This window comes from Providencia rettgeri, from assembly GCF_023205015.1.
GTDB lineage: Bacteria > Pseudomonadota > Gammaproteobacteria > Enterobacterales > Enterobacteriaceae > Providencia > Providencia rettgeri_E.
Genome location: NZ_CP096258.1, coordinates 2,306,861 through 2,364,531 on the forward strand (window position 1 = coordinate 2,306,861; position 57,671 = coordinate 2,364,531).

The window sequence follows — 57,671 nt, forward strand, 5'->3', positions numbered from 1 at the left end:
TTTTTTGAAGAAAAATGATGGACCCATTACACAGCATTATCATCACACTTTTCTTATTTATACTGACCTTTTTTAATCCTGGGGCAAATTTGTTTATTGTGGTACAAACCACATTAAGCTCAGGTAAAAAAGCCGGGTTAACGTGTGGTTATGGCGTGGTGTTAGGCAATGCTATTTATTCAGGGCTCGGCTTATTTGGTCTGGTCACATTAATGGCGGAATTCGGCTCATTATTTTCAATCATTAAGATCCTTGGTGGCCTATATTTACTTTATTACGCAGTCAGTGTGTTTACTAATAAAACGCAACTTAATCTGTCCACCGAAAATACCATGGAACGTTTTCCTTCAGGTGTTTATTTTAGGTGGGGCTTGATTTCTGATTTATCAAATCCCCAAACCGTTTTGTTTTTTATGAGTATTTTTTCAACGACTATTTCGCCATCAACACCACTATGGGCCAAGTTAGTCATTTGGATGGGTATTGTTATTGCGTCATTAATTTGGCGAATTATTTTATGTCAAACATTTTCTTTAACTTCTGTGCGTAGAACTTATTCACGGGTTCATAAAGTTGTCGGTAAAGGCGTTGGGTTAATTTTAGGGGCATTGGCAACAAGGCTGATTTACCAAGGTGTCAGCGAACTGGTTATAAAAAAATCACCGTTCTAAATTAACTGACGATGAATCTATTGATAAATGAAAATAGCTTCAAACTCTATAAAATGAAGCTATTCATAGTCGTAACATGACGGATTATTGATGGGTTAGCCAAGATTCAACTTCTTGATAATTACCACGAAAGATAATGCGATTTTGTTTTTTGCTTAACTGATAGCGATACATGGGGTCGTAATACTCATTCAACAATGGGACTAACCACGAAAAATGTGTTCGGGTATCGCCGGTTGTTTTTTGGTCTGCTAAAGCAAGATCAAGTAAATGAGTCAATTCGATTGTACGTTGTGATCCTAAACGTTTACGAATAGCAGACAAACCATGGTGTAGGTAGTCGCTATATTCCTGCCAACCGCGTTCAAAACCAAAAGCGGCTAAAAAATCTTGAGTCATACGGTCAAAATATTCATATTTTAAACGCTCAAGACGCAGTTCAAAGGGGTCGTCAATAATAGCAATGGGCGCTTTTTCCATTTGTGTTCGTAGTTCAAGGGGCAGACTATTTGCCCCAATGGCACGTCCTTCGTCCTCCAGTACCCAGCGTTGGCAATGTTGAGCTTTTTTCAATAAGCTGACCGCTAAATAATTTTCAAACGTGGCCTGGGAATACTGCTGTTGTAATGTACGGCCAAACGAAGACCCCCGATGATGTGCAAGACCTTCTAAATCAATCCCGTTCGCTAAGTAATGAACTAAGGTAGTTTTACCATTACCGGTACAGCCTCCCACTAAAATGATAGGGCGTTGCACCAATTCATTGACGGCATCAATTGCTGTTTGTCGTAATGTCTTATAACCACCGTTGATGAGTGGATATTCAATATCCACCTCTTTTAACCACGATTGCACGATATGTGAGCGCATTCCACCACGCGCACAGCAAATATAGCCATGTGTATTTTGTTGGCAGGCCTCTTTCCACGCAGTGATCCGAGCCATTTTACTGTCACCACTGACAAGCTGGTGGCCTAATTCAATGGCTTTATCTGACCCTTGTTGTTTATAGCATGTACCGACTGCAGCCCGCTCATCATCATTCATCAAAGGCAGGTTAATGGCATTAGGCATTGACCCTTGCTGAAATTCGATAGGTGCTCTGACATCGATGAGAGGTGTGTCAGTGATTAAAATTTGGCGAATATTTTGCGAAGAAGTGGTTAATTCCATAATAACAGCGAGATTCTTTAAAGTTGCAATAGGATTACTATACTCTTAATCCTATTGCTTGGCATTAATGTTAGGCTTAAAACGATGGTTAGTATTTTATTGCGGAATGATGATATATTGCTGGTAGGTATTTTAATGTGAGTAAGGGGTAATACTATGAAGATGCTAACGATTCAAGAAATGACCGAAACTCAAAAAATCCAAGTGCGCACTAGGCTCGCACAAGAAAGAAAAAAGCTCGGCCGTGAATTAACGAATTCCGAGCAGAGCAAAGTAAGGAAACAAATCATTACCGAAATATCCCAAGAAGTTGAAAAGCAAGCTAAAAAATTACGCGCAGAAAAGAAAAAAGACAAATTAGTTCCCAGCGATGCAAGTTACAGTTGGTCTTCTCAAAATCACAAAAGAGGGTATCGCTAATTTTTAATCAGAGTGTTCCGCTAGTGATTTGTATTAAGGAATTGTAATTTTATGCCATTCAAATCATTTAAAGACCTCAAAAATGAAAAAAATTGCGTTATTATTATTGTTATTCAGTAGCTTAACTGTCGCAAAATCCAATTATCATGGGAAACCCTCCCGTCATGATTCTGTTGTTGTGCATGTTTGCGCTTTATCTCCGTTTTCTAACTTCTATGCAGAAGCTGCAATGTCTGAACAAGCTGCGCGACAAAAAACCTCTCGTCGTTGCGAATTAGGGCAAGGGAAAGGCAGTATTTTCTGTAAAGCGCAAGATGCGAAATGCAGTACTAGCAAATTATCGTTTAGTGAGCAATATATTGAAGAAAGTCTGATTGTCTACGCTAAATCGTGGCAAAAGGGCGATTATATTGAAGTGTTTGACGATATTCCGTACCTTTCCCGCCACCATTTTGCAGATAAAATCGCTTCTTATGATATCCCTGATGGCTGGATAGTACGCTTTTACGAAGGGGATAATTATACGGGCAAATACCATACCGAAATGGGTGGTTCGCACAATACATTGGGCTATAGCCAAAAAGCCCGCTCAATTAAAATTATTAAACGGCAATAACGTCAAAGGCCAGAGTGTCTGGCCTTATTGCTCTCTTTTTTATCGACGGCCTGATTGAAATTAACTTTTGAAAAGCATCAGTGTGAGTGTTTAGATAGCGGGGAAATATTAGATATTTTTGTTCCGATGAGAAAGGATTTCCTCATCGATAACTAATCTATTTTTACATTATCAAGCGGCAGCATTTGTTAGCCGCTTTTCTTTATTTATTGACTAGGGTACTTCAACAGATAAAAGGAATATTCCCGAAGAGATTAATATCCGGGATGTCAGTAAGAGTGTTTATGCGTTATCCATCAAATAATGAAAACTAATAAACTAACTAATGATAGATGCCAAAGCACTGTTGGTAAAGAAAGTGGCCAAGTGATACATAGCATATTTTCTTAGCCGGTAGATTATTTAGTAAAGTAAGTCTCTAGTTAGGGTGGATGAAGGGCGTATCATATATGCACTAGAAGCTGTTCATATTGTGGTGCTATTGATAACCAAACTCTATTTAACATAATATGCATTATGCGAATCTAAGTATGAAATGAAGAAATCCAGCGATCTGACTGGTTAATCGTGTTGGTTCTTTTGAGCCTCGTCATAGTCATTCATGAGCCTTGTTACTTCATGTAATTGTATGTGTGGGTTTTTGATTCCTTGTCCATGAAAACGTGTTTCAGGTAATCCAACGCCAAGAAGTTTATTATTGCTTAAACGCGCATTGTTATAATCAATCCAGACAATCTTAGCCATTTTCAAAAATGATTTCTCACTAATCTAAATAGCCTTCATTAATTTATTCCCTATACATTATCGCGGAAAGATCCTTTCGTCTTCGACTATTAAACTATTGAGTTGCTATTAGATCGAACAATTAAAATCTTGTCAATCAGTGGCGCAAGCGCGGTTTCGTGGAACTTAATAAGCCCCCATTGTATCGGCGAATTGTCATTTGATTTTCTTTGAAAAATTTTTAAAAGTGACTTTAAGCTTTATCTGTTATCAACAGATATAAAAATACAATACCATGCACTTAACTCGATTTTATACCAATAACTGGTTCTTGGAGCTCAACGATGACGATACCGGTTCGATTAGCAAGTGGCCTGCTGGTTACTTCACTATTTCATTCTCATTATGTTTTTGCTGAAACCCTATTAAATCAACCTGTCGAAATTAGCCATGCAACTGTATTCTTACGTGGCGCCGAATTAGATAATACCGTGACGCTGTCACTTAATAAAGGGGCGAACTCAGTCATCCTCACCAATATTGCAAGTAATATTGACCCACGTACGCTATCGATTAATCTTGAACAGGATGATGTGGTTATTCGTTCTATTAATATCCAAAATATAGCAACAGAAGCTAATTATCCAATGGCGATTGTTGAACTTTTGGAACAGAAAAAACAACTAAGTCAGCAGATAGAAACATTGAATATTGCAATTAATGTGGGTGAAGAACAATTAAGTTTATTGAAAGATCACCGCTTTTTTGGGGAAAATACAGCGCAAACACTCGAAGAATCAGCCCAGAAATTAAATTTTATTCGTCAGCAGATGTCTAATATTTTACAAGAGCAACAAAAACATCAGCTGGAACTAGTTGAGTTAGAAGAAAAGTCTGTGTTGTTGCAGGCGAAAATTGATGAAAATATGCCCTCTTCAATTGGCAAGCAAACTCAAATTGTCTTGTCTATTGATGCACAAAAACCGCTGACAACAGAGTTGCAAATTTCTTATTTAACACCCGATGCGGCTTGGTCTCCAAGTTACGATATCCGTAGTCTGAATTCGCAATCCCCTCTTGTTTTAACGTACAAAGCGGACATAGTACAAAATACAGGCATTGATTGGGATAAAGTTAACTTAACACTTTCAACGATTAATCCGTCTAAAAATATCACGCCTTCTGTTTTACAGCCTTGGCGCTTGTCCGTTTATGATAATAACGCTCAAATAGCGCGTCAGATTCGAATGAAAATGCCTGCAGCGCCAATGGCAATGTATGAAGAAAGTAGCGTCAGTGAGAAGAAACAAACAATCAATTCAGGTATTTCAGACTTTGTCACAACATCTAGCAACGGTATCAATTTAAATTATCAAATCGCCCTGCCTTATTCATTAAAAAGTGCTATCAAGCCGAATACGCTCACCATCAAACAACAAGCACTTGATGTGAAATACAAATATACCGCCACACCAAAATTGGCTGAAGAAGTATTCTTACAAGCGGATATTGACAATTGGCAATCACTTAATCTATTGAATGGAAACGCTAATATTTATTATGGGAACACTTATATAGGCAATTTTATGATCAATGCGAATCAATTGGTTGACACATTGAGGGTCCCTTTTGGCGTTGATAAGAGTATTCAAATTTCTCGTGAACCAAATGAAAAAATAAAGAAAAAACCGAGTTTTATAGGGTCGACTATTCAACAAACAGAAAGTTACTTGGTCAAAGTAAAAAACACACATATGAAACCCATTGAATTAACTGTTTATGACCAGATCCCAGTGAGTGAGGATAGCGATATAAAAGTGTCTGCCATAGAGGATAAAAATGCGGTCACCAATAAAAGCACGGGTGAAATAACATGGGATATTGCCTTAGAGCCGAACGAAGAAAAGCAAATTTCATTTAGTTATACGTTGAGCTATCCAAAAGATAAACAGATATTAGGGTTGTAACAATTTTTGTAGTTCTTTTTCGATGGCGTTAGAATAACCCCACACTGATACGACAATTATAACTATGAGGTTTCCATGATTATTTTAGTAACAGGTGCTTCTTCCGGTTTTGGTGAATCAATTGCCCGTAGATTTATCAAACATAATTACACCGTTATTGGAACAGGACGTAGAACCGAGCGTTTAGAGGCTCTCCATCAAGAGTTAGGTGATAAATTTTACCCGTTAACATTGGATATCCAAGATAGAACAGCCATCCAAGATGCTATTGCAAATTTACCTGCGCACCTCAAAAATATTGATGTTTTAGTGAATAATGCCGGTTTGGCCTTAGGCTTAGAACCGGCATTTGATGCCAATCCTGACGATTGGGATGTGATGATTAATACAAACACCAAAGGTTTAGTTAATATGACCTACGAGGTATTGCAAGGAATGGTGGCAAATAATCACGGTCATATTATTAATATTGGTTCGACTGCGGCGAGCTGGCCTTACAAAGGTGGTAATGTTTATGGTGCAACCAAGGCCTTTGTAAAACAATTTTCACTTGGCTTGCGTGCTGATCTACAAGGGAAAAAAATTCGAGTTACCGATGTCGAGCCGGGCCTCGTTGGTGGAACAGAGTTTTCAAATATTCGCTTTAAAGGGGATGACGACAAAGCAGCTAGCACTTATCAGGGCGCAGATGCTCTGACCCCTGAAGATATTGCAGAAACAGTCTATTGGGTTGCCACTCTACCGGCTCACATGAATGTAAATACATTAGAATTGATGCCTGTTTGCCAAACTTTTGCGGGTTTAACCGTATATAAACAACTTTAATTTTTAGTACTATTCTATAAGACGTACTAACGTACTTTTAGCTATACTGAGATTATCGGTCCTATTCAGTAAGGAATTTACATGAGTTCACATAAAATGTTGAAAACTGGCTTAACGGCAATATGTTTCTGTCTCCCTTTACTTTGGGCTACATCATCTTCCGCTGCACAATCAACGACATCATGTACTGCAGGCAGTACGTGTGTTTCAGTAGGTCAAGGTGATGACTCTCTTAATAAAGAGCAAGCTCGTCAAGAAAAGGAACAATGGGATGATACCCGTATGTTGCGCAAGAAGGTTAATACTCGTACCGAAAAAGAGTTTGATAAAATAGATCAGGCTTTTGATGCAAAAGATAAATGCGAGAAAAGTCTCAATCTGAATGCTTACTGGGAACCGAGCACTAAACGTTGCCTTGATGTAAGTAATGGCCGTCCAATTAGTAATCCATAACCTTATAGTAGGTTGTTTTATGGAGCTGTTGATCAAGGAGAGAATATGAAAAAGAAATTATTATTACCCTTATTCGCACTAGCGCTAGCGCCAGCTTTGGCGCAGGCTTCATGTGAAAGCGTGATTGAGGAAATCAAACAAAAGATTATCAATAATGGTGTTCCTGCAGATAACTTTAGTTTGGTTGCAGTGCCTAATGATGAAGTCGATGCGTCTAAAGGCCAAGTTGTTGGTCACTGCCAAAATGATTCTTATAAAATCATTTATACCCGTCATTAATTATAAATTATAAGTAAAAAAACAGGGCGCTACTCATGATGGCGCCCTATTTCTTGATTTAAAACTCAATTAGTTAGGAATAGCAATAAGTTCTTGCAGCTTATCTGTATTAAGGTAATGACCTAACTCTTTTTCTTCTGGCCTTAATAAATACGGGATCTCCCCAATTAATGGAGCTTTAATATGGTGTTGTAACCGTTCAATGATTTGTGCGTAGTGCGCCAATCCTGGATTGATGCGGTTTGCCACCCAACCGATTAATGGTAGACCATCAGCTCGAATTGCATCCGCTGTTAGTAATGCGTGATTAACACAACCATGTTGAATGCCGACGACTAAGATCACACCGACAGGCTGACCTTTTAACCAGTCCGCATAAAAAGTATTATCATCAAGTAGATAGCGCCATCCCCCATTACCTTCGATAACAACCATGTCACATTGATGATGTAAATGGTCCAGGCCATGCTTTATTTTATTAAAATCAATACTATTTTCATGGCTGTAATTGTCTGTAATACGCACAGGGTTAACTTCATCATAAGAAACAAGGTCTTGAGACACACTGTGGATGAGTAATGCATCTTTATTTCTGATTCCTTCAGGGGTATCAATGCATTGATCTGCAATAGGCTTGTAGCCCACGGCTTTAATTCCTTGGTTATTTAGTGCTTGCAAGATGGCAAGCGTCGATACTGTCTTCCCGACATCTGTATCTGTCCCGGTAACAAATAGATTGATCATGGTCTTTTTCTATCCTGAAGTGACAGACTTATACAGCAATAAGCTGCAAAAATGATATGGATTCAGTTTATTGGAATGGGTAAGTGAGAAGTTTGCGTTAGCTCAATTTTGTGTACGATAGTATAAATATTATCGAATTGTTTTAACCTTGTAATAGTTGTAGTAGCAGTGAACCATCATATAATGCTCTCTGTATTAATGATGTTTCACTCTCTTTTACTGTAAATAGAGATTTTTCTATCGATAAATTTGATAAATACAGAGGAACTGCGTATTTATTTATATGGTCATGTAAACATTTTAAAAACAGCTCAGAACCTTGATTCAAAGGTGAATTGACTAAAATTAACTCACTACCAAATAAATTCACCATCAGTGCTAATGGTTTAGCTAATTGCTGGGCAACTTGATTAATAAGGTAAACACAAAATCTGTCGTTTAAGGTTGCTCCAGTGCAAATTTTTTCAATTGAAATACCGTGCTGATGCAAAAAAGAATCAGGGTAGTTTATTAGGAAATTATTAGCTTGCCGCAATATTGCAGGAATGGATGTTTGGGTTTCTAAACAGTCGTTGTTACCGCAATAGCAAAAGCTATGTTGGTCTGTCTCACATTGGGTATGGCCAAACAAAATAGGTCGACGGGTATTCGTATCTAAGGCTATTCCATGGTTTAACACCATGATATTAACAACATCTTGTAACTGCAAGTAAATGATATTTTTTGCTTTTCTTTTCTCCTGATGAGAAAAGTGGTCCATTAACGCCAACGCATCCACTGGCGGATGTAAATAGGTGGGTAAACCCGTTTGCTTGGTAAGGTGCTCTGCAATGGCCAATTGATGGACTTTAAAAGAAGGATGCTGATAAATAACACCGGTATGGGGATCTAAAATACCATCAATAAGAATGCTAATGGCGGTGACTCTTTCTAATATGTTTTGATGATTAGCAAAAAATTGACTAATTAATTCAGAAAGTGAATCCATAAATTCGCTATTCCCTAGCGGTGTAAATGGATATTCTGTTTGCGCTAAGGTAACCGCATTAATTTCTTTCAGGGAAATAGTAAGTTTCTGCTCTTCAATACGGATCGCTAGAAATTGCCACCCTTCACTTTCAATCACTAGCCCTATCGCTGGGCGTCCACGCAAACCGAGCACAGGGAACTCTAATTCTTTGATTAAGTGGGCATCCATAAGCTCGCGTGTAATTTTAGTGATACTTGCAGGCGCAAGCTGTGCTTGTTTTGACAAGGCAATACGTGAAATTGGACCATGTTGATCAATAATACGATATACAATCCCCGTATTTAATTGTTTTATTTGGTCAATATGGCCTGTTTGATTCACCATGGTAATAATTCAATTCCTTTATAAAGCAATGAGTTATTATGCCTTAATCTGTGTATGAATGATTTCGTTTGCATTGAAAGTGTGAGCTTACTCACTTTTGTTGACCAACAATATTGGCCATCAAAAGATTTGTTAATTTTTTGGCGACAGCAGGTAATGCTCTACGCGTATTGTAGACTAACCAGACTTCAGATGAAGCATTAATATTTGTGAGTTTTAAGTATTTCACACCATCAATTTTCATACGAGTGAATGATTCTGTAATCACTGAGATCCCCATACCTGCGGCAACTAATCCCAAGATAGTCATTGCTTCCCCTGCTTCTTGAGAAATGGTCGGTACTACTCCCGCAGATGTTAACAATTGGTTTATTTCATCATATAACGCAGTACCGACATCACGTTCAAAGAAAATAAAGGGGTAATCAGCAAGCTGTTGAATATCGACACCAACATCAATAAATTCTAATAATGGGTGTCCTTCATAGACAGCGACCATAAATGGTTCTTTAAATAATAGCTGGTAATCCAATTGTTCTGGTAACACCGTATTTCTCATAATGCCGAAATCAATTCGTCCCGTAATTAAGGGCGCTATCTGTTGTTTCGTATTCATTTGGTGCATATGAATAGACACTTCAGGGTATGTTTCCCGATATTGCCGTAAACTCATTGTGACCTTGTGCATAAACGGCGTAGTTGACGTAAATCCAATGGACAACTCCCCAAGTTCGCCTTTTTCCATGCGAGCCGCTTTTGTCGCAGCCGCATCGACTTGCGCTAAAATTTGATATGCCTCTTTTAAAAACATCGTACCTGCAGGTGTTAAGGCAACATTTCGGTTATTCCTTTCTAACAATTTTGCATTGATTTTCTCTTCAAGTATTTGTATTTGCTGGCTTAATGGGGGCTGTGAAATATGTAAACGTTCAGCAGCCCTGCCAAAATGGAGTTCTTCAGCGACAGCAATAAAGTATCGCAAGTGCCTAAGTTCTATACTCATCGTTTTCTCAATATCATTGATATGTTTAAAATATCATTATTAATAATTAATATATTAGACAAAAAACTATAAAGTTTCTATTCTTTGATCGAAATCAAACGTGTTGGTATGACAAGGAAAATACATGGAACACTCACAGAATAGCCTTACATCTGAGCAACCTAATGAAGGAATAAGGACACCCCAACAGGGAAATACCACACCAAAAAAACATTACATACAAAGAGATGATGCGCTGTATTTACGTGTGACTTTATCTTTTTTTACGGTGGGTTTTGCCACATTCGCATTACTGTATTTTGTGCAGCCAATTTTGCCTATGTTGTCAGAGGATTTTAATATTTCCCCTGCAACTGCAAGCTTATCATTATCACTGAGTACTGGATTAATGGCATTAGGTTTATTGATTACCGGGCCAATTTCAGATGCAATAGGTCGAAAAAATGTGATGGTGATTGCATTGACCTGTGCTGCATTATTTACGTTACTTAGTTCCGTGATGCAGAGCTGGCAAGGGATCTTAATTGCGAGAGCATTAGTTGGTTTATCGTTAAGTGGTGTTGCTGCGGTTGCAATGACCTATTTAAGCGAAGAGATCCATCCAAGCTATGTTGCTCTATCCATGGGCTTGTATATTAGTGGTAACTCACTGGGCGGAATGAGCGGCCGTTTGGTAACGGGCGTGATCGCTGATTTTTATTCATGGCGTGTTGCTGTTATCATTCTAGGTTCATTAGCCTTGGTTGCCGCTATTGGTTTTTGGCGATTACTGCCCCCTTCTCAACATTTTCGTGCGAGTTCTTTAAAACCTAAAAATCTATGGGTTAATTTGCATCTACACTTTAGAGATAAAGGCTTGCCTTTTCTGTTTATTGAAGGCTTTGTTTTGATGGGTGGCTTTGTCACCATGTATAACTACATCGGGTATCGTTTACTTGAAGCCCCTTATTCGTTTTCTCAATCTACAGTTGGGTTATTATCTGTCATTTATTTAACAGGAACTTACAGTGCAACTAAAACAGGAAGCCTAATTCACAAATATGGACTTGGACAAGTACTCATAGCGTCTATTACCATGATGTTAGTTGGTATTTTAGTCACATTACATTCAAATGTTTGGTTAATTCTGCTTGGAATGACCATGCTGACAACGGGCTTTTTTGCAGCGCACTCTGTAGCAAGTAGCTGGGTGGGACGTAGAGCTAAACGAGCGCGTGGACAAGCATCTTCCTTGTATTTATTTAGTTATTACGCAGGGTCCAGTATTGCAGGTACAGTGGGTGGCTTATTTTGGCAACACTTCGGCTGGAATGGAGTCGCTCTATTCATCGCTGGAATATTATTTATCGGTATTATCATTGCTTATCGTTTGAAATCTATTTGTTATAACCAATAGATTAGGAACTAATAAAGCTTAAACTACCACACCTTCTCGTTATTAGTGGATGATAAAAATGTCTATTAATAACGAGGAAACCCAATGAAATCATTTTTATTAGCACCGTTACTTTTTTGTTGTAGTTTTTTGGTTTGGTCCCATGGCTATGTCGAATCTCCTGAAAGTCGTTCATATTATTGTAAACAAGGTCTAAATACTCACTGCGGGCCTGTGCAATACGAGCCTCAATCGATTGAAGGCCAAAAAGGCTTCCCCCAATACGGTCCCGCTGATGGCAAAATTGCCAGTGCCGGTATTGCTGCATTTTCTCCTTTAGATACTCAAACCGACAACCGCTGGAAGCGAGTTATTTTAAATTCACCTAATGTTAAATTTAAGTGGCGTATTACCGCGAGACATAAAACGACAAAATGGGAATACTTCATAACTAAGCCAGACTGGCAGCCAAATGCCCTATTATCTCGCGATCAATTTACGCTAACGCCATTTTGTCAATTTGAACGAGTAGAATTCCCAAAAGAGATAGTGGAGCACCATTGCGTATTGCCGAAAAGCCAAAAAGGTTATCATGTCATTTTAGCCATTTGGACGATAGATGATACGGTAAATGCGTTTTATCAAGTCATTGATACACAAATAAATTAGTGTAAAAAGACATCGTATATCAGAGAAGGACAAGTGCTAAACTACCCCATTTGTCCTTTTTAGCTTTAATTTATTATTGCTAAGCGCAAGAGTTAATGGTAAATATAGTTTCACTCCATTGAATGTTGTAACTAAATGACACCAAAACAAGACTTGATTGATACGTTTAATGAATTGGAGTCACAAATAAACCAATTCAGCCTCTTACTATTGGAGCAATCAAAACAGGTTCCATTTACCGCCCATGTATTTCAGTTACCTTCTGTTATTAAAGGCGAGGAAAACAATGAAATAGAACAAATTTCAGTACAAACACTCGTGAGTCATGATGCAATAAGCGAAACAATAAAGTTAATTAACTTGCTATTTTTACAGAATAAACCCGAAGAAATTAGCAATAAAGCCGCTATCCGCTTACCCGGTGTGATATGTCTGCAAACTAATTTGCAGACATATCGTAACTTTAATTCGTTAATAGCAAAGATCAATGAGTTAAAGATGCATATAAAGGCAATCGTTACACAAGTGAATGAACCTCATCGATTCGAATTTATCCGTGACAGTTTGCATGGACTGCTGACATTAAATACCTATCGCACCCTCACCTCATTAGTTGATGTCGATACGATTAATTTTGGCTGGGCTAATAAAAAAGTTATCAATAAAGTCACAAAAGAAGCAATGCTAGACCGCTTACAAACAAGCTTAGAAAGTGGCCGCTGCCCTCTTCATTTACCCAAAGAGCACTGGCGCTTACAATTGGAAAATGAAATTCGCTTAATTGACTCCCTACCTTACAATGCGGTTTTAAAAACTCAACGGCCTGTCAAAGTTCAGCCAATCGCTCGTGTGTGGGATAAAGAACAACAGAAACAAACCCAGTTTGCTTGTGCAACGCCTTTATTTGTTTTTGCGCTCGAAAAAACAGTGTCAGAAATTAAAGTCGGAGAACTGCCCGATTACCATGCAGGACATATTGCTCTTCGTAATCGACCAAAAGCAAAACAGGTTGAATTATTAATTCCGCGATTAAATTTGTATATTGAACGCTAAAAAAACACCCATCTGTAAAACAGTATGGGTGTTATATGTCGCTAGTTTAGCTAGCTTAAGATTTCATGCTGCCAACCATATCTTCAGGACGAACCCAATCATTGAACTGTTCTTCCGTTAAATAGTTTAGTTTCAATGCAGATTCTTTCAATGTCAGCCCTTCTTTATGCGCTTTTTTAGCAATTTCTGCCGCTTTATCGTACCCAATGTGGGTATTTAAAGCCGTTACTAACATTAATGATTCATGAAGTAATTTTTCAATGCGCTCACGATTTGGTTCAATTCCAATCGCACAGTGCTCATTAAAGCTACGCATGCCATCCGCTAACAAGCGAACAGATTGCAGGAAGTTATCAATTAACATTGGGCGGAATACATTCAGCTCAAAATTACCTGATGCCCCACCAATGTTCACAGCAACATCGTTACCCATCACTTGAGCACATAACATTGTCAGTGCTTCACACTGTGTTGGGTTAACTTTACCTGGCATAATTGAACTGCCTGGCTCATTTTCTGGGATAGAGATTTCACCAATACCACAACGAGGACCAGATGCTAACCACCTAACATCATTCGCAATTTTCATTAGAGAAGCAGCTAAACCTTTTAAAGCACCGTGTGCGTGTACAAGGCTATCGCAGGTTGCTAATGCTTCAAATTTGTTCGGCGCTGTAATGAATGGCTGGCCGGTTAATTCTGCGATTTTTTTCGCAACACGTACAGCATACTCTGGATGCGTATTTAAACCGGTCCCCACTGCAGTACCACCTAACGCTAATTCACACACATGAGGGACAGAATTTTCAATGTGTTTTTCACTATTCGCTAACATTGCAGCCCAACCTGAAATTTCTTGGCCAAGCGTCAGCGGAGTTGCATCTTGTAAATGGGTACGACCGATTTTAACAATATCTTTAAATTCTTTCGCTTTTGCGTCTAATGTTTGATGCAATGTTTTCAGTTCAGGAAGAAGATGCTCGCGGATTGCGACGACCGCAGCAACGTGCATTGCCGTTGGGAAAACATCATTTGAACTTTGACTTTTATTCACATCATCATTAGGGTGAATAAGGCGATCATTACCACGTTGGCCACCGAGAATTTCGCTACCACGGTTAGCTAAAACCTCGTTCATGTTCATGTTACTTTGCGTACCAGAACCTGTTTGCCAAATAGCGAGAGGAAATTCCGTTGGATGTTTGCCCGCTAAGACTTCGTCAGCGGCAGCAATGATTGCATCACCGCGCTCTTTGGCTAATAATCCAAGATCCATATTGACACTAGCAGCGGCTTTTTTTGTGATAGCGAGTGCGTGAATTAACGCAACAGGCATTTTTTCTACAGATATACGGAAATGTTCTAAAGAACGCTGCGTTTGCGCGCCCCACAAGTGGTCAGCAGGTACTTCAATAGGTCCCATTGAGTCTTTTTCAATGCGAGTGGCTGCCATTACTATCTCCTTAGGTACATACACAGAATAATTGATTTTAGAATCATCTGCTTGCAGGTAAGCAAATAACCGAGCAGTATAATGCCACAAATTGGATTTCATTTATGAGACTTGGTCGTGCTTATTGTATTGTAGTGGAAATGAAATCAGTTGATTTTTATGAAAAAGAGAATTTTGCTATGCTGAAAATGATAAATAAAGTCCAAAACTATGACTGGGGCAGTAAAACGGCCCTGACTAAGTTATATGGGATTTCAAACCCCGATAACTTACCAATGGCTGAACTTTGGATGGGGGCTCATCCAAAAGCAAGCTCGGAAGTTCTCGATACGGAAAAAAATCAAAGTATTCCACTTAATGTCTTAATTGATAGCGATCCTGAAGCTTATTTAGGTCAACATGTTGCACAGACGTATCATCGTTTACCTTATTTATTCAAAGTGCTATGTGCAGCTCAACCGTTGTCTGTTCAGGTGCATCCAAACAAAACTTATGCTGAAGTTGGTTTCGCCAAAGAAAATTCAGCAGGGATCCCTTTAGATTCCCCAATACGTAATTATAAGGATGATAACCACAAACCTGAATTGATCTTCGCATTAACACCTTTTAAAGCGATGAATGCCTTTCGCCCACTCAATGAAATCGCTCAGCTTCTGGATTTTGTTTCTGCTGCCCATCCTGATATTCAGTTATTTGTTCAGGACCCCACTGAAGAAAAACTATCACGTTTATTTGCACAAATTCTTAACCTAACGGGTGAACAAAAAGATTTAGCGCTTGGTGTATTGAAAGCTGCATTGAACAGCCGACAAGGTGAACCATGGAACTCAATAAAGCAAATGGTTAGCTTGTATCCTGAAGATAACGGGTTATTTACCCCTCTTCTTCTTAATATCGTTGAACTAGAACCTGGTGAAGCGATGTTTTTATATGCTAGAACGCCACATGCTTATCTAGAAGGTGTCGGGTTAGAGGTTATGGCAAATTCAGATAATGTACTGCGTGCAGGGTTAACAAATAAGCATATAGATATTCCAGAGTTGATTGCGAATATTGACTTTAAGCCTACGTTTGCAAAGGATTTATTGAACACCCCCGAAAAATCTGGAAATATCTGGAAATATAATATTCCAGTAGAAGATTTCGCATTTAATATATATTCTATAGACCACTCGGAAGTTGCACTATCTAACAATAGCGCCTCGATTTTGTTCTGTATTGACGGCCAGTTAGTTTTGCATTCAGGTAATGATGAAATATGCATTAATTCAGGTGAATCTGTTTTTTTACCGGCTTATGAGAAAAGCATAACCATTAATGGCAGTGGTAAACTAGCCCGAGTATTTAACAAATAGTGTCATATTCTGTATTTAACCGTCTTCAATGTATGAAGATGGTTATTTAAAACTTTTATAAATTTATAAGTACGGCAATAACGTACTGAAAGGATGGATGTTTATAATGAAAAAGTCATTAGTCGCGGTTGGTGTTATTGTTGCTCTTGGTGCCGTGTGGACCGGAGCTTCATGGTATACAGGTTCTAAAGTAAAAGATGAACTTGATCGAGTAATCCTCAAAACCAACGATTTTTTTGCTGTAAATGTGCCTGAGTCAGGTTTGAACTTTAAAGTCGAAAATTATGAAAAAGGCGTATTTTCATCTAAAGCAGATATTGTAATCACCTCTGCGGACTCAGTATCACCAGACGACTCTATTGTATTCAAAACGAATATTGATCATGGTCCATTCCCATTATCACAAGTTGCTAAGTTTAATTTATTACCTAAATTAGCAGCGACACAAATTGAATTAGCTAACAACGCAACAACAAAAGAGTTGTTTGAAGCGACTAAAGGCAAACCTTTTGTTCATGGTTCCGCTGTTATTGGCTATAGCAAAAGTATTGATACCAGTTTAGAGCTGATCCCTGTTGAATATCAGAAAGATGATGTTTCATTATCATTCAGTGGTTCTAAGTTTGATGTTTCAACAACTGCGGACCTTGCTGCTGTTGATGCTACTTTAGTGACGGATAATTTAGTTATTGGTAAAAAAGATAATTCTGAATCTATGACATTAAAAGGCTTGAAATTAGTCTCTAATGTTGAAAAATCACAATATGGCTTCTATACAGGTACCCAGTCATTTGTTATTGCAGACACAGATTTCAATATTCCTGAAACGAAATTCTCTTTTAAAGATTTCAAGATTTCCAGTGACACGTCTATTACCGGCGAAGATGCAAAAGGGAATATTTCATATAGTATCAATGACCTAAAAGCATTAGAACAGAATTTGGGTTCGGGTGAACTGACTGTTGCTATTGAGAAATTAGATGCTAAAGCGTTAGGTAAATTCGTTGAGCAATATAACGAAGCTCTAGCGCAAGGTTTAGCTAGCGGAGATCCTACTGAAGCAACAGAGCGTTTAGCGATGGAGATGATGTCTACAACATTGCCTGAGCTAATGAAAAGCAAGCCTGTATTTACGGTTAGCCCTTTCTACTGGAAAAATGAAGCGGGCCAAAGCTCAGTTGACTTAAATATTACATTCAATAAATGGAACCAAGATGAAATGACTGCGTTAGCAATGTCTAACAAAGTTGATGAAGCTATTAAACAACTCATTACGTCTTTTGATTTCAATTTAAAACTGAATAAACCAATGATGATCGAATCAATGACTCAAGCCATGATTTTAGATCAAGGTGTACCCGTTGATGCAGAAGCTAAAAAAGAAATGAAAGGCATGATCACCTCTGAGTTTGAAGGTGTTCAGCAAATGCTGACTTCAGATATGTTCTCTTCGCCATTTGAAGAAATGTTTATGACTGATGAAGAACGTGCTGAAAAAGCTAAGCAGAAAAAATCACCATGGATGATTGATAGTGAAAATGATTTAACTATGACTATCAAATTTGCAGGTAATGACCTGACATTCAATAATGACAAATATACCTTAGCTGAGTTCCTCACTAAGATGAAAATGATGTCTAGCCCAGAAGATGCATTAGAATATGAAGCTGTACCTGCTCCAGACGCAGAGCCAGCACCAGAAATGGAAGTTGAGCCTGAGTTAGCTCCACAAGAAGCACCAGCTAACTAATTTACTCAATACCATCTAGTGACGAAAGCCAGTTAATATTAGCTGGCTTTTTTATTACATCATGAAATTAACGTGATTCAAATCACAATATAAATGTAATAATTGATTTCGTTTCACATTTTTCGTGATTCAAGATTGCCTTTAATGAAATAAAAGTCAAAATAAGGATAGAAAATAGATAAAGGATCATTCCGTGATTAATACACATTTACCTTTAACCGATTTACACCGCCACCTCGATGGCAATATCCGTCCAGAAACAATTCTCTCCTTAGCGGAGCAACACCATATTCAATTACCTGCGACAGAGATTGAAGCATTGCGCCCTCATGTTCAAATTATAGGGCAAGAAGCTGACTTAGTGGGTTTCTTAGCAAAACTCGATTGGGGGGTTGCTGTTTTAGCAGATTTAGATGCCTGTCGCCGTGTGGCGTATGAAAATGTTGAAGATGCCTTTAATGCAGGTATCGATTACGCAGAGCTACGTTTCTCTCCATACTATATGGCCATGAAACACCAGCTACCTGTAGAAGGTGTCGTTGAAGCTATTATTGATGGCGTGCGTGCTGGATGCCAACAATTCGATATTAAAATTAATTTAATTGGTATTTTGAGCCGTACTTTTGGCCAACAAGCCTGTACCACTGAACTACAAGGTTTATTAGCACATCGGAACCATTTATGTGCCTTAGATTTAGCTGGAGATGAGCTCGGCTTCCCTGGGGAACTATTTGAGGCACATTTTATTAAGGCTAGGGATACTGGATTAAATATTACGGTGCACGCAGGTGAAGCCGCTGGAGCGAACAGTATTTGGCATGCTATCAATGTATTAGGTGCACAACGCATTGGTCATGGCGTTAAGGCAATAGAAGACCCTGCTTTAATTGAGTATTTAGTAAAGCATCAAATAGGTATGGAAAGCTGTTTAACCTCGAATATTCAAACGAGTACGGTACCTTCCCTTGCACAACATCCGTTAAAAACCTTTTTACAACAAGGTGTAGTGGCCTCAATTAATACAGATGACCCGGCAGTTCAAGGAATTGAGTTGCGCCATGAATATGAAGTGGCTGCCCCACAAGCCGGTTTAACTGCTGCAGAGATAGAACAAGCGCAACGTAATGGTCTGAGTATGGCATTTTTATCCGATAGCGAGAAAAAAGCACTTTCACAGAAAGCCGCAACGCGTTAATTCAAATCTATTAAGGGCACTTGTATGAAGCGCCCTTTTAAATTTTCAAATCACTTTCTATATCCTGCATTTTATATTTCTACACGCACACACAGCTCTCTCGCGACTATTGAGCTTACTGAATCTTATGTATAGACACAGTAGTTAATTTAAGGACTATCAACCCCCTTTAGTATGTTGTAACTAAAATAGCATGGCCAATAAATAACTCTCAGAACACGAGGAGAAAATCCCCCTCGACCTTAGATACTTATTTCGTCGATAACCGCTTGGCATAGCGCTGAGCAAGTACAGCACTGACCATCAGTTGTATTTGGTGGAAAATCATCAATGGCAATAAAATAACCCCCACTGTCGCAGCAGGAAACAACACGTTCGCCATTGGAACTCCATTAGCTAAACTCTTTTTCGAGCCACAGAAAACGATAGTAATTTCATCTTCTTTGCTAAAACCTAACAGCCGTGCGGCTAACGTATTAAATACAATGACTATAAATAAAATAACGCAAGTAACCACCACTATCATTAAGAGTGAAAATGCATCTATTTTCTGCCAAATCCCTTCTACCACCGCTTCACTGAATGCCACATAAACCACTAACAATATTGAAGACCGGTCAGTCATATTAACTAATTTACGATTGCGGTTTATCCAATTGGCGATCAGCGGCCGAGATAAATGCCCCACAATAAATGGCAGCATCAATTGCATCAGAATGGAGCCTATCGCATTAAGCGTATCCATGGCTTGGCTGCCATCAGCATCCATCAATAAGCCCACTAAGATTGGTGAAAGAAAAACACCAAGAATACTCGATGCTGATGCACTACAAATAGCTGCAGCAATATTTCCTCCCGCTACCGATGTGAATGCAATGGCTGACTGTACAGTTGCAGGTAAAGCACATAGGTATAAAAAGCCCATATATACAGTGGGTGACATCCATTTCGGAACAATCACGGCAAGCCCTAGGCCTACGATAGGAAATATAATGAATGTACTCGCAAAAACCAAGAGATGTAGGCGCCAGTGCCCTATCCCCGCCATGATTGATTCACGAGATAATTTAGCCCCATGCATAAAGAACAATAATGCAATTGCAGCCGTCGTTAAATATTGAAACGCCGTTTTTATATCGCCTTCACAAGGAAAAAGACTGGCTAGAATGACAACGCCAATCATGATAAGTAAAAATGGGTCTATTCTCAATTTAGCTAGCAAATTCATTTAGTTATCCATAATAAAAGCCAGTTATATTAACTGGCCTTATAGTGAGTATTTAGACATTAAAATATAGCTTCAATTGTCCGTTTTTCTTTTGCCGAACGTATACCTGCTTCAATAAGTTTCATAATATCTATCGCTTCGCTCGGAGTGACTGGGTTTGGTTTACCATGGCGAATCGCATCATATATCCCTTGATAATAACCGCCATAATTACCGCGTTGGTTTGGCCACTGTTGTGTTATGAGCTCATCACCTTGTGACAGCGTCACATTACCCATGTTGGTATCAATTCCCCAATCAGCCCCTTCTGGCCGTTGGCCGCTCTTTAAGCAATCTTCTTGGGTATCTAACCCATATTTAACATAGCTACCATTCATGCCGTGAATAACATATATCGGCGTTGGTGCAGCGGCTAATGTTGTTGCATGCAATACCACTTTTTTATCGGCATACTGCAAAACAGCATGAAAGTAATCCACTGCCTGTGCATTAGGGCGGATCATAGCAAGATCAACGTTGATCCCTTCTGGCCGACCAAAATATTGCAAGACTTGGTCTAACAAATGTGGTCCTAAGTCGTACCAAATACCGGCTCCGGGTATATCGGCTTCACGCCAACGCTGTCTAACTATCGGCCGGTAACGGTCAAAATGGGATTCATAGTATTTAATATCCCCTAGCTTACCTTCTTCTAAGATTTTTTTAACAGTTAAAAAACCTGAATCCCATCGACGGTTATGATAAACCGACAGTAATTTTCCAGCTTGCTCCGCTTGTTGTTTTAATTGTTCAGCTTGTGAGACATCTAACGTAAAGGGTTTATCAACAACCACATGTTTTCCAGCTGCCAATGCCGCTTGTGCAAGGGGGAAGTGAGTATCATTAGGTGTAGGAATGACAACTAATTCGATATCTTTATCCGCAAAAACAGCTTCTGGAGATGCAGCAACATGAATATTTGGCCAATCTGCCTTAACCTTATTGGGGTCACTGCTAGAAATCGTTGTTAAATCATACCCTTCTAATATACCAAGGAAAGGTGCATGAAATGTTTTGCTTGCATAGCCATATCCGATGATCGCGACTTTAATTGGTTTAGACATTTAGACCTCATACAACGATAAACACAAGTGGAGATAAAAAGTACCATCAGAAGGAATGAAATGGCAAATAAATCTATGATAGGATTGTAAATTATCCAGCGATTTTTGCCAAAATGGGTTTTATTAATTATGACTTCAGTTTATGACGCTAACCGCATCACTGGCTGGCTATTAGTTCCAGCTATCTATTTGTTGTTAACTTTTCTAGCTGTTTGCAGTATGACGGTTATGTATTGCATTAAATTTTATGAGATTGTCACGACTGTTGACCATTGGACACGTTTTATTCCAGTCGCTTGGTATTTGTCATTCGCTATTGCTATTGGGATGACTATTTTCAGTATCCATGTGCTGCAATTAATGTTTTCTCGTTCAAAACATTTCCCTCGCCGTTTTATCATTTGGCTGCTTATTTTATTATTATTGGGTATAAAAACCTTTGCATTTTCACCTATTGATGATGAAACCGCTTTGCAAGTCTTGGCATGGCCTCTAATTGGTGCGGGTTTCTTTGTTCCTTATTTCAAGCGTTCCCAACGTGTAAAAATGACTTTCACACAAGATCGATAAGCATCATATAAATTGCTTGATATCATAATGATAGTTTAACTGGCTACGGTCAGTTTTTGTTCTTTTTTCATTTCAGGCAATAGCATGACTGATTATTTATTACTCTTTGTTGGAACAGTGTTGGTTAACAACTTCGTCCTCGTTAAATTCCTTGGCTTATGCCCTTTTATGGGCGTCTCAAAAAAACTCGAACCGGCCATTGGGATGGGCTTAGCAACGACGTTTGTTATGACATTAGCGTCAATCAGTTCTTGGTTGATTGACACACTTATCCTTATTCCTCTCGACCTCATCTATTTGCGGACGCTAAGTTTTATTTTAGCGATTGCTGTCGTTGTACAGTTCACTGAAATGGTGGTCAGGAAAACGAGCCCAACGCTCTACCGTTTACTCGGTATTTTTCTGCCTTTAATTACCACCAACTGTGCAGTTCTTGGTGTTGCCTTATTAAATATTAATATGTCTCATACTTTTATGCAGTCTGCCGTATACGGTTTTGGCGCTGCTGTGGGTTTCTCATTAGTGATGGTGTTATTTGCCGCTATTCGCGAACGTTTAGCTGTTGCCAATGTTCCCGCCCCATTTAAGGGCTCGTCAATTGGCTTAATTACCGCTGGCTTGATGTCTCTCGCGTTTATGGGCTTTAGTGGTTTGGTGAAATTCTAATGATGTCTGTATGGATTGCTATCGGTATATTAGCCGTTTTTGGCCTTATTTTCGGGCTGATGTTAGGATATGCCTCATTACGCTTCAAAGTTGAAGCTGACCCGATTGTCGAACAAGTTAAAGCGATATTGCCTCAAAGCCAGTGCGGTCAATGCAGTTACCCTGGTTGCCGTCCTTACGCTGAAGCGGTTGCCAATAATGGGGAAATGATCAACAAATGCGCCCCAGGTGGCGAACAGGTCATGCTGAAAATCGCTGAATTGCTTAATGTCGACCCTCAACCCATTGATGGCGATGAAGCAGCGCAAAACCCCGTCCGTAAAGTGGCTATTATCGATGAAGAAAACTGCATTGGTTGTACTAAATGTATCCAAGCCTGCCCTGTTGATGCCATTGTGGGTGCAACCCGCGCCATGCACACTGTGATTGAAGACTTGTGCACCGGCTGTGACTTATGCGTCGCCCCTTGCCCTACCGATTGTATTGAGCTTGTTCCTGTGAAAACCACCACAGCCAATTGGAAATGGGATTTAAACACCATCCCTGTAAAAAATATTAGTGTTGAACCCAATGAACAGCCTGTGACTAAAGCAAGAGGTGAAACTCATGCTTAAGCTCTTTAATTGGTTGAAAAAAGATAATATCTGGGATTTCAAAGGTGGGATCCATCCGCCTGAAATGAAGCTACAATCTAGCCAGACACCGATGCGTATTGCATCAGTGCCCGATGAGTTGTTTATTCCATTACAACAACATTTGGGCCCTGAGGGAGAACTCATTGTTCAGGTTGGTGACTCAGTATTAAAAGGCCAGCCATTGACTAAAGGGCTTGGGCGTACTGTACCTGTTCATGCATCAACTTCAGGGGTGATCACTGCAATTGAACCTATGGTAACGGCACACCCTTCTGGCTTAAAAGAATTGTGTGTGCGTATTGCAGCCGATGGCCAAGATACATGGTGTACTTTGTCCCCAGAGCCTAATTACGTTCAACTAACCCGTGCTGAATTACTGCAAAAAATTGAACAAGCTGGGATAGCTGGCCTCGGTGGTGCAGGTTTCCCAACCGCATCAAAATTGGCCGGGGGTCAAGATGCGATTAAAACATTAATCATTAATGCAGCTGAATGTGAGCCTTATATCACAGCTGATGATAGGTTAATGCAAGAACATGCACAGGAAGTCATTGAAGGCTGTCGTGTTTTACAGCATTTATTGAACCCCGACCAAATATTAATTGGTATTGAAGATAATAAACCTGAGGCTATTCAGGCACTCAAAGATGCGATCACGCCACAAGATAAACAGGTATTCATCAGGGTTATACCAACTAAATATCCATCTGGTGGTGCTAAACAGCTGACAAAAATTTTAACCGGAAAAGAAGTGCCGTCTGGTGCGCGTTCTTCACAAATTGGTGTGTTGATGCAAAACGTCGGTACTGTGGTCGCCATTAAACGCGCGGTTGTTGATGGCCAGCCATTGATTGAGCGAGTGGTAACTGTCACCGGAGAAGCAATCAGCAAACCGGGTAATTTTTGGACTCGTTTAGGGACCCCAGTTAAACATCTATTACAGCAATCCGGTTTTAATCCAGAGCCAGAACAAATGGTGATTATGGGGGGGCCTTTAATGGGCTTTACCCTACCCGACCTGAATGTCCCTGTCGTAAAAATTTGTAACTGTTTACTGGTTCCCACAATGGAAGAAATGGGACCTAAAGCACTAGAAGAAGCGTGTATTCGTTGTGGGTTATGTGTCGATGCCTGTCCAGCCGCGTTACTTCCTCAGCAACTTTATTGGTTCAGTAAAGGGGATGAACACGAAAAAGCGCAAAAACATAATTTATTTGACTGCATAGAGTGCGGTGCATGTGCTTATGTATGCCCAAGTAATATTCCGTTAGTGCAATATTATCGCCAAGAAAAAGCGGAAATTCGTGAAATTGCTCAAGAAGAGCGCCGAGCTGCTGAAGCTAAATTACGTTTTGAAGCAAAACAGTTGCGTATGGAACGTGATAAACAAGCACGAGAAGAACGCCATAAAAAAGCCGCGGTACAAGTTGATAGCGCGGATAAAGATGCAGTTAATGCAGCCTTGGCTCGAGTTAAAACCAAACAAGCAGCCACCGCGGAGCCCATTAAGATTATTTCTGGTGAACTGCCAGACAATAGTGCGGTGATTGCTGCTCGCGAAGCCCGTAAAGCTCAAGCTCGTGCAAAAAAAGCTGAAAAACTGGCTAATGCACAAACAAAACCCGTTGACACAGCGGCCTCGGGTGATCCTCGTAAAGATGCTGTCGCAGCCGCCATTGCACGTGCGAAAGCCAAAAAAGCCGCACAAGCGCAACCGGCAACTGAGTCAGTCGCCGAAGCAGTCACTGATGCAGAGGCTGATCCACGCAAAGCGGCTGTCGCAGCCGCCATTGCGCGTGCGAAAACTAAAAAAGCCGCACAAGCGCAACCGGCAACTGAGTCAGTCGCCGAAGCAGTCACTGATGCAGAGGCTGATCCACGCAAAGCGGCTGTCGCAGCCGCCATTGCGCGTGCGAAAACTAAAAAAGCCGCACAAGCGCAATCAGCAAATGAGCCAGTCGCCGAAGCAGTCGCTGATGCAGAGGCTGATCCGCGCAAAGCCGCTGTTGCAGCCGCCATTGCACGTGCGAAAGCCAAAAAAGCGGCGCAAGCGCAACCAGCAACTGAGCCAGTCGCCGAAGCAGTCACTGATGCAGAGGCTGATCCACGCAAAGCAGCTGTCGCAGCCGCCATTGCACGTGCGAAAGCCAAAAAAGCCGCACAAGCGCAACCGGCAACTGAGCCAGTCGCCGAAGCAGTCACTGATGCAGACGTTGACCCGCGCAAAGCCGCTGTTGCAGCCGCCATTGCACGTGCGAAAGCCAAAAAAGCGGCGCAAACACAACCTGCAAATGAGCCAGTCGCCGAAGCAGTCACTGATGCAGAGGCTGACCCACGCAAAGCCGCTGTCGCAGCTGCCATTGCGCGTGCAAAAGCCAAAAAAGCGGCGCAAGCGCAACCAGCAACTGAGCCAGTCGCCGAAGCAGTCACTGATGCAGAGGCTGACCCACGCAAAGCCGCTGTCGCAGCCGCCATTGCACGTGCGAAAGCCAAAAAAGCCGCACAAGCGCAACAACTTGCACAAGAGGAGCTCACCCCAGCAGCTGAACAACCCATTGAAGAGGAAACCGATCCTCGAAAAATTGCCGTTGCCGCAGCGATCGCGCGAGTAAAAGCTAAGCAAGCACAAAAACAACATGAACAGACGACTACAGAGTAAGTGATAACGAGATGAAATTTAGGCCAATTGATGCGAAAAATCGCCGTTTAAAAATTGCTAGCGCGCCATTTACTCATAACAAACAAAGCACCAGTTTAGTCATGTTTTGGGTACTTTTAGCGGCAATACCGGGTATTGTTGCTCAAGTTTATTTTTTTGGCGTTGGCACCTTATACCAAATTATTTTAGCGGTGCTAACTGCCCTTATCACAGAAGCAGTTTCTATTCGTTTACGCCAACAACCTGTAGTTCCTGTACTAAAAGATAATTCCGCCATTGTGACCGCGCTATTATTAGCCATCAGCCTACCTCCGCTCTCACCTTGGTGGATGATCGTATTAGGGACATTTTTTGCCATAACAATTGCTAAGCAATGCTATGGCGGTTTGGGACAAAACCCGTTTAACCCTGCAATGGTGGGTTATGTTGTCTTGCTAATATCATTCCCTGTTCATATGACAAACTGGCTCCCCCCATATGAATTACAGAATATGTCGATTTCAGCACTTGATAGCCTATCCATTATTTTCAGTGGTCATACGCCAACAGGTATTACCCTCGAGCAATTACGTACAGGCATTGATGGTATGAGCCAAGCAACCCCGCTTGATAGTTTTAAAACGGGGTTACTGACTCACTCTATTTCTGAAGTTTTACAGCAACCTATTTTACAAGGTTCCTTAGCGGGTATTGGTTGGCAATGGGTAAATATTGGCTATTTAATCGGTGGTTTGTTCTTATTACAGCGCCGAATTATTAGCTGGCATATTCCGGTGTCATTCTTAGGCACATTGGCGGTCTTAACTGTTGTTAGTTACTTGATTGATGATAGCCAGCATGCCTCACCATGGGTTCATCTGTTGTCTGGCGCGACTATGCTAGGGGCATTTTTTATTGCTACAGACCCTGTCACTGCATCGACTACGCCTAAGGGCCGGATTATTTTTGGTGTGATTATCGGTTTCCTTGTTTGGGTGATCCGTGTATACGGTGGTTACCCTGACGCTGTTGCATTTGCCGTGTTGCTCGCCAATATTACCGTCCCATTAATTGATTACTATACGCAGCCTCGTGCGTACGGTCATGGACATAAGTAAGGATAACCGTATGTTGAACACGATGAGACGCCATGGGGTAACGTTAGCCATCTTTGCAGCAGGTACGACTGCGCTTAGTGCTACGGTGTACACGTTAACGAAAGGAACTATTGCTGAGCAAGCGGCTATTGTTCAAAAAAAACTACTCGACCAAGTGATACCAAATGATTTATATGACAACGACCTCGCAAAAGAGTGTTATTTAGTCTCTAATGAGGCCATACTTGGCAGCAAACAACCTAGGCGTTTATATCTCGCCCGTAAAAATGGTGAACCCGTTGCAGCTGCATTAGAAACAACCGCACTAGATGGCTACTCTGGGGCTATACATTTATTAGTTGGAGCTGATTTTCACGGCACCGTACTGGGTACTCGCGTAACAGAACATCATGAAACCCCTGGGCTTGGGGACAAAATTGAGACACGAATATCTGATTGGATCACCTATTTTAGTGGTAAAAAAATAACTTCTGAAAATGACCCTAAATGGGCCGTTAAAAAAGATGGAGGTGAATTTGATCAGTTTACTGGCGCAACAATTACACCTAGAGCGGTCGTCAATGCGACTAAACGTACAGCGGTATTTATGCAACAAATTCCACAACAATTATCGAATTATCCACTCTGTGGGGACGAATAATGAGCGATTCATCTAAAGACTTATTAATGCAAGGTTTGTGGAAAAATAACTCTGCATTAGTTCAATTATTGGGGCTTTGCCCTCTTCTTGCTGTTTCATCGACAGCAACAAACGCCTTAGGACTAGGTTTAGCGACAACATTAGTCTTAGTTTGTACTAATGTTACCGTTTCTGCTTTACGCAGATGGGTTCCTTCGGAAATTCGAATCCCTATTTATGTAATGATTATTGCGTCCGTTGTCAGCGCTGTACAAATGTTGATCAACGCATATGCATTTGGTTTATATGAATCTCTTGGGATCTTTATCCCACTCATCGTCACCAACTGTATTGTTATTGGGCGCGCAGAAGCCTATGCTTCTCGTAATCCTGTTGGGTTGTCCGCCCTTGATGGATTTGCTATGGGTTTAGGCGCTACGGCAACCTTGCTTGTCTTAGGTTCAATTCGTGAAATTTTAGGGAATGGGACCTTATTTGATGGTGCTGATTTGTTACTCGGTTCTTGGGCCACCTCCCTTCGTATTGAAGTGTTACACCTTGATTCGCCATTTTTACTCGCTATGCTACCACCAGGTGCCTTTATTGGCCTCGCGCTACTTTTAGCTGCGAAGTATTTAATTGATGAAAAAATGAAAAAAAGAGCCGCACGACAATCTGGTGTCCAACCAGAACGTGAATATGAAAAACAGCAAGGTTGCGGCAGCCATATTTCTTAACAGTGATATTTTGTGAGCAATGAATAAATCAAAACGCATTGAAATTCTAACTCGTCTACGGGATAACAACCCACACCCTACAACGGAGTTAGAATTTAACTCCCCCTTTGAGCTGTTAATCGCCGTTTTATTATCAGCTCAAGCGACTGATGTGAGCGTCAATAAGGCGACAGCAAAGCTCTACCCAGTTGCTAATACGCCTGAAACTATTATGGCGCTCGGTGTTGATGGGATAAAAGAATACATTAAAACCATTGGCTTATTTAATACCAAGGCTGAAAGTGTCTATAAAACCTGCCAAATTTTAATTGAAAAACACAACAGCCAAGTTCCTGAAAACCGAGAGGCCTTAGAGGCTTTGCCGGGTGTCGGTCGCAAGACGGCAAATGTGGTTCTTAATACCGCATTTGGTTGGCCGACTATCGCTGTTGACACGCACATTTTTCGTGTCTGTAACCGCACTAATTTTGCCCCAGGCAAGAATGTCGTTGAAGTTGAAGAAAAACTCCTTAAAGTTGTACCGCCAGAGTTTAAAGTCGATTGCCACCATTGGTTTATTTTGCATGGCCGTTATACTTGTATTGCCCGCAAACCCCGCTGTGGCTCTTGTATTATCGAAGATTTATGCGAATTTAAAGAAAAAATTTATCCAGAAGATTAACCACGATACTAATTTTATAGGTTACAGATAATCGATATTTTTAATGAAGAATCTAGTCAGTAACGCATTTTTTCCTTGCTCTAAGACTTTGTCTTACGTAACAATAGAGCCAAACTCAATATCAATAAAACGGTAAGTATGTTCCAAGACAACCCACTGCTCGCGCAACTTAAACAAACATTACATGCCCAGACTCCACGCGTCGAAGGGCTGGTGAAAAGCACAGAAAAAGGTTTTGGCTTTCTCGAAGTTGATGGCCAAAAAAGTTATTTTATTCCACCGCCTCAAATGAAAAAAGTCATGCACGGTGACCGTGTTATCGCCGCTGTTCATACAGATAAAGACCGTGAATTCGCAGAACCAGAAGAACTGGTGGAACCTTTCTTAGAAAGGTTTGTTGGGAAAATACAGAAAAAAGAAAATGATAACCGCTTATTTGTGATCCCTGACCATCCCTTACTTAAAGACATGATTTCTTGCCGTCCAGTCAATGGCATTACTCACGAATTTAAGCAAGATGATTGGGTGGTTGCACAAATGCGTCGCCACCCATTAAAAGGTGATAAAACCTTCTACGCTGAAATTACTGAATTTATCACCGATGGTGATGACCATTTTGCACCATGGTGGGTAACGTTACGCCGTCACCAATTAGACCGTGATGAACCTCAAATGGTTGATAGCGAGCGAGATGACCAAGGCATTGAACGCATTGATTTAACTCACTTACACTTTACGACGATTGACAGTGCTAGCACTGAAGATATGGATGACGCACTCTATGTCGAAAGAATCGATAACGGTGACTTAAAGCTATATATCGCTATTGCTGACCCAACAAGCTATATCCCTGAAGGAAGCGAGCTGGATAAACTGGCTTTAGCCCGTGGATATACCAACTATCTGCCCGGTTTTAATATTCCAATGTTACCGCGTAAGTTGTCAGATGACCTATGCTCTTTGCGCCCAAATGAGCGTCGCCCTGCTTTAGTCTGTATTGCGCTAATCAAAGAAGATGGACGTATTGATGATCACATTGAATTTTTCAGTGCTTGGGTTGAATCAAAATCTAAATTAGTTTATGACGAAGTCTCCGATTGGCTTGAAAATACAGGTAGTTGGCAGCCTGAGAATGATATTGATAAACAGCAAATTTTACTGCTTAAAGAAATGGCTGACAGGCGTTTGCAATGGCGTGAAAACAATGCACTCGTGTTCAAAGATCGCCCTGATTACCGCTTTATATTAGATGATAGCGGAAATGTGATAGATATCGTGACCGAGCGTCGCCGCAGTTCTAATCGCATCGTTGAAGAAGCGATGATTACTTCTAACCTTTGTGCCGCAGCAGTACTAAAAGAAAAGTTAGGATTTGGCGTATTTAATGTACATATGGGGTTTGAACCACTGCAAATTGACCAAGTTGTTCAAACACTAAAAGACAATGGCATTGAAACCACGGCAGAATCGCTATTAACACTAGAAGGTTTCCGTCAACTACGTCGTCAATTAGATGCTCAGCCGACACAATTCCTTGATAGCCGTATTCGTCGTTATCAAACTTTCGCAGAAGTCAAAGCGGATCCCGGACCACATTTTGGTTTAGGGTTTGCAGCTTATGCGACTTGGACTTCACCAATTCGTAAATACACCGATATCGTCAATCACCGCTTAATCAAATCTATTATTGCGGGTAAACCTTCAACAGATAAACCCTCTGAAGAATTATCAATCAAACTAGCGGAACGTCGCCGTGCAAACCGTATGGCTGAACGCGATGTTGGTGATTGGCTCTACTCTCGTTACTTAAAACCTTTTGAAGGTACAGATACAAAATTCCCGGCTGAAATTATTGATATTACCCGTGGTGGAGTACGAATCCGTTTAGTCGACAATGGTGCTGTCGCATTTGTTCCGGCTCCCTTTATTCATAGCGTTCGTGATGAAATTCAATGTAGCCAAGAAACAGGTAATGTTCTTGTGAAAGGTGAAGTTGCTTACCAGCTTAATGATATTATCAATGTCACCATTAGCGAAGTACGTATGGAAACACGCAATATCGTCGCTAGACCCGCCGAGTAACAACGTTTATGCTACACTTAAAAGACCATAGCTTTTGATTCCTATGGTCTTTTATTCCTCTATTTATTGTTTTTCAACCTCAAATTCGGTTAAACGTTAAACTGTATGCGTTTTCCGATATTTTTTCCTGATTATTCTTATTCGTAAATTTACCTATCGTGATATTTTATTAACTGTTAAATCTGCACTAAGGGTCAATAAAATGAACATAGTAAACAAACGTATTTTATCATTTGCGGTAATAGCCACTGTCGCTATCAGTGTCAGTGCCTGCTCAAATATGTCTAAACGCGATAAAAACACCGCGATCGGCGCTGGTGTAGGGGCTGTTGGTGGTGCTGTATTGACAGGTGGAAGCTCTATAGGAACTGTTGGTGGTGCGGCTATCGGTGGAATTATTGGCCACCAAGTTGGTAAATAAAGACCACTATCTCCTTTACGACCTCTCCTTAGTCTAAAATAGCGTTCATCATGAACGCTATTTTAATATCCGATAATTGATTAAACTATTGACGACAAAAAGTGTACAAAGTACACTTACAAATAACACAAAGGGAGGGAACCCTGTGAGCCACGCAATTGAATTTATTGAAACGAGCTTTTTTACTAAACAAATCCAATCTATAGCGACACAAGAAGAACTTAGGATATTACAAAATGAACTTATCGCATGGCCAGATAAAGGCGATATCATCCAAGGCACAGGTGGGCTACGTAAAATTAGGATGGCAACGGGTAATAAAGGGAAAAGTGCAAGTGTACGCGTTATTTATTTCCTAGCTACAGCAGAAATTATTTATTTTATAATGGCTTACCCAAAAAATGTCAAAGACACGCTAAGTGACTTAGAAAAAGCAGAATTAAAGAAACTAACGAAATTACTAAAAAATGAGGTGTAAAATGAGTATATTCAACGAATTAAAAGCCTCTTTAGAAGAAGCTGTTGAAATTAAAAAAGGCCAGCAAAAAGCTGCCAATATCACACGTTACGAAATAACTGACGTCAAAGCAATTCGAGAACAACTGAATGTATCACAAAGCGAATTAGCTCACGCACTAGGTACGAGTATCGATACCATTAAAAGTTGGGAGCTTAAACGACGAAACCCAACAGGGTTAGCGGCTAAAATACTCATCGCGATTAAGCGTAATCCAGCCCTGTTTACTGAATTAGCCGAAATCTAATCATTTCAATATTTATAAAATGAGTGGCTTTCTAATAGCCACTCACGATAAAAAACCTTACGTTAATCAGCCACCAGCTAACTTAACGTGAAACCCTTTCGCCTCAAGGTACTGTTTAATAACATCGCGTTTATCACCTTGAATTTCAACGTTACCATCTTTGACTGCACCGCCACAGCCACATTTCTTTTTAAGGTCAGCGGCCAATTTAGCCAATTCATTATCGTCAAGGTCAAGACCTGTAATAACGCAAACCCCTTTCCCTTTACGGCCTGAAGTCTCACGGCGAATTCGCGCAATACCATCGCCTTTAGGTCTTTCAACTTTGGGTTTATCTTCAGCAATACGCCCTGTTTCTGTACTGTAAACAAGACGACTATTAGAATCACTCATAGCAAACCTTCAATAGATTGATTGATTTGTTGCAATGTCCCTGTTGGGTTTTCACTACGTGTAATCGGGCGCCCAATCACCATATAATCGACACCCGCTTTCACTGCATCTTGTGGTGTCATGATACGACGTTGATCCCCAACCTCACTTCCCGTAGGCCGGATACCTGGGGTAACTAATTTGAAATCAGCACCACATAGCTGTTTTAAGCGTTGTGCTTCATGGGCTGAGCAAACAACACCGTCTAACCCACATTGCTTCGTTAATAAGGCCAAACGCTCTGCATGATCTGCTGGTGAAGCGTTAATCCCAACACCGATAAGATCAGACTCATCCATACTCGTTAATACGGTTACTGCGGTAAGTAATGGTGCATCTTTACCATAATGTTCAAGTGATTGACGCGCGGCTTCCATCATACGAGCGCCTCCACCAGCGTGAACATTAACCATCCAAACCCCCATTTCAGCCGCAGCCGCAACAGCACGAGCCACCGTATTTGGAATATCATGGAATTTCAAATCTAAGAAAATATCGAAACCACGTTCATGGAGTGACTTAACAAATTGAGGACCATTAAAAGTAAACATTTCTTTGCCTACTTTTAAGCGACAATCACGTGGGTCAATGCGATCCACAAAAGCCAAAGCCTCATTAGCATCTTCATAATCAAGTGCCACAATAATTGGCGAATGTGTGTGGTTCTCAGTTGAGGAAATCATTTCTTAGCCTTTAAAGAGTCGTTATTATTTAATAAGGTGACGCTGTCACTGCCCGTCTAGCCCGCGAATAGGCTTAATTGTGTCCCAAGAGCGACAAGATGGGCAATGCCAATATAATGCATGCGATGTAAACCCGCATTTATGACAACGATAATCGGGTTTTGTACGAATTTGTTCTCCTACCATTTTACGAAGCAAAATCAAACTTTCTTTTGCCCTTCCATCTTCCGCTTCTTCAAGATGGTAGTCCATTAAACGATAGAATAAACGCATGGTCGGGTGACGTTGAATTTGGTCGTTAATATAATTTGCAGCCGCTTCATGATTTTGTTTTTCAACAATAATATCAGCTAAATAAAGTTCTGCGATAGCCCCTGAATTACCTGCAACACACTGACGTAAATAATCTTCCCATTCATCCGCTTGGCTTATATGTTGATAACAATCAAACAGTAATGGTAAGGTTTCAGTAACTAGTTCTCTATCTTGTTCATAAACTTGTTTTAGAACATGAATCGCTTTATCGTAATTACCTTGTTCGATAAACAATCGCCCTTTCATAATTGAAACCCGAGCACAGTGGTTGTCGGCTTGCTCAGCTTTATTTAACAATGTCAGCGCATCTTCGAGATCATCACTCGCAAGTTGTTGGGTCGCTAATTCGCAATAAAAATGGGCAATTTGCTCTCGTAGCTCTGAGGCCCCTAATTTAACCAGCTTTCCAGCCGTTTCAATGGCTTTAGTCCAGTCACTGGTTAGTTGGTAAATATTTAATAGGGATTGCAAAGCACTTTGTTTGAAATCAACTTCATCCGTTAATTGCTGAAACATATTTTCTGCACGGTCATAAACCCCTGCAGCCATATAATCTCGGCCAAGTTGTTGGGTTGCTAATAAGCGTTGTTCAAATGATAAAGCGGCGCTTTCTACCAGCGATTGGTGAATACGAATGGCACGTTCAACTTCACCTCGAGAGCGAAATAAATTTCCCAAAGTGAGATGAGCCTCAAAAGCGGAACTGTCTTCATTTTTTAGCATGTCGAGGAACAAATCGACAGCTTTATCTTGTTGATTAGACAATAGGAAGTTAACGCCTGTCACATAATCACGTGACAAGCGATTCGCATGTTGTTGCTTATCTTGTTGAGCACTTCTGCGCCCCATGTACCAACCGTAAGCAGCAGCAACTGGTAGCAGCAGAAACAGCAACTCGAACATACAGGATTATTCCTTGTTCTGAGCCGTCACTAATGAGGTTGAATCGGAAATATTATTTTCTCCAGCACCTAATTGTGATTCTAAACGTCTAATTTTACGACGTGCGTTTTTTAGGCTAACAATGACTCGTAAATAAAACACAGCACAAATTAGCCACCCTAGCACAAAACCGACACCAAAAAGTGATGCAAGAAGGGTTGATAATGAGAAATCCCCTTTTGCAATCAGGTAGTTAAATGTAATAACCTGATCATTGCTTGAACCTAGCGTAATCGAAATAATAAAAAAAGCGACCGCTAGTAATAAAATCAGAAAATATTTCACATTTATTCCCGTTATCAGTTCTATTCATCCAATAATATCTACCTCTTAAGGTAGCATTTCCAACGCATTCAGACAAAGTAATTTATTTTATACAATAGGAAATTAAAGTTAAAAACCCCCTAATTAGGGGGAACTTGATGAAAGATTAATCGGCTTTACTCAATAGCCCCCATAAACGCAAAATATAATAACCAAATACCGTAAAACAAGCACTGATGACCACGGAAGTAATGATATCAATAGGCCAATGCATGCCCAACAACATACGGCTAAAGGCAATACCCTCAGCCCAAATAGCAAGCCCTATCGATAACGCATATAAACGTTGTTGCCAAAAAAGCGCAATTAAAAACAATGCCCAGCCCGCTGCAAATAGCATATGACCCGAGGGGAAAGAATAGCCTGTTTCTGCTTGCCAATGCTTACGCTGCCATTTAGGCACATTCTCATCTTGTTTAACGGTATCTTTAATTAGTTTCGCTCGTATACTGCGTTTTAACTCATAAAAATCTGATGTCGGAATTTGATATTCGCTTGCTAGCCATTCTACATAAGGACGCGGTTCTTTAAATGTGTTCTTTAATGCGCTTTTTAAGCCTTGTTGCAGTAATACAACACTAATAAGAATAAGCAAAATCTTCAGGCATTGTTTCTTTTTTGAACGGAAAACCAATGCGACAGCGCCAAGGAATAGTAAAGACGTTAAAATACTATAAGGCGCTCCTGCCGTGTTCGTTAGCCAAAGCAGCCATTTTATTGAGTGAAACTGGTTTTCTGGTGACCAGTGCCAGCCTGTAATCATCATCAACGTGGGCGGTATTATTAATAACAATGCAAAAGCACAAACGACCAAAACAGTTTTTTTCATTCAATGTATTCCAAATAAAGTTCTATTAAATATACAAATATTCCATTCACGCATTATTAACTCTGTTATAGTAATACAGTGTTGGCAGTGTGCAAAGAATACCAACCTCTATATGCTAAACGTCATATAGCATCGATGTAATATAGTTAAGCTACTTTGTATCGATAAACGTTATTAATTAAGCAAGAGTTACTTTAACTAATGAAAGAAAATATGCAGCTAAAACGCGTTGCTGAAGCAAAGCTCCCGACACCTTTCGGTGAATTTTTAATGGTGGGTTTTGAAGAAATCGCAACAGGTCGTGATCATGTAGCGTTAATTTTTGGCGATATATCAGGAAATACACCAGTTCTCAGCCGGATCCACTCCGAATGTTTAACCGGAGATGCATTATTTAGTCTACGCTGCGATTGTGGTTTTCAATTAGAAGCCGCACTTTCCCAGATTAGTAAAGAAGGCCGAGGAGTATTACTTTATCATCGTCAAGAAGGCCGAAACATTGGCTTACTGAACAAAATTCGCGCTTATGCATTACAAGATCAAGGCCTCGATACAGTTGAAGCCAACATCAAACTCGGATTTAAAGCCGATGAACGTGATTTTACCTTATGCTCTGATATGTATAAATTATTGGGGATTAACGAAGTCCGTTTATTGACGAATAACCCGAAAAAAATCGACATCATGCGTGAAGCAGGAATCAACGTTGTAGAGCGTGTACCACTGATTGTCGGCCGTAATCCAAGTAACGAGCATTATCTTGACGTTAAAGCAGAAAAAATGGGACACATGCTATTTAAACACCAGTGATCTCACCAAAGGAAGAGTGCTCTGCTCTTCCCTTTATTTTCCCCTATTGCATTATAACCTCTCGATGTGTGTCATTTATTGGCTACTATATTCACTTTCTTTCCATAAGGTTTATACTGTTAGCCATCTGATTACCCTGATGAATAAACTGGGTTCTTAAGGTTTATTCCGCATACTACCAGGAGATACTGTGAACAACCTGCATTCCATTCAACGCATGAGAAGATTGCGTAAAACTGAAAAACTCCGCTCTTTATTCCAAGAAACACATCTTTCCGTTAATGACCTTTGCTTGCCAATTTTTGTTGAAGAAGAACTCGACGACTATATGCCAATCAATAGCATGCCGGGTGTTATGCGTATTCCAGAGAAACGTCTTGCTTATGAAATTGAGCGAATTGCAAATGCAGGAATAAAATCAGTGATGACCTTTGGGGTTTCCCATCATCTTGATGATAATGGTAGTGATGCATGGCAAGAAAATGGTTTAGTGGCACGTATGTCACGTATCTGTAAAGAAACCGTCCCTGAAATGATAGTGATGTCTGACACCTGCTTCTGCGAATATACCTCTCACGGTCACTGTGGTGTCATGCATGGCCATGTCGTTGATAACGATGCAACTATCCATAACCTAGGTCTACAAGCTGTTGCTGCTGCACGCGCAGGTGCTGATTTTATCGCCCCTTCTGCCGCAATGGATGGCCAAGTTGCTGCAATTCGCCATGCACTTGATGAAGCTGGTTTTACAGACACCGCCATTATGTCTTACTCCACAAAATTTGCCTCAGCACTGTATGGCCCATTCCGAGATGCAGCGGGTTCATGCCTTAAAGGGGATAGAAAAACCTATCAGATGAACCCAATGAACCGCCGTGAAGCACTACATGAATCACTAATTGATGAACGTGAAGGTGCTGACGCGCTAATGATTAAACCTGCTGGGGCTTATTTGGATATTATTCGTGATTTACGTGAGCATACCCAATTACCTATCGGGGCTTATCAAGTCAGTGGCGAATATGCGCAAATTAAGTTTGCTGCTCAAGCAGGTGCAATTGATGAAACGCGTGTAGCTCTTGAAACACTCGGGTCTATCAAACGCGCAGGGGCTGATCTTATTTTCACTTATTTTGCTTTACAATTAGCCGAAGCCAACGCGTTATAATCGCTTTCCGTTAAAAAAAACCGCATCACTGTACATAATCACAGTAGTGCGGTTTTTTGCCATTTTTGGTGAATAATATCACTTAAACAGACTTATTTATAACCAAATAGCTATTTTGCTCTTTGCAATTCAAGTTGTTGAGTTAAAGTTTGGGCATAATGCTTTGCTTGTTCTGCTGTTGCTAGGCCAGCAATTAACAAATCTTGTTTACCCGCAGATGTCGTTGCAACTACTCCCCAGTAATCAACTTCAACCGTAATACTTTCAGGGTTTTGATCTGGCATTGGCAAAATATCAAAGTAGTCTTGTAATGGTGTAATCGTAATAGTGGTGTAATCTGCATTTAAGCCCAGTGGAAATTCTTTGTCTGCATATAGACGCAAATCATGAACTTCCGTTTCAGGTGTTCTCATCACAATAGAATATAAGTTAGGTATGTGCTCCAAAATGTCACGAACCTCTTCGTTCGCGCCATCAAAATGGGATGTGGTTAATAAGATATCTGCTGCCCACAACGCCCCTTTATAGAAATCGGTTTCATTGATATCTGCCATACTCATTTCCTTTATAGTGTTTTCGATAAGCTCTGTCACATGGTGACCTGTACTAAAGCCATTACATTCAATCATTTTGCACAAAGAAACTTATTTATGGCGAAATTCACCCTATTTTCATCTAGCCGAGTAGCGACTATTTTCTCCTGTAATTTACCGTCTATTGCACACCATAACGTAGATTGCCATCAAAAATATTGAGAAAAAACAAGATTGATAAATAAGATTAAATATTAAAAAACAAAAACGCCCGTAGGATACAATCTTACAGGCGTTTAAGTGTGATGGTTTAATGACTAATGTAGCATCTGCCTTATCACATAATGCAAAATCCCCCCATGACGGTAATAATCCATCTCCGTTGCCGTATCAATACGACAGCGAGTGATAACTTCTTTTATATCACCATTGCCATAAGTAATTCTCACTGTGATATCCTGACCTGGGGTAATTGACTGTAACCCAATGACATCAATGCGTTCATCACCTTTTAAACCGAGTGTTTTGCGAGAGACCCCATCTTTAAACTCCAAAGGTATAACCCCCATACCAATCAAATTAGAACGGTGAATACGTTCATATGATTCAGTAATGACGACGCGTACACCCAATAAATTCGTCCCTTTCGCAGCCCAATCTCGGCTAGAACCAGAACCATATTCTTTACCTGCGATAATGGCTAATGGTCTATTTTCTTGTTGATACAACATTGCCGCATCATAAATCGCCATCTGTTTGCCTGTAGGGATATGCAAGGTATATCCCCCTTCAACACCTGGCACCATTTCATTACGAATACGAATGTTTGCAAATGTCCCTCGCATCATTACTTCATGGTTACCCCGACGCGAACCATAAGAGTTGAAATCTGCGACAGCAACACCGTGCTCTTGCAGATATCGTCCAGCTGGGCTCTCTTTTTTGATATTCCCCGCAGGCGAAATGTGGTCAGTAGTAACCGAGTCGCCGAGGATAGCTAAAATATTTGCGCCATGAATATCTTTGACCGGTGCTGGCTGCACTTGCATACCTTCAAAGAAAGGTGGATGGCGAATATAAGTCGAGTCTTCTTGCCAATGATAAGTTGAAGAGCTTTCAACTTGTAATGCTCTCCAAGCATCGTCACCTTCAAAGACCGCACTATATTCCTTACGGAACATGTCTGTTTTAACTTGCTGCACAGCTTGCGCAATTTCAGCACTGGATGGCCAAATATCTTTCAAGTAAACATCGTTACCGGATTTATCGACCCCAATAGGATCGGTTTTCAAGTTGATATTCATGTTCCCTGCCAGCGCATAGGCAACCACCAAAGGCGGTGATGCTAACCAGTTGGTTTTCACCAGTGGGTGAATTCGCCCTTCAAAGTTACGGTTACCCGATAGCACGGCACCAACGGTAAGATCTGCTTGTTTAATCGCCTCTTCTATTGGTTCTGGTAATGGGCCTGAGTTACCGATACAAGTTGTACATCCATACCCAACAAGGTTAAATCCAAGTTTATCTAAATACGGTGTTAAACCCGCAACCGCAAGATAATCAGTAACCACTTTAGAGCCCGGTGCCAATGATGATTTAACCCACGGCTGACGGACTAAGCCTTTTTCAACGGCTTTTTTTGCTAATAGCCCTGCTGCCATTAATACACTTGGGTTTGACGTATTTGTACAAGATGTAATTGCCGCAATAACGACAGCGCCATCAGTGAGCTCAAAGGTTTTATTTTGATATTTAACAGAAGGATAGCTTGATTGAATTTTCTTGTTAACTTCTAACTCTACCGCACCGCGAAATGCTTTTGGCACTTGACTAAGTTCCACTCTGTCTTGTGGGCGTTTAGGCCCTGCTAAGCTGGACTCCACCGTTGACATATCTAACTCAAGTGTACTGGTGAAAATAGGTTCGTCACCTGCATAACGCCATAACCCCTGCTCCTTACTATAAGCTTCCACCAGCGCAATTTCATCGTCACTGCGGCCTGTTAAACGCAAATAAGACAGTGTCACTTCATCAACCGGGAAAAACCCACAAGTTGCGCCATATTCAGGTGACATATTTGCAATCGTTGCACGGTCTGCTAATGGTAAATCAGCTAAGCCATCACCATAAAATTCTACAAATTTCCCCACCACGCCATGTTGACGTAACATTTGTGTTACGGTTAATACAAGGTCGGTTGCCGTTATCCCTTCAGATAATTTCCCGGTTAATTTAAAACCCACAACATCAGGGATCAGCATTGAAATCGGTTGGCCTAACATCGCGGCTTCAGCTTCAATACCACCAACTCCCCATCCTAGTACACCGAGCCCATTGATCATGGTTGTATGGGAGTCTGTCCCGACTAAGGTATCTGGATAAGCATATAATTTACCGTCAATTTCTTCATACCATACCGCCTTACCAAGGTATTCTAAATTAACTTGATGACAGATACCGGTACCCGGCGGCACCACTTGAAAACGGTTAAATGCTTTTTGCCCCCAACGAAGAAATAAATAACGTTCATGGTTACGCGCCATTTCAATTTCAACGTTATCATCAAAAGCAGATTGGGTAGCAAACTCATCCACCATCACCGAGTGGTCAATCACTAAATCAACAGGAGACAACGGGTTCACTTGCTCAACATTACCGCCGAGTGATTTAACCGCCTCACGCATCGCGGCAAGGTCAACAACAGCAGGAACACCCGTAAAATCTTGCATAAGAACACGGGCTGGGCGATACGCAATTTCCCTATCTGCATGCGCGTTTTTTTGCCAGTCAATGATGGCTTGTAAATCTTGTTCGACAACTGAGCTCCCATCAATATGGCGTAATAGGTTTTCGAGTAAGACTTTTAATGACTTAGGTAGCTTAGTTCCCGCACCGAGCTTTTTTTCAGCTAGTGCTAAACTGAAGTAATTATACTGCTTGTTTCCAACATTGAGTGTCGAGGCACTCGTTGTTTTTAGACTCAACGACATAACTCCTCCTTGGTTTTTATGGCTATGGCAATATGTGTATTTACCACCATTATTTTTTGTTAACCAATTGTAATCATAGTTGCTCTAGAGATTTGATTTATAGATTTTGTGCCAAATATTGAAATTTTCTCTATTAATAATAGGAAATTTGAGATAAGAAGGGAAATAAACCAGAAAATAAGTTTATTCAAATTACGCGATACCCGACTGGTGTGTTGACAATAAAAACCCCAGAAATACAGTCACTAGGGTTTTTATTGATACGTTCGGGCAAAACAGAAGTATAAAAAAATTATATGATAGGTAATTTCATATCTTTGAAGAATTCTTCAATTTCTTCATTGTTACGAATGGCAACGGCTTTATCAACGACATCTCGCGTTAAATGAGGTGCGAAGCGCCACATAAAATCATACATATAACTGCGTAAGAAACTGGTGCGTTTAAAACCAATCTTGGTTGTGCTGTAGCTGAATTTATCACGCATATCAATCACAACTAAATCGCTATCACTCACCGGGTCAACGGCCATACTCGCAATAATACCAATCCCTAGCCCTAATCTAACATAGGTTTTGATCACGTCGGCATCGGTTGCAGTAAAAATAATTTTGGGCTCAAGGCCAATCTTCTGAAATGCTACATCTAATTCTGAACGACCAGTAAACCCATGGGTATAGGTTACAATTTGATATTCAGCGATATCTTCAATAGTGACATTTTTTTTCTCCGCAAGTGGATGGCCTTTTTGCACAACCACACAGCGATTCCAATGGTAGCATGGCAACATAATCAAATCGTTATAAAGGTGTAATGCTTCGGTTGCTATCGCAAAATCACTGTTACCTTTGCAAACTTCTTCAGCGATTTGCGTTGGTGACCCCTGCTGCATGTGTAATGAAACCTGTGGGTAACGTTCAATAAAGCCTTTGATTGTCGGAGGTAAAGCATAGCGTGCTTGTGTATGTGTCGTGGCAATACTCAAGCTGCCTCTATCTGGATAAGTATGTTCCCCTGCAACCGAGCGGATCGCTTCTATTTTTGATAACACTTCGCGAGAGATCCGCACGACTTCTTCCCCTGCTGGGGTAACATGCGTTAAGTGTTTACCACTGCGTGCAAAAATTTGGATCCCCAACTCATCTTCAAGCATCCGCACTTGTTTACTGATACCGGGCTGCGATGTAAAAAGCCCCTCAGCAGTTGAGGAGACATTCAAGTCATGGTTAACCACTTCAACAATATAACGTAATTGCTGCAATTTCATATTTCAGTCTACCTCATACATGAATAATGTGCTTTTGCTATCTATAGCTAAAGAATATTAAATATAACTAAAAGTTATAATGGGTTTGTTTGATATAACAAATATAACATCATTATCATAAGAATAAACAGTATGATGATAAAATTTCATCTAAATGCTATTCACAACGGTGAAAGGCAGTAAGATTCTGCAAAGACGGATTAACTTTATTTCATTATGTGGTTCAATAAGTGAAATGAATTTTGCAAGACCCTCACTGCAAGGTTTAACGTATTAGAAGTGGATATCGTAATTCTCAACGAAGAGAGGTGGTTACATGCGTTTGAATGTTTTGGCTTTGCTAATAGGTATGTCAACGATTTCTTTTGCCCCTACGCTATTGGCGAAAGAAGTCACTTATGGACAACAAAAAATTGTTTTATCTGATGTAATTGAACCCGGAAATGATTTTTATCGTTATGTTAATGACGATTGGATAAATAAAGCGCAAATTCCTACCGGTATGCCACGCATTAACTCTTTTGTGGAGTTATATTTAAACACAGAAAAACAAATTCAATCAATTGTTGACCAACTACAGCAGATCCCTGAAAACAAACTCACTCATAATCAACGAAATATTCGAAATTTATACCTCAGTTACCTGAATGAAAAAGCTATCGAGCAAGCGGGTATTGCCCCAATAAAATCTGATTTAGATGCCATTACTAACGCTAAAGACCATAATGATATTAGCAAGTTAATGACCCAACCAGACTATAAATCACTGATTTCTTATTGGGTTGACTTAGATGCCAAAGCACCTGATACCTATGTACTTTATATCGGCCAAGGTGGTCTAGGCCTGCCTAATCGTACTTATTACCTCGATAACACACCACAAATGGAAGATATTCGAAAAAGTTATATTGCTTATATCGCTACCATGTTAAAGCTGGCGGGTGAAAAAGATGTGACACAAAAAGCACAGAAAATTTTTGATTTAGAAAAAGCGATTGCAACTGTACACTGGAGCCCTGAGGCGCGCCGTGACACCATCAAAAATTACCATGCAATGACCTTAGCTGAAATGAAAAACCATACCCAAGGATTTGATTGGGATAATTTTATTACTAGCCGCAAGTTAACAGATAAACAACTTGCAAAAGTGGTCGTTGAAACCGACAGCGCAGTGGAACAAACTGCAAAAATTTTTGCAGAAACTCCCGTCTCAACACTAAAAGATTACTTAACCTTTCAATACATTAGTGAACACGCGCGTTATTTAAACCAAACTATAGCTGATGCGCAGTTTGATTTTTATTCGAAGAAACTTAATGGTATTGAAAAACAACGCACCCGCCAAGAACGCGCTTTGCAAACCGTTAACTCTCTCCAAGGTGAACCGTTAGGTCAAATTTACGTCGAACAATATTTCGACCCACAAGCGAAAGAAAAAATTAAAGATTTGGTGAGCTATGTGAGAGGAACATTTAATTCACGCTTAAAAGTTAATGACTGGATGGATGAGCCGACTCGCCAAGAAGCCCTTAAAAAATTGGAACAATTCACCGTTAAAGTGGGTTATCCAGATCAATGGAATGATTTCAGTGCAATTAACCTTAAGCCAGATTCATTATTAGATAATTATAAGCAAGTTTTAGCTTGGTCATATGATGATATGATTGGCAAAATTGGCCAGCCGGTTCGTCAATGGGAATGGGGTATGACACCACAGACAGTTAATGCCTATTTCAACCCTGTTCAAAACGAAATTGTGTTCCCCGCTGCGATTTTACAAGCCCCTTTCTTTGACCCTAATGTTGACCCAGCCTATAACTACGGCGCAATCGGTGCTGTAATCGGCCACGAAATGGGCCATGGTTTTGACGACCAAGGCAGTTTATATGACGGAACCGGGCAGTTACGTAATTGGTGGAGTGAAAGCGCTAAAACCCACTTTAAAGAGAAGACCGCTAAGCTTGTTGAGCAATATAACGGATTTACTGTTGATGGCTTAAAGGTGAACGGTGAACTTACATTAGGGGAGAATATTGGTGACCTTGGCGGGTTAAATATTGCCTTAAGCGCTTATAAACAATTCGCCAAAGAAAACTATCCAAATGGTGAGGCTCCAATTATTGACGGAACAACTGGGTTACAACGTTTCTTCATTGCTTGGGCTCGTACATGGCAAGAACTGTCAAATAAAGAATCTGAACGCAATAAGATTATGACGGACCCTCATAGCCCTAACCAATTCCGCGCAAATGGCGTAGTACGCAATATTGATGACTGGTACGAAACATTCGATGTTGATAAAAATAGCGATCTGTATTTGGCGCCAGAGCAACGTATTCGTATTTGGTAATTTATCAATGACAAAAGAAGGCTCGAAATTTAGCGTGAGCCTTCTTTTTATGACTAGGCATTAAGCGGCGCTGAGCCCTAACAATTCTGCTGTTTAAATCATATTCTAATCAATGCAATACTGTCTTTTAAACTACTTTATAATCAATACAATACGCTAAATAGTTCAAGTTGTGGCTAGGCAGCAAGCGGCGCTAAGCCCTAGGAGCATAAATAAGTATGTGACTAGGGTTAGCAAGCGCAGCTAACAACGCCACAGCTTGAAATATGACGCGTATTATTTGATGACGCCGCAGGCCATTCTTGCCCCACCGCCGCCTAACGCCTCTGGGGTATCAGAATAGTTATCTCCACCCACATGCACCATCAATGCGCGCTCTTGAACATCTTTGAGTGATTTTAAACGTGGCGCTAGTACCGCATAATTGGCATTACCTTGGCTATCAGCAACTAAGCCGGGTAAATCGCCTAAATGCCCTGTGTTATCATAAGGGCCTTTGTGGACACCTGTTTTAGCGGGGTCTAAATGGCCACCTGCTTTTAGTGCAGGTACCGATTTACCGTCTTTTTCTGCAGGTTCGCAGCTTGGGTTCTCATGAATATGAAACCCATGAATGCCTGCTTGTAGGCCCGTTAATTTTGGCGTAAATAGTAATCCATATTCTGTTTCTGAGATAACAACCTCACCTATTGCTTTACCATCACCTGTTGGGGTTGCTTCTTTTAATACAACAGTAGATTGAGCAGCGTATGCTGTCCCCGCTGTCAATAATGCAGCCAGTAAACACATTTTTAACTTCATTTTGCCTCCGGTGGATAACTTTTATCTATCATTCCATCGACTTACCTAAATATTTTATCAAGGTAAGGATTATTACTGCCAATTGATAACCACAATAACTCTATCTTAAGTTAACACAAATTAGTTATCACTTTGGTGCTACATTTGAGTTTAGTTAAAAATTGGCGGCTATATCACAGTGAGCGATAAGAAATAAAGGAAATGACAATATAACAGTAGGTTATTCACCGATAGGTATTGATATGAAATTGACAAATTAACAAAAAAGCCAATCAAATTAAGTGATTGGCTTTTTTTCTTGAAAACAAAAGAGAACTATTACTTCTCTTTTACTTCCCACTTACCGTCAACGTAGAATGCACTCCACCCCGTTGCTTTGCCGTTTTTCTCTGAAGAAACATATTGTTGCTTCGTTTTACGACTAAAACGGACGATAGTTGGGTTACCTTCGCCATCTTCAGCTGGTGCTTCAGCTAAATAAGCGAACTTTTTAGGTAAACGGTCTTTAAAGCGCTGTAATTCTGCCACTAATGGCGCACGTGTTTCTCGTGATTTAGGGAATGTATTCGCCGCAAGGAAAACGCCAGCAGCCCCATCACGTAACACAAAATACGCATCAGATTTTTCACATGGAAGTTCTGGTAATGGCACTGGATCTTCTTTCGGTGGTGCAACTTCACCACTTCGTAAGATTTTACGCGTATTTTTACACTCTTCGTTGGTGCAACCCATGTACTTACCAAAACGCCCCATTTTCAGGTGCATTTCTGAACCACACTTGTCACACTCAATGACCGGGCCGTCATACCCTTTAATACGGAACTCGCCTTCTTCGATTTCATAACCTTCACACGCAGGGTTATTACCACAAACATGTAATTTACGGCCATTATCAATCAAATAGCTGTCCATCGCTGTCCCGCATTTTGGACAGCGACGTTTGGCTCTTAATGCGTTAGTTTCCGCATCATCCCCTTCAAGAACATTAAGGACTTCGTCTTCAGGGATAAGGTTAATCGTTTTTTTACAACGCTCTTTGGGTGGTAATGCGTAACCAGAGCAACCTAAAAATACCCCGGTTGATGCGGTACGAATACCCATATGGCGCTCACAATCAGGGCAAGTGATTGAGGTAATTACCATTGGGTTGGTGCGCATTCCCCCTTCCTCTGGCTCTTTTTCAGCAATATCTAGCTGCTTACTAAAATCAGAGAAGAATTCATCTAATACAGCTTTCCACTCAGCATCATGATTAGCCACGTGGTCAAGCTGGTCTTCCATGCGCGCAGTAAAATCGTAGTTCATCAGGTCGTTAAAGTTTTCCTCTAAACGATCGGTGACGATTTCACCCATTTTTTCTGCATAGAAACGACGGTTTTCAACTTTGACATAACCTCTGTCTTGGATCGTCGAAATAATCGCTGCATATGTTGAAGGACGGCCAATACCACGCTTTTCTAACTCTTTAACTAAGGACGCTTCACTAAAACGTGCTGGCGGCTTAGTAAAGTGTTGGCTAGGCAATAGCTCAACCAGAGACAACTCCGCACCAACTTGTATTGGTGGCAGCGTTTTGTCTTCATCATTTTTACGCAGTGCAGGCATGACTTTCGTCCAACCATCGAAGCGCAGAGTACGCCCTTTGGCTTTTAGTTCAAAATCCCCTGCTTTGACTGTTAAGGTTGTTGAATCATATTTCGCAGGTGTCATTTGACAAGCCACAAACTGATTCCAAATTAATTGATACAACCTTTTCGCGTCGTTCTCCATGTCTTTTAGTGACTCAGGTAAAACATCGACACTAGATGGACGAATGGCTTCGTGCGCTTCTTGCGAATTGTCTTTACTACTATAAACATTGGCATCTTTTGGCAGGTATTTAGCGCCAAAATTATCATTAATATAACCACGAACCATGTCGAGTGCATCTTGACTCAAATTTGTTGAGTCAGTACGCATATAGGTGATGTAACCCGCCTCATAAAGACGCTGAGCCATCATCATGGTTTTTTTCACGCCGAAACCTAAACGGGTACTGGCAGCTTGTTGTAGCGTTGACGTGATATACGGAGCGCTCGGTTTGCTGGATGTCGGTCTATCTTCACGGTCAACAACCGCAAAACGGGCATTTTCCAGTAATTTAACCGCCGCCTCTGTTTGCGCTTTATTGACTGGCTTAAATGCCTTACCACCTTGTGACGTGACTTCCATACGTAAGTTAGCGATATCTTTATCGGCTAAGTCGGCATGCAGTTCCCAATATTCTTCAGGAACGAAAGCTTTAATTTCCCGTTCACGTTCAACTATCAGTTTTACTGCAACTGATTGAACGCGACCAGCAGATAAGCCACGAGCCACTTTCTTCCACAACAGTGGAGAAACCATGTAACCCACAACTCGGTCCATAAAACGACGCGCTTGTTGTGCGTTAACTCTATCTATATTTAATTCCCCAGGGCTATCAAATGCCTGAGTGATCGCATTTTTAGTGATCTCATTAAATACAACACGACTAAAACGAGAATCGTCTCCACCTATCACTTCGCGTAAATGCCACGCAATGGCTTCCCCTTCGCGGTCCAAGTCCGTTGCGAGGTAGATGTGTTCTGCATCCTCCGCCAGTGATTTAAGTTCAGAAACTACTTTCTCTTTACCAGGTAGAATTTGATAATTCGCTTTCCAACCCTGATAAGGGTCAATCCCCATGCGCTTAACTAATGCATCACGCGGATCTTTTTTTACTTTCTTTGTTTTGTCGGTAGATGAGCCTGTACTCTTTTGTGAGCCGGTTTGTGAACCAGAGCCGCTTTTCGGCAGATCACGAATGTGGCCAACGCTGCTTTTTACAACGTAGCCACTGCCAAGATACTTATTAATCGTTTTGGCCTTTGCCGGGGACTCCACTATAACAAGAGCTTTACCCATATTTACCTTTACCTAAATATCAATAATGGCGCATTTCTACATTAAAATGCGCAAAATGAGGATCTCTTTTTTATATTGCGACACAATCACAATATATCAATATATTTTTAAACAATTATTTGTGTTGAAACAAAACTTATAAACTCAATCACGTTATTCTAAAAGGCACAAAGAGTCTTCTAGTTGACTGATTTTAACCATATAAAGATGTTTAACCACAATTGAAAACCACACACTCTACCTGATAAAATGCTAGAAGCAACCAATTATTTTTTCAAGGAAACCAACGTATGCAAGACAGTTTACCATTCATCACAAAGAAAGAGTTACTTGAAAAAGCTAATGATATCATAAAGAAACATGATGATTACATCCATGGTATGTTTGTTGATACCGTTGAGCAACATCGAGGTACACTGGTATTTAAAGGCGAGTTCTTCTTGGATGAGAACAATATTCCCACTTTAAAAAGTACAGCTGCTTTTAATATGTACAAACACCTTGCTCATGTACTATCAGAACAATACCAATTGAGTGATAATAACTAGTTAACACGTTTGCTCTTTATATAAAAATTACCGGCTAACAAGCCGGTAATTTAATAGTAGATTTAAAAACGCTTATTCGCTAGGCGAAACTCAAAGTTACAAGAGTGGTTTTTGTCCGCGTTGCCACCAGCGCAATAATAAGTTATCCACGCTCTTTGCCGCGCTTCCCATAAACTTATCCATCATTTTTTTACTTAATACATAACGAATGCTCACTATTTCCTTAGTATCAATCGCATTAATAATAAAATCATCACTCACACCAATATTATCCACAAGTCCTTTATCAAGCGCCTGTGAACCATACCAATACTCCCCTGTTGCCACTGCGGAAATGTCTAAGGATGGGCGGTTTTGATGAACAAATTGTTTAAATAATTCATGTGTTGAATTTAAATCTTCGACAAACTTCTTACGACCTTGCTCCGTATTCTCACCTAACATGGTCAATGTTCGTTTGTATTCACCCGCAGTATGAAGTTCAACATCAACATCATGTTTTTTTAATAACCGATGAATGTTCGGAATTTGAGCGACAACGCCGATCGAACCAATAATGGCAAATGGCGCTGCAATAATTTTATCTGCAATGCAAGCCATCATGTATCCGCCACTCGCCGCAACTTTATCGACCGCAATAGTCAGCGGGATATTTTTTTCTTTGATCCTTAATAATTGTGAAGCCGCTAAACCATACCCATGAACCATTCCTCCAGGGCTTTCAAGTCTTAGCAATACCTCATCTTGTTGGTCAGCAACTGCAAGAATGGCACTGATTTCCTCACGTAAAGACGTGACTTCACGGGCATCCATGCTACCTTTGAAGTCTAATACATATAAACAAGGCTTTTTAACCCCTGTCTGGCCTAATTTAGCCCCTGTTTTCTCACTTTTTGATTTTGCTTTCTGCTGTTTTTTAAATGCCTTCAACCACGCTTTATGTTCTGGTTCATTCATTTTAATTTGTTGCATTTGGCGTTGGCGCTCACGATAACTTTCACCTAAGTCTGTGATTTTCAAAGCACCTTTTGTCCCTTGTCGACGCATGCCTGCACCAAACACAAAAACAGCTAGCAAAACTATCGCCACCAAAATTGTGACGACTTTTGCTAAAAATAGCCCATATAATGAGAAATACTCCACAATCTGATCCTTTTGATGTTTATCTTAAATATAAAAATAATCTCACGATTACGCGCAAACAACCAGAAAAAAACAGAGTTAGCGCGACAAACTTCGTTAATAACTATGTTAGATTAGCCAATTATCACAATCAGTGCGATGATAACCTTACATACTAATCACAATAGTAGGAAAGAATATGCTCCAATATCAGCCTAGACAAGACCTATTGAAAGGTAAAACGATCCTCGTAACGGGTGCCGGTGATGGCATTGGCCGTGAAGCAGCTCTCACTTATGCGCGCTATGGTGCATCACTTATCCTTGTTGGTCGAACACAGCATAAATTACAATCCGTGAGTGATGAAATAACCGCTTTTGGTGGAAAAACTGCACCGTACTTTACGCTAGATTTATTAACTGCAACGATTGATGACTGCCACGCACTCGCCTCGCAAGTTACCTCTATTGCACCTTATCTGGATGGCGTTTTGCACAATGCTGGAATACTTGGTGTGGTTGCCCCTATCACTGAGCAGCCTAGTGACCTATGGCATGATGTTATGCAAATAAATGTTAATGCTACGTTTATGCTAACTCAAGCTTTACTCCCTCTATTGCTCAAAGCACCTAATGCCTCTTTAATCTTTACCAGTTCAAGCGTAGGTAAACAAGGTCGCGCGGGTTGGGGAGCCTATGCCGTCTCCAAATTTGCAACTGAAGGTTTAATGCAAGTATTATCCGAAGAATACAAGCAGAGCAATCTTCGAGTAAACTGTATTAATCCAGGCGGCACACGAACCTCAATGCGAGCAAGTGCATTCCCTGACGAAGATCCTCTTAAGTTAAAAACCCCTACTGATATCATGCCTATTTATATCTATTTAATGGGTGATGATAGCCTGCGTAAAACAGGGGGAAGCTATGATGCTCAACCAGGGCGAAAACCGGGTGCTGCGGAGTAAAAAACAATGTCTCAAAGCCGACACGAAGAACGCCAGCAACGTTTAAAAGAAAAAGTGGATGCCCGAATTGAAGCTGCACAAATTGAACGGGGTATCGTGATTGTCTTTACTGGAAATGGGAAAGGCAAAACAACCGCTGCTTTTGGCACAGTCTGCCGCGCGGTAGGTCATGGTAAAAAAACGGCCGTTGTTCAGTTTATTAAAGGTGGCTGGGATAATGGTGAACGTGAATTACTCGAACCTCAAGGGGTTCCCTTCTATGTTATGTCAACCGGGTTCACATGGGAAACTCAAAACAAAGAAACAGACACCCTTGCCTGTATGGAAACATGGCAGCACGCCAAGCAATTGTTAAGCGATCCTCAGTACGATTTAGTCATTTTAGATGAGCTAACCTACATGGTGAGTTATCATTACCTCGCTTTAGCAGAAGTGCTCCAAGCATTGCAAAGCCGCCCTGCCAATCAATCTGTCGTGATCACCGGCAGAGGTTGCCACCGAGACTTAATTGAGTTAGCCGATACAGTAACAGAAATGCGCCCTGTGAAACATGCGTTTGATATTGGAATTAAAGCTCAAAAAGGGATTGATTGGTAATAATCCGATAATAGAGTGCAATAGTAATATTTTTATTATTGCACTTATGAACTATTCGCTAATTATAAGTTAACTATACTATTAGTTAACTTATAAAATTATTATTTAGCATTTATCATTAACAACACTAATTTAGCGTCCCCCCCAGATTGAAAATATTTTTTGGATGAGTGAGCTTTTTGCTAACTTTTATATATTAATTATCGAAATTATTTTATAAGGATTAAGAATAAATATAAAAATAATTAATGCTATTTGTTCCCTCTCCCTCGCAAATTAAAATGATTACGTATTGCTACGTGAGTAAAATCCACCTAACAGACTAAATCTGAGTAAAGTTAATACATTGATTAAAAAACAAATTAACCTATAACAGTAGATATTATTCCGCTTTTATTCAGTTTTAGTTAATTAACAATCAATAACGATATATTTACCCATGTTAACATTATTAATTTTATTTAGTTTTCTATTTAAGCATAATTAAACTGCAATAATGGATTGTTAGTTATCTTAGATTTTTCTATTTTATTTTAAGGGATATATATGAAAAACGTTCCAAATTCTCATTTAAGTTTCACCAGGTTGAAATTTAACCCCCTCTTTTTATGTGTTTCAATAATTGTTGGAACCACGACTATTGCTCAAGCAGAAATTACACCAACTAATGGTGCTGGTATATTAAATCAAGGTAATGGACCCACTGTCGTTTATATTAATAAACCAAGCCAAGCAGGTGTTTCCCATAATACCTATAGCCAATTTGATGTTGACCAAAAAGGCGTTATTTTAAATAACAGTGCAAAAAATTCTAATACCCTCATTGGCGGCAAAATTGGTGGCAATACCAATGTTGCCGGCGGGCGAGCTAAAGTTATCTTAAACGAAGTAAATTCAAATGCGGCAACCACATTAAATGGCATGATTGAGGTTGCCGGTGGCAAAGCACAAGTAATCGTTGCTAATGCATCCGGTGTTACATGTAACAACTGTGGCTTTATCAACACCAATCGTACAACATTGACAACCGGTAAAGTAGAGCTAGCAAATGATGGTTCCATTGCTAACTATAATGTGCAGCAAGGTAAAGTTGCTATCAATGGCTCATTAGATACCAATTCTCCGACTGATTTAATTGCGCGTTCAGTGGCTATTAATGGCATTATTGATACGCAGCGCCTTAATGTGATAGCAGGAAACAATCACGTCAATTCAACTGGGAAAGTGACGGGCACTGCTACTGCGATTGGAACAAAACCCATTGTTGGGATTGATGTTTCATCGATTGGTGGTATGTATGCCAATAAAATTTCTTTAATAGCGACTGAAACCGGTGTCGGTGTCAGTAATTTAGGGGATATCGGTACCTATAATGGCGCGATTTCTATTGATACCGCAGGAACGGTGAATAATACCAATGGTAATATGAATGCAGGAGGTGATATAGATATTAAAGCAGCAAGCCTTACCAATAACGGCCGTATTGCAGGTAATAAAAACGTCAATATCACTGTTTCAGGAATGGGAACGATTAATAACGATAATGGCGATATCACATCCTATAACAATGATATTAATCTAAGTACATTAGGGGCACTAAGTAATAATCGTGGTTCAATAATTGCTCAACAGAATGTCAATACGCTTTCCGATTCATTTGTAAATGATAATGGCATAGTTCAGTCTACTAAAGGTGACATGAACATTCACTCCATGAATATAATTTACAACAGGGATAATCTCGCCAATCCAAATGATCCAGTAAAAGGGTTCAATGCCGGACGTGATATCACGATCAATGCCGTTCGTATTGTAAATGAAAACTCCAATATTACTGCAGGACGAGATAGCAAGATCAGCGCACAATCCGCGATTGATAACACATCAAATAGCAAAATCATTGCACAACGCCATGCAGACATCAGTACGATGAACTTAACGCAAACTAATTCTGAAATAAATGCCATTAATGGCCAGATGAATTTAGATGCATCGGTATCACTCACTAATGGGGGAACATCGACCATTCATAGTGGCCGATTGATGAATATCAATGCAAATCAACTCACTAACTCAGGAGAAATTATCTCGAATAATGGTAAATCCGTCATTATTACTAATTCAATGAGCAATCGTTCTGGTTACATTAAAGGAAATAATCTTACAATCAAGGCGCATAATATTGATAACCAAGCAGGTTTAATTAATGCTGAAAATAATCTCGACATTGAAACTAGTTATTTGAATAACAATAACAGTAATGACTTTAAACTTGTTAATGCTAAATTTGGCCTAACAGACCAAAATGGTGGCCTACAAACCAATAATGACACGATAAAAGTTAAAGGTGATACGTTATACAATACCAATGGCTCTATTGCTGCAAATGTAAATAACAATGCAGCTGCGCGTAACGATGTTGATATTAATCTCAAAGCAGCACTCAATAATAATTATGGCCAAATTACAGCCGCTAATAACCAAAAGCTTGATGTAGGTTCATTAGAAAACTACTCTGGTAAAGTGATAGCCGGTAAAAACCTAACTATTGACTCAAAAAACCGTATTAATAACCAATATGGGGTCTTAAGTTCTACTAATACCACGAAAATTACCAGTCCTATCGTCACTAATGGGACAACTGGAAGCATTTCAGGTAATCGAGTGATTATTGATTCTGCGATCACTAACTAAAATTGGTAACGATTAAAAAGGAGGTCGTTTGACCTCCTCTTCATTCGACTCATGACAGAATTAATATTCTGAATTAATCACAACTTCTTCACCAAAGCGCCCTGCTTTTGGTAATGGTTGGTAAGAAGAGTTTGCAGCGCGTAAAATACGGACACCGCGAATACCTAACTCATGTGCTGCTGCGATATCGGCATCAGCATCACCATAATAGATGGTAAGTTTGTGATCGCGCATCCAGCTTACTTTATTATTTTGGCCTGGCTCATCACCCGCAAAAATGACAGGTTGCATTTTATCTGCCGGTATTGCTAAACCTTCCTGAACGTATTTAGTGACAGTTTCAGTTTTGGTTTTCGTACGGCCAGTGATGAAATAGACAGTATCACCGCGGTCTAAGTGCATTTTGACTAAATCAATACCCACTTGTTTTGGCATACTGAATTTATCCCACTCATTATTCATTTTTTCCCAAAATTGTTGATTTTTGAGATAGCTAAAATCGTTAGGTGAGAACTCTAATTTACCACGGTAAAAGCCTGGACTCGAAAATAACACCGTATCATCGATATCAAATCCAACAGCCATCGGGGCTTTCCCTTCTAGGCTTTGTTTAATTTGTTCGATAGAAACCCAGTTAACAGGCTGCTGTTGAGCAAGTTCAACAACGGTAACGCCAGGGCTTACGGTTTCTGGCATCGGAATTTTAGCTTGAGACGTCGCGGTAAAACTTAATGCCAATGCAATCGCACTCAAAGTCAGTGTTATTTTTTTCATGTTTTGTCCTTATTCAAGTTTATCCACTTAAACCATTCTTTATTTATCTGGATAAACTGGGTAAGTAATAGGTCTATCTGTAAATTTGTCTTTATTATCAGTTAGCAACCCAGTATTTTGTGAGTCACATCCCACAAGAAGGGTCATACTAAGACTTTTAATTACATTAAAATGAGATGAGCATCTCATATATATTATCTTTTATTGATAGGTTTCATCATAATGTGAACTAGACCATTAAATTTCTTATTATTAATAAGGCTATGTTCAACTCAATCATTACCCTAAGGTCATTTCTCTCATATAAAAGCGAATATATTTTAATAGACAATACATTAGATAAAAAAAACGCTGAGGGAGATGGTCTCAGCGTGTTTAATATTAGAGAATTACAATCAGTCTAGATGCGAGTGCGACGTTTCGCTGTTGGTCTTGATGACTGACGTTTTGATGCAGGACGTGATGCGACTTGTGTATGGCGTTTTACCGCACGGCGAATTTGGTTCGCTTTAATACGACGTTGGTCACGCTCAACTGCAACTTTACTTTCCGTTTCTACCGGCAATTCCACCAGCTCACGAAGATAGTTAGTTTGCGCTAAACCAAGCTCCGTCCATCCTCCACGAGGTAAACCTTTTGGTAAATCAATATCGCCATAACGCACACGGATTAAACGGCTGACTTGGACACCAACGGATTCCCAAAGGCGACGAACTTCGCGGTTACGCCCTTCAGTTAAAGTGACGTTAAACCATTGGTTCATTCCTTCTCCACCACGGTAAGACACCGTTTTAAACGAAGCAGGGCCATCTTCCAGTTGTACGCCATTGATTAGCTGTCGAATTTTTGCATCATTAATTTCACCAAACACGCGCACTGCATATTCACGTTCAACTTCACGACTAGGGTGCATTAAACGATTCGCTAGTTCACCATCTGTCGTGAATAATAATAAGCCACTTGTGTTAACATCTAAACGGCCAACAGCAATCCAGCGTGCTCCCGTTAACCGTGGTAAACGATTAAAAACAGTTGGGCGCCCCTCAGGATCATGACGTGTACATAATTCACCTTCAGGCTTGTAATAAGCCATGACACGGCAGATTTCCTTTTCAGCTTCTTTGATCGCTAATAAACGGCCATCCAAACGAATTTTTGTTGCGGGTGTAACTTCAACACGGTCTCCTAGTGTAGCAATTTTGCCATCAACACTAATGCGACCCGCTTGCAGGAATGTTTCGATTTCTCGACGAGAACCATGCCCAGAACGAGCAAGGATTTTTTGTAATTTTTCAGTTTTTTGCGGTTTTACGCTCATGTAACCCTCTGCTGTCGCCTTCACAGGCGTCAAATACCTTTTTGGTGCGTGATTTTTACCGCACCAAAAAGCAATGAATTTGAAAACCCGCGCATTATACACAGGTTTGTCCTGAACCCCTATTACTTATCTGTATATCGCACTTTCAATACAATATTATTTAATTCAGTACTGAACCTTAGACTTTCCAATAGTGATATTTACTCAAAAGGTGTTGGATCCCCAGTTCCGACTCGCGCCACAACCGGTGTATCATCAGTAAAGTCAATCACCGTTGTCGGCTTTTGCCCAATATAACCACCGTGGATCACTAAATCGACTTGTTTATCAAGTAAATCACGAATTTCTTCAGGGTCTGATTGCGTGAAGTCATCACCCGGCATAATCAAGCTGGTTGACATCAACGGTTCGCCAACCGCTTCGAGTAAATCCCGAGCAATCGGGTTCGACGGCACACGCAAACCTATGGTTTTCCGTTTTTCATTCATTAAGCGCCGGGGAACCTCTTTTGTTGCCCGTAAAATAAAGGTGTAATTACCTGGCGTATTATTTTTAATTAAACGAAAAACGGTGTTATCAACATGTGCGTAGTTCGATAATTCAGAGAGATCTCTACACATTAATGTGAAATTATGATTAGCATCTAGCTGACGGATACGACAGATACGCTGCAGAGCATCTTTGTCTTCTAAACGGCATCCAATGGCATACCCTGAATCTGTAGGGTAAACAATCACACCGCCTTTATTCAGAATTTCAACACTCTGGCTAATAAGTCTTGCTTGAGGGTTATCCGGATGGACATAAAAAAACTGGCTCATACATACCTCTAATTTTTGGGTATCGACAGCATCATCCGGCAAAAATACCTATAAATGCTACTATCTCTTAATTCCATGAGATGACCTACTCAGAATAAATCATCACTTATAATAATTATTTTACACCGCATTATTAATACATCA

Annotated in this window: 54 protein-coding genes; 32 read left to right on the top strand and 22 right to left on the bottom strand. The window is 40.3% G+C overall.

Features of this window, described 5'->3' with window-relative positions; all coding sequences use genetic code 11:
- The first annotated feature begins 17 nt into the window (after positions 1-17).
- A complete protein-coding gene (locus M0M83_RS10585; protein WP_248468446.1) occupies positions 18-671 on the top strand; it encodes a LysE family transporter in 654 nt (217 codons plus the stop codon).
- Between the two features lie 84 nt (positions 672-755).
- On the opposite strand, the gene mnmH is transcribed toward M0M83_RS10585, so the two are convergent.
- Positions 756-1,844, bottom strand: a complete 1,089-nt coding sequence (mnmH, locus tag M0M83_RS10590; protein WP_248466557.1) for a tRNA 2-selenouridine(34) synthase MnmH — start codon at positions 1,842-1,844, stop codon at positions 756-758.
- Between the two features lie 156 nt (positions 1,845-2,000).
- Here mnmH and M0M83_RS10595 point away from each other — a divergent pair, with 156 nt between their 5' ends.
- On the top strand, positions 2,001-2,264 hold the full coding sequence (locus tag M0M83_RS10595) for a DUF3811 domain-containing protein (RefSeq protein WP_102138563.1): 264 nt from the start codon (positions 2,001-2,003) through the stop codon (positions 2,262-2,264).
- A gap of 82 nt (positions 2,265-2,346) precedes the next feature.
- The gene (locus M0M83_RS10600; RefSeq protein ID WP_248466558.1) at positions 2,347-2,880 is read left to right on the top strand and encodes a beta/gamma crystallin-related protein; all 534 of its coding nucleotides are present in this window, start codon (positions 2,347-2,349) and stop codon (positions 2,878-2,880) included.
- Positions 2,881-3,441: 561 nt separating this feature from the next.
- On the opposite strand, the gene M0M83_RS10605 is transcribed toward M0M83_RS10600, so the two are convergent.
- Complete coding sequence (locus M0M83_RS10605; protein ID WP_248466559.1) at positions 3,442-3,624, bottom strand: hypothetical protein; 183 nt, start codon at positions 3,622-3,624, stop codon at positions 3,442-3,444.
- Between the two features lie 323 nt (positions 3,625-3,947).
- On the opposite strand from M0M83_RS10605, the gene M0M83_RS10610 reads away from it, so the two are divergent.
- The 4 genes from M0M83_RS10610 to M0M83_RS10625 all read left to right on the top strand — a co-directional run bounded on the left by M0M83_RS10610 (position 3,948) and on the right by M0M83_RS10625 (position 7,127).
- Entirely contained in the window at positions 3,948-5,570 is a 1,623-nt protein-coding gene (locus M0M83_RS10610; protein ID WP_248466560.1) for a DUF4139 domain-containing protein, read from the top strand.
- Between the two features lie 75 nt (positions 5,571-5,645).
- Entirely contained in the window at positions 5,646-6,395 is a 750-nt protein-coding gene (gene ydfG, locus M0M83_RS10615) for a bifunctional NADP-dependent 3-hydroxy acid dehydrogenase/3-hydroxypropionate dehydrogenase YdfG (RefSeq protein WP_213912705.1), read from the top strand.
- A gap of 81 nt (positions 6,396-6,476) precedes the next feature.
- The gene (locus M0M83_RS10620; RefSeq protein ID WP_125893208.1) at positions 6,477-6,848 is read left to right on the top strand and encodes a DUF1283 family protein; all 372 of its coding nucleotides are present in this window, start codon (positions 6,477-6,479) and stop codon (positions 6,846-6,848) included.
- Positions 6,849-6,893: 45 nt separating this feature from the next.
- Positions 6,894-7,127 (top strand): DUF1161 domain-containing protein, encoded by a 234-nt coding sequence (locus tag M0M83_RS10625; protein WP_125893206.1) that lies wholly within the window; start codon positions 6,894-6,896, stop codon positions 7,125-7,127.
- A 69-nt stretch (positions 7,128-7,196) separates the two neighbouring features.
- Here the strand turns inward: M0M83_RS10625 and bioD are convergent, their stop codons facing one another.
- From bioD to M0M83_RS10640, 3 genes are all read right to left on the bottom strand, one after another.
- Positions 7,197-7,871 (bottom strand): dethiobiotin synthase, encoded by a 675-nt coding sequence (gene bioD / locus M0M83_RS10630; RefSeq protein WP_125893205.1) that lies wholly within the window; start codon positions 7,869-7,871, stop codon positions 7,197-7,199.
- 142 nt (positions 7,872-8,013) lie between these two features.
- A complete protein-coding gene (locus M0M83_RS10635; RefSeq protein ID WP_248466561.1) occupies positions 8,014-9,225 on the bottom strand; it encodes an ROK family protein in 1,212 nt (403 codons plus the stop codon).
- Between the two features lie 91 nt (positions 9,226-9,316).
- Positions 9,317-10,228, bottom strand: coding sequence for a LysR family transcriptional regulator (locus M0M83_RS10640; RefSeq protein WP_125893201.1), 912 nt, complete (start codon positions 10,226-10,228; stop codon positions 9,317-9,319).
- A 124-nt stretch (positions 10,229-10,352) separates the two neighbouring features.
- On the opposite strand from M0M83_RS10640, the gene M0M83_RS10645 reads away from it, so the two are divergent.
- The 3 genes from M0M83_RS10645 to tus all read left to right on the top strand — a co-directional run bounded on the left by M0M83_RS10645 (position 10,353) and on the right by tus (position 13,325).
- A complete protein-coding gene (locus M0M83_RS10645) occupies positions 10,353-11,624 on the top strand; it encodes an MFS transporter (protein WP_125893199.1) in 1,272 nt (423 codons plus the stop codon).
- 84 nt (positions 11,625-11,708) lie between these two features.
- Positions 11,709-12,272, top strand: coding sequence for a lytic polysaccharide monooxygenase (locus M0M83_RS10650; protein WP_248466562.1), 564 nt, complete (start codon positions 11,709-11,711; stop codon positions 12,270-12,272).
- Between the two features lie 135 nt (positions 12,273-12,407).
- The gene (gene tus / locus M0M83_RS10655; RefSeq protein ID WP_248466563.1) at positions 12,408-13,325 is read left to right on the top strand and encodes a DNA replication terminus site-binding protein; all 918 of its coding nucleotides are present in this window, start codon (positions 12,408-12,410) and stop codon (positions 13,323-13,325) included.
- Between the two features lie 55 nt (positions 13,326-13,380).
- Here the strand turns inward: tus and fumC are convergent, their stop codons facing one another.
- Positions 13,381-14,778, bottom strand: a complete 1,398-nt coding sequence (gene fumC, locus M0M83_RS10660; protein ID WP_125893193.1) for a class II fumarate hydratase — start codon at positions 14,776-14,778, stop codon at positions 13,381-13,383.
- A 179-nt stretch (positions 14,779-14,957) separates the two neighbouring features.
- Between fumC and manA the strand changes: the two genes are divergently transcribed.
- The 3 genes from manA to add all read left to right on the top strand — a co-directional run bounded on the left by manA (position 14,958) and on the right by add (position 19,078).
- Positions 14,958-16,133, top strand: a complete 1,176-nt coding sequence (gene manA / locus M0M83_RS10665) for a mannose-6-phosphate isomerase (protein WP_213912840.1) — start codon at positions 14,958-14,960, stop codon at positions 16,131-16,133.
- A gap of 106 nt (positions 16,134-16,239) precedes the next feature.
- Positions 16,240-17,883, top strand: a complete 1,644-nt coding sequence (locus M0M83_RS10670; RefSeq protein ID WP_185746928.1) for a YdgA family protein — start codon at positions 16,240-16,242, stop codon at positions 17,881-17,883.
- Positions 17,884-18,076: 193 nt separating this feature from the next.
- Positions 18,077-19,078 (top strand): adenosine deaminase, encoded by a 1,002-nt coding sequence (gene add / locus M0M83_RS10675; protein ID WP_213912699.1) that lies wholly within the window; start codon positions 18,077-18,079, stop codon positions 19,076-19,078.
- Positions 19,079-19,328: 250 nt separating this feature from the next.
- Here add and M0M83_RS10680 read toward each other — a convergent pair whose 3' ends face one another.
- Positions 19,329-20,306 (bottom strand): bile acid:sodium symporter family protein, encoded by a 978-nt coding sequence (locus M0M83_RS10680; protein ID WP_248466564.1) that lies wholly within the window; start codon positions 20,304-20,306, stop codon positions 19,329-19,331.
- Positions 20,307-20,365: 59 nt separating this feature from the next.
- Entirely contained in the window at positions 20,366-21,409 is a 1,044-nt protein-coding gene (locus M0M83_RS10685; protein ID WP_248466565.1) for an oxidoreductase, read from the bottom strand.
- A gap of 129 nt (positions 21,410-21,538) precedes the next feature.
- Here M0M83_RS10685 and M0M83_RS10690 point away from each other — a divergent pair, with 129 nt between their 5' ends.
- The 12 genes from M0M83_RS10690 (at position 21,539) to nadS (ending at position 32,320) form a co-directional block, all read left to right on the top strand.
- A complete protein-coding gene (locus tag M0M83_RS10690; RefSeq protein WP_125893183.1) occupies positions 21,539-21,979 on the top strand; it encodes a DUF2569 domain-containing protein in 441 nt (146 codons plus the stop codon).
- 84 nt (positions 21,980-22,063) lie between these two features.
- Positions 22,064-22,645 (top strand): electron transport complex subunit RsxA, encoded by a 582-nt coding sequence (gene rsxA / locus M0M83_RS10695; RefSeq protein WP_004910983.1) that lies wholly within the window; start codon positions 22,064-22,066, stop codon positions 22,643-22,645.
- Positions 22,645-23,259, top strand: coding sequence for an electron transport complex subunit RsxB (gene rsxB / locus M0M83_RS10700; protein WP_248466566.1), 615 nt, complete (start codon positions 22,645-22,647; stop codon positions 23,257-23,259). The genes rsxA and rsxB overlap by 1 nt, the downstream gene beginning before the upstream one ends.
- On the top strand, positions 23,252-25,939 hold the full coding sequence (gene rsxC, locus M0M83_RS10705; protein ID WP_248466567.1) for an electron transport complex subunit RsxC: 2,688 nt from the start codon (positions 23,252-23,254) through the stop codon (positions 25,937-25,939). Before rsxB ends, rsxC begins: the two co-directional genes overlap by 8 nt.
- 11 nt (positions 25,940-25,950) lie before the next feature.
- Positions 25,951-27,036: an electron transport complex subunit RsxD gene (gene rsxD, locus M0M83_RS10710; RefSeq protein ID WP_125893177.1), complete on the top strand. Its 1,086-nt coding sequence runs from the start codon at positions 25,951-25,953 to the stop codon at positions 27,034-27,036.
- Between the two features lie 10 nt (positions 27,037-27,046).
- The gene (rsxG, locus tag M0M83_RS10715) at positions 27,047-27,676 is read left to right on the top strand and encodes an electron transport complex subunit RsxG (protein ID WP_125893175.1); all 630 of its coding nucleotides are present in this window, start codon (positions 27,047-27,049) and stop codon (positions 27,674-27,676) included.
- Complete coding sequence (locus M0M83_RS10720; RefSeq protein WP_125893173.1) at positions 27,676-28,392, top strand: electron transport complex subunit E; 717 nt, start codon at positions 27,676-27,678, stop codon at positions 28,390-28,392. The genes rsxG and M0M83_RS10720 overlap by 1 nt, the downstream gene beginning before the upstream one ends.
- 19 nt (positions 28,393-28,411) lie before the next feature.
- Positions 28,412-29,053 carry an endonuclease III gene (gene nth / locus M0M83_RS10725; RefSeq protein ID WP_125893171.1) on the top strand — a complete coding sequence of 214 codons (642 nt, stop codon included), beginning with the start codon at positions 28,412-28,414 and terminating at the stop codon, positions 29,051-29,053.
- Between the two features lie 138 nt (positions 29,054-29,191).
- Positions 29,192-31,135 carry an exoribonuclease II gene (locus M0M83_RS10730; RefSeq protein WP_213912694.1) on the top strand — a complete coding sequence of 648 codons (1,944 nt, stop codon included), beginning with the start codon at positions 29,192-29,194 and terminating at the stop codon, positions 31,133-31,135.
- 202 nt (positions 31,136-31,337) lie between these two features.
- Positions 31,338-31,556 (top strand): osmotically-inducible lipoprotein OsmB, encoded by a 219-nt coding sequence (gene osmB / locus M0M83_RS10735; protein ID WP_213912693.1) that lies wholly within the window; start codon positions 31,338-31,340, stop codon positions 31,554-31,556.
- A 145-nt stretch (positions 31,557-31,701) separates the two neighbouring features.
- Entirely contained in the window at positions 31,702-32,034 is a 333-nt protein-coding gene (locus tag M0M83_RS10740) for a type II toxin-antitoxin system RelE/ParE family toxin (RefSeq protein ID WP_102138728.1), read from the top strand.
- 1 nt (position 32,035) lies between these two features.
- Positions 32,036-32,320, top strand: coding sequence for a NadS family protein (gene nadS / locus M0M83_RS10745; RefSeq protein ID WP_125893165.1), 285 nt, complete (start codon positions 32,036-32,038; stop codon positions 32,318-32,320).
- 66 nt (positions 32,321-32,386) lie between these two features.
- Here the strand turns inward: nadS and yciH are convergent, their stop codons facing one another.
- The 5 genes from yciH to M0M83_RS10770 all read right to left on the bottom strand — a co-directional run bounded on the left by yciH (position 32,387) and on the right by M0M83_RS10770 (position 35,845).
- On the bottom strand, positions 32,387-32,713 hold the full coding sequence (gene yciH / locus M0M83_RS10750) for a stress response translation initiation inhibitor YciH (RefSeq protein WP_213912692.1): 327 nt from the start codon (positions 32,711-32,713) through the stop codon (positions 32,387-32,389).
- On the bottom strand, positions 32,710-33,435 hold the full coding sequence (gene pyrF / locus M0M83_RS10755; protein ID WP_125893161.1) for an orotidine-5'-phosphate decarboxylase: 726 nt from the start codon (positions 33,433-33,435) through the stop codon (positions 32,710-32,712). The genes yciH and pyrF overlap by 4 nt, the downstream gene beginning before the upstream one ends.
- 45 nt (positions 33,436-33,480) lie before the next feature.
- Positions 33,481-34,653 carry a lipopolysaccharide assembly protein LapB gene (gene lapB / locus M0M83_RS10760; protein ID WP_125893159.1) on the bottom strand — a complete coding sequence of 391 codons (1,173 nt, stop codon included), beginning with the start codon at positions 34,651-34,653 and terminating at the stop codon, positions 33,481-33,483.
- A 6-nt stretch (positions 34,654-34,659) separates the two neighbouring features.
- Positions 34,660-34,977 carry a LapA family protein gene (locus tag M0M83_RS10765; RefSeq protein ID WP_125893157.1) on the bottom strand — a complete coding sequence of 106 codons (318 nt, stop codon included), beginning with the start codon at positions 34,975-34,977 and terminating at the stop codon, positions 34,660-34,662.
- 145 nt (positions 34,978-35,122) lie between these two features.
- Positions 35,123-35,845 (bottom strand): phosphatase PAP2 family protein, encoded by a 723-nt coding sequence (locus M0M83_RS10770; RefSeq protein ID WP_125893155.1) that lies wholly within the window; start codon positions 35,843-35,845, stop codon positions 35,123-35,125.
- A gap of 213 nt (positions 35,846-36,058) precedes the next feature.
- Here M0M83_RS10770 and ribA point away from each other — a divergent pair, with 213 nt between their 5' ends.
- Both ribA and hemB read left to right on the top strand, forming a co-directional pair.
- Positions 36,059-36,655, top strand: a complete 597-nt coding sequence (ribA, locus tag M0M83_RS10775) for a GTP cyclohydrolase II (protein ID WP_102138729.1) — start codon at positions 36,059-36,061, stop codon at positions 36,653-36,655.
- Positions 36,656-36,845: 190 nt separating this feature from the next.
- Complete coding sequence (gene hemB, locus M0M83_RS10780) at positions 36,846-37,823, top strand: porphobilinogen synthase (protein ID WP_213912690.1); 978 nt, start codon at positions 36,846-36,848, stop codon at positions 37,821-37,823.
- A gap of 110 nt (positions 37,824-37,933) precedes the next feature.
- On the opposite strand, the gene M0M83_RS10785 is transcribed toward hemB, so the two are convergent.
- The 3 genes from M0M83_RS10785 to cysB all read right to left on the bottom strand — a co-directional run bounded on the left by M0M83_RS10785 (position 37,934) and on the right by cysB (position 42,613).
- Positions 37,934-38,377, bottom strand: coding sequence for a hypothetical protein (locus M0M83_RS10785; RefSeq protein WP_125893151.1), 444 nt, complete (start codon positions 38,375-38,377; stop codon positions 37,934-37,936).
- 296 nt (positions 38,378-38,673) lie between these two features.
- Positions 38,674-41,346 carry an aconitate hydratase AcnA gene (gene acnA / locus M0M83_RS10790; RefSeq protein ID WP_213912688.1) on the bottom strand — a complete coding sequence of 891 codons (2,673 nt, stop codon included), beginning with the start codon at positions 41,344-41,346 and terminating at the stop codon, positions 38,674-38,676.
- Between the two features lie 292 nt (positions 41,347-41,638).
- Positions 41,639-42,613: an HTH-type transcriptional regulator CysB gene (cysB, locus tag M0M83_RS10795; RefSeq protein WP_125893147.1), complete on the bottom strand. Its 975-nt coding sequence runs from the start codon at positions 42,611-42,613 to the stop codon at positions 41,639-41,641.
- A gap of 316 nt (positions 42,614-42,929) precedes the next feature.
- Between cysB and M0M83_RS10800 the strand changes: the two genes are divergently transcribed.
- Positions 42,930-44,963 carry a M13 family metallopeptidase gene (locus M0M83_RS10800; RefSeq protein ID WP_125893145.1) on the top strand — a complete coding sequence of 678 codons (2,034 nt, stop codon included), beginning with the start codon at positions 42,930-42,932 and terminating at the stop codon, positions 44,961-44,963.
- 276 nt (positions 44,964-45,239) lie between these two features.
- Here the strand turns inward: M0M83_RS10800 and sodC are convergent, their stop codons facing one another.
- Positions 45,240-45,764 carry a superoxide dismutase family protein gene (sodC, locus tag M0M83_RS10805; protein WP_125893143.1) on the bottom strand — a complete coding sequence of 175 codons (525 nt, stop codon included), beginning with the start codon at positions 45,762-45,764 and terminating at the stop codon, positions 45,240-45,242.
- A gap of 318 nt (positions 45,765-46,082) precedes the next feature.
- The gene (topA, locus tag M0M83_RS10810) at positions 46,083-48,689 is read right to left on the bottom strand and encodes a type I DNA topoisomerase (RefSeq protein WP_125893141.1); all 2,607 of its coding nucleotides are present in this window, start codon (positions 48,687-48,689) and stop codon (positions 46,083-46,085) included.
- A 290-nt stretch (positions 48,690-48,979) separates the two neighbouring features.
- On the opposite strand from topA, the gene M0M83_RS10815 reads away from it, so the two are divergent.
- On the top strand, positions 48,980-49,237 hold the full coding sequence (locus tag M0M83_RS10815) for a DUF2498 family protein (protein ID WP_102138622.1): 258 nt from the start codon (positions 48,980-48,982) through the stop codon (positions 49,235-49,237).
- Between the two features lie 96 nt (positions 49,238-49,333).
- Here M0M83_RS10815 and sohB read toward each other — a convergent pair whose 3' ends face one another.
- A complete protein-coding gene (gene sohB, locus M0M83_RS10820; protein ID WP_125893139.1) occupies positions 49,334-50,380 on the bottom strand; it encodes a protease SohB in 1,047 nt (348 codons plus the stop codon).
- A 178-nt stretch (positions 50,381-50,558) separates the two neighbouring features.
- Here sohB and M0M83_RS10825 point away from each other — a divergent pair, with 178 nt between their 5' ends.
- The 3 genes from M0M83_RS10825 to M0M83_RS10835 all read left to right on the top strand — a co-directional run bounded on the left by M0M83_RS10825 (position 50,559) and on the right by M0M83_RS10835 (position 54,614).
- Positions 50,559-51,323: a YciK family oxidoreductase gene (locus M0M83_RS10825; RefSeq protein ID WP_125893137.1), complete on the top strand. Its 765-nt coding sequence runs from the start codon at positions 50,559-50,561 to the stop codon at positions 51,321-51,323.
- Between the two features lie 6 nt (positions 51,324-51,329).
- The gene (gene cobO, locus M0M83_RS10830; RefSeq protein WP_125893135.1) at positions 51,330-51,920 is read left to right on the top strand and encodes a cob(I)yrinic acid a,c-diamide adenosyltransferase; all 591 of its coding nucleotides are present in this window, start codon (positions 51,330-51,332) and stop codon (positions 51,918-51,920) included.
- A 546-nt stretch (positions 51,921-52,466) separates the two neighbouring features.
- Positions 52,467-54,614, top strand: coding sequence for a filamentous hemagglutinin N-terminal domain-containing protein (locus M0M83_RS10835; protein ID WP_248466568.1), 2,148 nt, complete (start codon positions 52,467-52,469; stop codon positions 54,612-54,614).
- 60 nt (positions 54,615-54,674) lie between these two features.
- Here M0M83_RS10835 and aphA read toward each other — a convergent pair whose 3' ends face one another.
- The 3 genes from aphA to M0M83_RS10850 form a co-directional block, all read right to left on the bottom strand.
- Positions 54,675-55,388 carry an acid phosphatase AphA gene (gene aphA, locus M0M83_RS10840; RefSeq protein ID WP_125893131.1) on the bottom strand — a complete coding sequence of 238 codons (714 nt, stop codon included), beginning with the start codon at positions 55,386-55,388 and terminating at the stop codon, positions 54,675-54,677.
- A gap of 400 nt (positions 55,389-55,788) precedes the next feature.
- Positions 55,789-56,706, bottom strand: coding sequence for a 23S rRNA pseudouridine(2605) synthase RluB (gene rluB, locus M0M83_RS10845; RefSeq protein ID WP_185746927.1), 918 nt, complete (start codon positions 56,704-56,706; stop codon positions 55,789-55,791).
- 200 nt (positions 56,707-56,906) lie between these two features.
- Positions 56,907-57,527, bottom strand: a complete 621-nt coding sequence (locus M0M83_RS10850) for an L-threonylcarbamoyladenylate synthase (protein ID WP_125893127.1) — start codon at positions 57,525-57,527, stop codon at positions 56,907-56,909.
- Between the last annotated feature and the right edge of the window lie 144 nt (positions 57,528-57,671).

What these genes read in the sequence shown, in the direction of transcription:
- M0M83_RS10585 (WP_248468446.1), top strand. Translation starts at nt 18, where the DNA reads ATGGACCCATTACACAGCATTATCATCACACTTTTCTTATTTATACTG.
- mnmH (WP_248466557.1), bottom strand. Translation starts at nt 1,844, where the DNA reads ATGGAATTAACCACTTCTTCGCAAAATATTCGCCAAATTTTAATCACT.
- M0M83_RS10595 (WP_102138563.1), top strand. Translation starts at nt 2,001, where the DNA reads ATGAAGATGCTAACGATTCAAGAAATGACCGAAACTCAAAAAATCCAA.
- M0M83_RS10600 (WP_248466558.1), top strand. Translation starts at nt 2,347, where the DNA reads ATGAAAAAAATTGCGTTATTATTATTGTTATTCAGTAGCTTAACTGTC.
- M0M83_RS10605 (WP_248466559.1), bottom strand. Translation starts at nt 3,624, where the DNA reads ATGGCTAAGATTGTCTGGATTGATTATAACAATGCGCGTTTAAGCAAT.
- M0M83_RS10610 (WP_248466560.1), top strand. Translation starts at nt 3,948, where the DNA reads ATGACGATACCGGTTCGATTAGCAAGTGGCCTGCTGGTTACTTCACTA.
- ydfG (WP_213912705.1), top strand. Translation starts at nt 5,646, where the DNA reads ATGATTATTTTAGTAACAGGTGCTTCTTCCGGTTTTGGTGAATCAATT.
- M0M83_RS10620 (WP_125893208.1), top strand. Translation starts at nt 6,477, where the DNA reads ATGAGTTCACATAAAATGTTGAAAACTGGCTTAACGGCAATATGTTTC.
- M0M83_RS10625 (WP_125893206.1), top strand. Translation starts at nt 6,894, where the DNA reads ATGAAAAAGAAATTATTATTACCCTTATTCGCACTAGCGCTAGCGCCA.
- bioD (WP_125893205.1), bottom strand. Translation starts at nt 7,871, where the DNA reads ATGATCAATCTATTTGTTACCGGGACAGATACAGATGTCGGGAAGACA.
- M0M83_RS10635 (WP_248466561.1), bottom strand. Translation starts at nt 9,225, where the DNA reads ATGGTGAATCAAACAGGCCATATTGACCAAATAAAACAATTAAATACG.
- M0M83_RS10640 (WP_125893201.1), bottom strand. Translation starts at nt 10,228, where the DNA reads ATGAGTATAGAACTTAGGCACTTGCGATACTTTATTGCTGTCGCTGAA.
- M0M83_RS10645 (WP_125893199.1), top strand. Translation starts at nt 10,353, where the DNA reads ATGGAACACTCACAGAATAGCCTTACATCTGAGCAACCTAATGAAGGA.
- M0M83_RS10650 (WP_248466562.1), top strand. Translation starts at nt 11,709, where the DNA reads ATGAAATCATTTTTATTAGCACCGTTACTTTTTTGTTGTAGTTTTTTG.
- tus (WP_248466563.1), top strand. Translation starts at nt 12,408, where the DNA reads ATGACACCAAAACAAGACTTGATTGATACGTTTAATGAATTGGAGTCA.
- fumC (WP_125893193.1), bottom strand. Translation starts at nt 14,778, where the DNA reads ATGGCAGCCACTCGCATTGAAAAAGACTCAATGGGACCTATTGAAGTA.
- manA (WP_213912840.1), top strand. Translation starts at nt 14,958, where the DNA reads ATGCTGAAAATGATAAATAAAGTCCAAAACTATGACTGGGGCAGTAAA.
- M0M83_RS10670 (WP_185746928.1), top strand. Translation starts at nt 16,240, where the DNA reads ATGAAAAAGTCATTAGTCGCGGTTGGTGTTATTGTTGCTCTTGGTGCC.
- M0M83_RS10680 (WP_248466564.1), bottom strand. Translation starts at nt 20,306, where the DNA reads ATGAATTTGCTAGCTAAATTGAGAATAGACCCATTTTTACTTATCATG.
- M0M83_RS10685 (WP_248466565.1), bottom strand. Translation starts at nt 21,409, where the DNA reads ATGTCTAAACCAATTAAAGTCGCGATCATCGGATATGGCTATGCAAGC.
- M0M83_RS10690 (WP_125893183.1), top strand. Translation starts at nt 21,539, where the DNA reads ATGACTTCAGTTTATGACGCTAACCGCATCACTGGCTGGCTATTAGTT.
- rsxA (WP_004910983.1), top strand. Translation starts at nt 22,064, where the DNA reads ATGACTGATTATTTATTACTCTTTGTTGGAACAGTGTTGGTTAACAAC.
- rsxB (WP_248466566.1), top strand. Translation starts at nt 22,645, where the DNA reads ATGATGTCTGTATGGATTGCTATCGGTATATTAGCCGTTTTTGGCCTT.
- rsxC (WP_248466567.1), top strand. Translation starts at nt 23,252, where the DNA reads ATGCTTAAGCTCTTTAATTGGTTGAAAAAAGATAATATCTGGGATTTC.
- rsxD (WP_125893177.1), top strand. Translation starts at nt 25,951, where the DNA reads ATGAAATTTAGGCCAATTGATGCGAAAAATCGCCGTTTAAAAATTGCT.
- rsxG (WP_125893175.1), top strand. Translation starts at nt 27,047, where the DNA reads ATGTTGAACACGATGAGACGCCATGGGGTAACGTTAGCCATCTTTGCA.
- M0M83_RS10720 (WP_125893173.1), top strand. Translation starts at nt 27,676, where the DNA reads ATGAGCGATTCATCTAAAGACTTATTAATGCAAGGTTTGTGGAAAAAT.
- nth (WP_125893171.1), top strand. Translation starts at nt 28,412, where the DNA reads ATGAATAAATCAAAACGCATTGAAATTCTAACTCGTCTACGGGATAAC.
- M0M83_RS10730 (WP_213912694.1), top strand. Translation starts at nt 29,192, where the DNA reads ATGTTCCAAGACAACCCACTGCTCGCGCAACTTAAACAAACATTACAT.
- osmB (WP_213912693.1), top strand. Translation starts at nt 31,338, where the DNA reads ATGAACATAGTAAACAAACGTATTTTATCATTTGCGGTAATAGCCACT.
- nadS (WP_125893165.1), top strand. Translation starts at nt 32,036, where the DNA reads ATGAGTATATTCAACGAATTAAAAGCCTCTTTAGAAGAAGCTGTTGAA.
- yciH (WP_213912692.1), bottom strand. Translation starts at nt 32,713, where the DNA reads ATGAGTGATTCTAATAGTCGTCTTGTTTACAGTACAGAAACAGGGCGT.
- pyrF (WP_125893161.1), bottom strand. Translation starts at nt 33,435, where the DNA reads ATGATTTCCTCAACTGAGAACCACACACATTCGCCAATTATTGTGGCA.
- lapB (WP_125893159.1), bottom strand. Translation starts at nt 34,653, where the DNA reads ATGTTCGAGTTGCTGTTTCTGCTGCTACCAGTTGCTGCTGCTTACGGT.
- M0M83_RS10770 (WP_125893155.1), bottom strand. Translation starts at nt 35,845, where the DNA reads ATGAAAAAAACTGTTTTGGTCGTTTGTGCTTTTGCATTGTTATTAATA.
- ribA (WP_102138729.1), top strand. Translation starts at nt 36,059, where the DNA reads ATGCAGCTAAAACGCGTTGCTGAAGCAAAGCTCCCGACACCTTTCGGT.
- M0M83_RS10785 (WP_125893151.1), bottom strand. Translation starts at nt 38,377, where the DNA reads ATGGCAGATATCAATGAAACCGATTTCTATAAAGGGGCGTTGTGGGCA.
- acnA (WP_213912688.1), bottom strand. Translation starts at nt 41,346, where the DNA reads ATGTCGTTGAGTCTAAAAACAACGAGTGCCTCGACACTCAATGTTGGA.
- cysB (WP_125893147.1), bottom strand. Translation starts at nt 42,613, where the DNA reads ATGAAATTGCAGCAATTACGTTATATTGTTGAAGTGGTTAACCATGAC.
- M0M83_RS10800 (WP_125893145.1), top strand. Translation starts at nt 42,930, where the DNA reads ATGCGTTTGAATGTTTTGGCTTTGCTAATAGGTATGTCAACGATTTCT.
- sodC (WP_125893143.1), bottom strand. Translation starts at nt 45,764, where the DNA reads ATGAAGTTAAAAATGTGTTTACTGGCTGCATTATTGACAGCGGGGACA.
- topA (WP_125893141.1), bottom strand. Translation starts at nt 48,689, where the DNA reads ATGGGTAAAGCTCTTGTTATAGTGGAGTCCCCGGCAAAGGCCAAAACG.
- M0M83_RS10815 (WP_102138622.1), top strand. Translation starts at nt 48,980, where the DNA reads ATGCAAGACAGTTTACCATTCATCACAAAGAAAGAGTTACTTGAAAAA.
- M0M83_RS10825 (WP_125893137.1), top strand. Translation starts at nt 50,559, where the DNA reads ATGCTCCAATATCAGCCTAGACAAGACCTATTGAAAGGTAAAACGATC.
- cobO (WP_125893135.1), top strand. Translation starts at nt 51,330, where the DNA reads ATGTCTCAAAGCCGACACGAAGAACGCCAGCAACGTTTAAAAGAAAAA.
- M0M83_RS10835 (WP_248466568.1), top strand. Translation starts at nt 52,467, where the DNA reads ATGAAAAACGTTCCAAATTCTCATTTAAGTTTCACCAGGTTGAAATTT.
- aphA (WP_125893131.1), bottom strand. Translation starts at nt 55,388, where the DNA reads ATGAAAAAAATAACACTGACTTTGAGTGCGATTGCATTGGCATTAAGT.
- rluB (WP_185746927.1), bottom strand. Translation starts at nt 56,706, where the DNA reads ATGAGCGTAAAACCGCAAAAAACTGAAAAATTACAAAAAATCCTTGCT.
- M0M83_RS10850 (WP_125893127.1), bottom strand. Translation starts at nt 57,527, where the DNA reads ATGAGCCAGTTTTTTTATGTCCATCCGGATAACCCTCAAGCAAGACTT.